The organism is Leptobacterium flavescens (genome assembly GCF_010671605.1).
Classification (GTDB): domain Bacteria; phylum Bacteroidota; class Bacteroidia; order Flavobacteriales; family Flavobacteriaceae; genus Leptobacterium; species Leptobacterium flavescens.
The window spans coordinates 748,921-806,591 of the sequence record NZ_JAABOO010000003.1; the positions used below are offsets into that span (position 1 = coordinate 748,921).

56 protein-coding genes and 1 tRNA gene (1 of these 57 running past the window's edge) are annotated in these 57,671 nt (G+C 42.4%); 32 read left to right on the forward strand and 25 right to left on the reverse strand.

All coding sequences use genetic code 11. From position 1 onward, the window contains the following. Positions 1 to 61: 61 nt before the first annotated feature. Positions 62 to 2,416, forward strand: coding sequence for a TonB-dependent receptor (locus tag GWK08_RS15625; protein ID WP_163608163.1), 2,355 nt, complete (start codon positions 62 to 64; stop codon positions 2,414 to 2,416). A 22-nt stretch (positions 2,417 to 2,438) separates the two neighbouring features. Next, complete coding sequence (locus GWK08_RS15630) at positions 2,439 to 2,915, forward strand: thioredoxin family protein (RefSeq protein WP_163608164.1); 477 nt, start codon at positions 2,439 to 2,441, stop codon at positions 2,913 to 2,915. 106 nt (positions 2,916 to 3,021) lie between these two features. Here the strand turns inward: GWK08_RS15630 and GWK08_RS15635 are convergent, their stop codons facing one another. After that, positions 3,022 to 3,399: a Fur family transcriptional regulator gene (locus GWK08_RS15635; protein WP_163608165.1), complete on the reverse strand. Its 378-nt coding sequence runs from the start codon at positions 3,397 to 3,399 to the stop codon at positions 3,022 to 3,024. Positions 3,400 to 3,519: 120 nt separating this feature from the next. Here GWK08_RS15635 and GWK08_RS15640 point away from each other — a divergent pair, with 120 nt between their 5' ends. After that, positions 3,520 to 3,930 (forward strand): MerC domain-containing protein, encoded by a 411-nt coding sequence (locus tag GWK08_RS15640; protein WP_163608166.1) that lies wholly within the window; start codon positions 3,520 to 3,522, stop codon positions 3,928 to 3,930. 158 nt (positions 3,931 to 4,088) lie between these two features. Here the strand turns inward: GWK08_RS15640 and GWK08_RS15645 are convergent. After that, positions 4,089 to 4,161: transfer RNA gene (locus GWK08_RS15645), tRNA-Met, on the reverse strand. 179 nt (positions 4,162 to 4,340) lie between these two features. Between GWK08_RS15645 and GWK08_RS15650 the strand changes: the two genes are divergently transcribed. After that, on the forward strand, positions 4,341 to 5,708 hold the full coding sequence (locus tag GWK08_RS15650) for an alanine/glycine:cation symporter family protein (protein ID WP_163608167.1): 1,368 nt from the start codon (positions 4,341 to 4,343) through the stop codon (positions 5,706 to 5,708). Positions 5,709 to 5,762: 54 nt separating this feature from the next. Then, positions 5,763 to 6,644, forward strand: coding sequence for a GTPase Era (gene era, locus GWK08_RS15655; protein ID WP_163608168.1), 882 nt, complete (start codon positions 5,763 to 5,765; stop codon positions 6,642 to 6,644). Between the two features lie 33 nt (positions 6,645 to 6,677). On the opposite strand, the gene GWK08_RS15660 is transcribed toward era, so the two are convergent. Beyond that, positions 6,678 to 7,181: a GTP-binding protein gene (locus GWK08_RS15660; protein WP_163608169.1), complete on the reverse strand. Its 504-nt coding sequence runs from the start codon at positions 7,179 to 7,181 to the stop codon at positions 6,678 to 6,680. Between the two features lie 81 nt (positions 7,182 to 7,262). Here GWK08_RS15660 and der point away from each other — a divergent pair, with 81 nt between their 5' ends. Further along, positions 7,263 to 8,567: a ribosome biogenesis GTPase Der gene (gene der, locus GWK08_RS15665; protein ID WP_163608170.1), complete on the forward strand. Its 1,305-nt coding sequence runs from the start codon at positions 7,263 to 7,265 to the stop codon at positions 8,565 to 8,567. Positions 8,568 to 8,822: 255 nt separating this feature from the next. Continuing rightward, on the forward strand, positions 8,823 to 11,597 hold the full coding sequence (locus GWK08_RS15670) for an outer membrane beta-barrel protein (protein ID WP_163608171.1): 2,775 nt from the start codon (positions 8,823 to 8,825) through the stop codon (positions 11,595 to 11,597). Between the two features lie 36 nt (positions 11,598 to 11,633). Here GWK08_RS15670 and GWK08_RS15675 read toward each other — a convergent pair whose 3' ends face one another. Genes GWK08_RS15675 through GWK08_RS15695 form a run of 5 tightly spaced genes read right to left on the reverse strand, consistent with a single transcriptional unit; the run spans position 11,634 to position 14,837 of the window. After that, positions 11,634 to 12,449: a TPM domain-containing protein gene (locus tag GWK08_RS15675; protein ID WP_163608172.1), complete on the reverse strand. Its 816-nt coding sequence runs from the start codon at positions 12,447 to 12,449 to the stop codon at positions 11,634 to 11,636. Next, positions 12,450 to 12,887 (reverse strand): TPM domain-containing protein, encoded by a 438-nt coding sequence (locus tag GWK08_RS15680; protein WP_163608173.1) that lies wholly within the window; start codon positions 12,885 to 12,887, stop codon positions 12,450 to 12,452. It lies immediately after the preceding gene. Between the two features lie 2 nt (positions 12,888 to 12,889). Beyond that, a complete protein-coding gene (locus GWK08_RS15685) occupies positions 12,890 to 13,513 on the reverse strand; it encodes a LemA family protein (protein WP_163608174.1) in 624 nt (207 codons plus the stop codon). Between the two features lie 13 nt (positions 13,514 to 13,526). Beyond that, positions 13,527 to 13,856 carry a MerR family transcriptional regulator gene (locus GWK08_RS15690; protein ID WP_163608175.1) on the reverse strand — a complete coding sequence of 110 codons (330 nt, stop codon included), beginning with the start codon at positions 13,854 to 13,856 and terminating at the stop codon, positions 13,527 to 13,529. 3 nt (positions 13,857 to 13,859) lie between these two features. Beyond that, positions 13,860 to 14,837, reverse strand: a complete 978-nt coding sequence (locus tag GWK08_RS15695; RefSeq protein WP_163608176.1) for a peptidoglycan DD-metalloendopeptidase family protein — start codon at positions 14,835 to 14,837, stop codon at positions 13,860 to 13,862. Positions 14,838 to 14,964: 127 nt separating this feature from the next. Between GWK08_RS15695 and alaS the strand changes: the two genes are divergently transcribed. Further along, entirely contained in the window at positions 14,965 to 17,577 is a 2,613-nt protein-coding gene (gene alaS / locus GWK08_RS15700; RefSeq protein ID WP_163608177.1) for an alanine--tRNA ligase, read from the forward strand. A 29-nt stretch (positions 17,578 to 17,606) separates the two neighbouring features. After that, complete coding sequence (locus tag GWK08_RS15705) at positions 17,607 to 18,554, forward strand: GSCFA domain-containing protein (protein WP_163608178.1); 948 nt, start codon at positions 17,607 to 17,609, stop codon at positions 18,552 to 18,554. Here the strand turns inward: GWK08_RS15705 and GWK08_RS15710 are convergent. Next, positions 18,551 to 18,949 carry a hypothetical protein gene (locus GWK08_RS15710; RefSeq protein WP_163608179.1) on the reverse strand — a complete coding sequence of 133 codons (399 nt, stop codon included), beginning with the start codon at positions 18,947 to 18,949 and terminating at the stop codon, positions 18,551 to 18,553. The genes GWK08_RS15705 and GWK08_RS15710 overlap by 4 nt on opposite strands. A 189-nt stretch (positions 18,950 to 19,138) precedes the next feature. Between GWK08_RS15710 and GWK08_RS15715 the strand changes: the two genes are divergently transcribed. Then, on the forward strand, positions 19,139 to 19,762 hold the full coding sequence (locus GWK08_RS15715; protein WP_163608180.1) for a DUF4230 domain-containing protein: 624 nt from the start codon (positions 19,139 to 19,141) through the stop codon (positions 19,760 to 19,762). Here GWK08_RS15715 and GWK08_RS15720 read toward each other — a convergent pair. Further along, the gene (locus GWK08_RS15720) at positions 19,759 to 21,525 is read right to left on the reverse strand and encodes an aromatic amino acid hydroxylase (RefSeq protein WP_163608181.1); all 1,767 of its coding nucleotides are present in this window, start codon (positions 21,523 to 21,525) and stop codon (positions 19,759 to 19,761) included. The genes GWK08_RS15715 and GWK08_RS15720 overlap by 4 nt on opposite strands. Positions 21,526 to 21,774: 249 nt before the next feature. Here GWK08_RS15720 and GWK08_RS15725 point away from each other — a divergent pair, with 249 nt between their 5' ends. The 18 genes from GWK08_RS15725 (at position 21,775) to GWK08_RS15810 (ending at position 39,357) form a co-directional block, all read left to right on the forward strand. Further along, positions 21,775 to 22,353, forward strand: a complete 579-nt coding sequence (locus GWK08_RS15725; protein WP_163608182.1) for a TetR/AcrR family transcriptional regulator — start codon at positions 21,775 to 21,777, stop codon at positions 22,351 to 22,353. Between the two features lie 81 nt (positions 22,354 to 22,434). Continuing rightward, positions 22,435 to 23,508: a 1,2-phenylacetyl-CoA epoxidase subunit PaaE gene (paaE, locus tag GWK08_RS15730; protein ID WP_163608183.1), complete on the forward strand. Its 1,074-nt coding sequence runs from the start codon at positions 22,435 to 22,437 to the stop codon at positions 23,506 to 23,508. A gap of 26 nt (positions 23,509 to 23,534) precedes the next feature. Next, positions 23,535 to 24,491 carry a 1,2-phenylacetyl-CoA epoxidase subunit PaaA gene (gene paaA / locus GWK08_RS15735; protein ID WP_163608184.1) on the forward strand — a complete coding sequence of 319 codons (957 nt, stop codon included), beginning with the start codon at positions 23,535 to 23,537 and terminating at the stop codon, positions 24,489 to 24,491. Positions 24,492 to 24,509: 18 nt separating this feature from the next. Next, positions 24,510 to 24,794 carry a 1,2-phenylacetyl-CoA epoxidase subunit PaaB gene (paaB, locus tag GWK08_RS15740; protein WP_163608185.1) on the forward strand — a complete coding sequence of 95 codons (285 nt, stop codon included), beginning with the start codon at positions 24,510 to 24,512 and terminating at the stop codon, positions 24,792 to 24,794. A gap of 1 nt (position 24,795) precedes the next feature. Beyond that, on the forward strand, positions 24,796 to 25,551 hold the full coding sequence (gene paaC / locus GWK08_RS15745) for a 1,2-phenylacetyl-CoA epoxidase subunit PaaC (protein WP_163608186.1): 756 nt from the start codon (positions 24,796 to 24,798) through the stop codon (positions 25,549 to 25,551). 9 nt (positions 25,552 to 25,560) lie between these two features. Beyond that, on the forward strand, positions 25,561 to 26,064 hold the full coding sequence (paaD, locus tag GWK08_RS15750; RefSeq protein WP_163608187.1) for a 1,2-phenylacetyl-CoA epoxidase subunit PaaD: 504 nt from the start codon (positions 25,561 to 25,563) through the stop codon (positions 26,062 to 26,064). A gap of 56 nt (positions 26,065 to 26,120) precedes the next feature. Next, positions 26,121 to 26,903 (forward strand): enoyl-CoA hydratase-related protein, encoded by a 783-nt coding sequence (locus GWK08_RS15755; protein WP_163608188.1) that lies wholly within the window; start codon positions 26,121 to 26,123, stop codon positions 26,901 to 26,903. 66 nt (positions 26,904 to 26,969) lie between these two features. Then, complete coding sequence (locus tag GWK08_RS15760; RefSeq protein WP_163608189.1) at positions 26,970 to 28,133, forward strand: 3-hydroxyacyl-CoA dehydrogenase NAD-binding domain-containing protein; 1,164 nt, start codon at positions 26,970 to 26,972, stop codon at positions 28,131 to 28,133. Positions 28,134 to 28,136: 3 nt separating this feature from the next. Then, entirely contained in the window at positions 28,137 to 28,547 is a 411-nt protein-coding gene (locus GWK08_RS15765; protein WP_163608190.1) for a PaaI family thioesterase, read from the forward strand. A gap of 15 nt (positions 28,548 to 28,562) precedes the next feature. Continuing rightward, positions 28,563 to 29,114 carry a hypothetical protein gene (locus GWK08_RS15770; protein ID WP_163608191.1) on the forward strand — a complete coding sequence of 184 codons (552 nt, stop codon included), beginning with the start codon at positions 28,563 to 28,565 and terminating at the stop codon, positions 29,112 to 29,114. Positions 29,115 to 29,200: 86 nt separating this feature from the next. Further along, positions 29,201 to 30,424 carry a 3-oxoadipyl-CoA thiolase gene (gene pcaF, locus GWK08_RS15775; protein ID WP_163608192.1) on the forward strand — a complete coding sequence of 408 codons (1,224 nt, stop codon included), beginning with the start codon at positions 29,201 to 29,203 and terminating at the stop codon, positions 30,422 to 30,424. Positions 30,425 to 30,508: 84 nt separating this feature from the next. After that, positions 30,509 to 33,013 carry a phenylacetic acid degradation bifunctional protein PaaZ gene (gene paaZ / locus GWK08_RS15780; RefSeq protein ID WP_163608193.1) on the forward strand — a complete coding sequence of 835 codons (2,505 nt, stop codon included), beginning with the start codon at positions 30,509 to 30,511 and terminating at the stop codon, positions 33,011 to 33,013. A gap of 125 nt (positions 33,014 to 33,138) precedes the next feature. Beyond that, positions 33,139 to 33,891 carry an enoyl-CoA hydratase/isomerase family protein gene (locus GWK08_RS15785; RefSeq protein ID WP_163608194.1) on the forward strand — a complete coding sequence of 251 codons (753 nt, stop codon included), beginning with the start codon at positions 33,139 to 33,141 and terminating at the stop codon, positions 33,889 to 33,891. A gap of 30 nt (positions 33,892 to 33,921) precedes the next feature. Then, positions 33,922 to 34,260, forward strand: a complete 339-nt coding sequence (locus GWK08_RS15790) for a n-acetylglutamate synthase (protein ID WP_163608195.1) — start codon at positions 33,922 to 33,924, stop codon at positions 34,258 to 34,260. A gap of 2 nt (positions 34,261 to 34,262) precedes the next feature. After that, on the forward strand, positions 34,263 to 34,859 hold the full coding sequence (locus GWK08_RS15795) for an acyltransferase (protein ID WP_163608196.1): 597 nt from the start codon (positions 34,263 to 34,265) through the stop codon (positions 34,857 to 34,859). Positions 34,860 to 34,895: 36 nt separating this feature from the next. Then, positions 34,896 to 36,191: a dihydrolipoamide acetyltransferase family protein gene (locus tag GWK08_RS15800; RefSeq protein ID WP_163608197.1), complete on the forward strand. Its 1,296-nt coding sequence runs from the start codon at positions 34,896 to 34,898 to the stop codon at positions 36,189 to 36,191. A gap of 47 nt (positions 36,192 to 36,238) precedes the next feature. Beyond that, the gene (locus tag GWK08_RS15805; protein WP_317168161.1) at positions 36,239 to 37,282 is read left to right on the forward strand and encodes a branched-chain amino acid aminotransferase; all 1,044 of its coding nucleotides are present in this window, start codon (positions 36,239 to 36,241) and stop codon (positions 37,280 to 37,282) included. Positions 37,283 to 37,368: 86 nt separating this feature from the next. Then, the gene (locus GWK08_RS15810) at positions 37,369 to 39,357 is read left to right on the forward strand and encodes an alpha-ketoacid dehydrogenase subunit alpha/beta (protein ID WP_163608275.1); all 1,989 of its coding nucleotides are present in this window, start codon (positions 37,369 to 37,371) and stop codon (positions 39,355 to 39,357) included. Positions 39,358 to 39,414: 57 nt separating this feature from the next. Here the strand turns inward: GWK08_RS15810 and GWK08_RS15815 are convergent, their stop codons facing one another. From GWK08_RS15815 to GWK08_RS15825, 3 genes are all read right to left on the reverse strand, one after another. Next, positions 39,415 to 39,981 carry a DUF4136 domain-containing protein gene (locus GWK08_RS15815; protein WP_163608199.1) on the reverse strand — a complete coding sequence of 189 codons (567 nt, stop codon included), beginning with the start codon at positions 39,979 to 39,981 and terminating at the stop codon, positions 39,415 to 39,417. An 83-nt stretch (positions 39,982 to 40,064) separates the two neighbouring features. Further along, a complete protein-coding gene (locus GWK08_RS15820; protein ID WP_163608200.1) occupies positions 40,065 to 42,050 on the reverse strand; it encodes a urocanate hydratase in 1,986 nt (661 codons plus the stop codon). A 175-nt stretch (positions 42,051 to 42,225) separates the two neighbouring features. Beyond that, complete coding sequence (locus GWK08_RS15825; protein WP_163608201.1) at positions 42,226 to 42,393, reverse strand: DUF5522 domain-containing protein; 168 nt, start codon at positions 42,391 to 42,393, stop codon at positions 42,226 to 42,228. An 89-nt stretch (positions 42,394 to 42,482) separates the two neighbouring features. Here GWK08_RS15825 and GWK08_RS15830 point away from each other — a divergent pair, with 89 nt between their 5' ends. The 4 genes from GWK08_RS15830 to hemL are packed head-to-tail and all read left to right on the forward strand — an operon-like array spanning position 42,483 to position 45,816. Beyond that, a complete protein-coding gene (locus GWK08_RS15830; protein ID WP_317168162.1) occupies positions 42,483 to 42,794 on the forward strand; it encodes a hypothetical protein in 312 nt (103 codons plus the stop codon). Beyond that, positions 42,787 to 43,710, forward strand: a complete 924-nt coding sequence (locus GWK08_RS15835; protein WP_163608203.1) for a 1-aminocyclopropane-1-carboxylate deaminase/D-cysteine desulfhydrase — start codon at positions 42,787 to 42,789, stop codon at positions 43,708 to 43,710. The genes GWK08_RS15830 and GWK08_RS15835 overlap by 8 nt, the downstream gene beginning before the upstream one ends. Continuing rightward, positions 43,707 to 44,528: a glucosaminidase domain-containing protein gene (locus GWK08_RS15840; protein WP_163608204.1), complete on the forward strand. Its 822-nt coding sequence runs from the start codon at positions 43,707 to 43,709 to the stop codon at positions 44,526 to 44,528. The genes GWK08_RS15835 and GWK08_RS15840 overlap by 4 nt, the downstream gene beginning before the upstream one ends. Before the next feature lies 1 nt (position 44,529). Beyond that, a complete protein-coding gene (gene hemL / locus GWK08_RS15845) occupies positions 44,530 to 45,816 on the forward strand; it encodes a glutamate-1-semialdehyde 2,1-aminomutase (protein WP_163608205.1) in 1,287 nt (428 codons plus the stop codon). Positions 45,817 to 45,821: 5 nt separating this feature from the next. Here hemL and GWK08_RS15850 read toward each other — a convergent pair whose 3' ends face one another. From GWK08_RS15850 to chrA, 12 genes are all read right to left on the reverse strand, one after another. Continuing rightward, entirely contained in the window at positions 45,822 to 46,178 is a 357-nt protein-coding gene (locus GWK08_RS15850; RefSeq protein ID WP_163608206.1) for a hypothetical protein, read from the reverse strand. A gap of 197 nt (positions 46,179 to 46,375) precedes the next feature. Beyond that, positions 46,376 to 48,061, reverse strand: a complete 1,686-nt coding sequence (locus tag GWK08_RS15855) for a M1 family aminopeptidase (RefSeq protein ID WP_163608207.1) — start codon at positions 48,059 to 48,061, stop codon at positions 46,376 to 46,378. Between the two features lie 17 nt (positions 48,062 to 48,078). Next, positions 48,079 to 49,275, reverse strand: coding sequence for a S41 family peptidase (locus GWK08_RS15860; RefSeq protein ID WP_163608208.1), 1,197 nt, complete (start codon positions 49,273 to 49,275; stop codon positions 48,079 to 48,081). A 113-nt stretch (positions 49,276 to 49,388) separates the two neighbouring features. Next, the gene (locus tag GWK08_RS15865) at positions 49,389 to 49,856 is read right to left on the reverse strand and encodes a hypothetical protein (RefSeq protein WP_163608209.1); all 468 of its coding nucleotides are present in this window, start codon (positions 49,854 to 49,856) and stop codon (positions 49,389 to 49,391) included. A 10-nt stretch (positions 49,857 to 49,866) separates the two neighbouring features. Further along, positions 49,867 to 50,553 carry a response regulator transcription factor gene (locus GWK08_RS15870; protein ID WP_163608210.1) on the reverse strand — a complete coding sequence of 229 codons (687 nt, stop codon included), beginning with the start codon at positions 50,551 to 50,553 and terminating at the stop codon, positions 49,867 to 49,869. Then, positions 50,550 to 51,908 carry a sensor histidine kinase gene (locus GWK08_RS15875; protein ID WP_163608211.1) on the reverse strand — a complete coding sequence of 453 codons (1,359 nt, stop codon included), beginning with the start codon at positions 51,906 to 51,908 and terminating at the stop codon, positions 50,550 to 50,552. Before GWK08_RS15875 ends, GWK08_RS15870 begins: the two co-directional genes overlap by 4 nt. Before the next feature lie 200 nt (positions 51,909 to 52,108). After that, positions 52,109 to 52,597: a DUF4890 domain-containing protein gene (locus GWK08_RS15880; protein ID WP_163608212.1), complete on the reverse strand. Its 489-nt coding sequence runs from the start codon at positions 52,595 to 52,597 to the stop codon at positions 52,109 to 52,111. Between the two features lie 105 nt (positions 52,598 to 52,702). Beyond that, a complete protein-coding gene (locus GWK08_RS15885) occupies positions 52,703 to 54,211 on the reverse strand; it encodes an aminotransferase class V-fold PLP-dependent enzyme (RefSeq protein WP_163608213.1) in 1,509 nt (502 codons plus the stop codon). 400 nt (positions 54,212 to 54,611) lie between these two features. Beyond that, positions 54,612 to 56,630, reverse strand: coding sequence for a DUF4910 domain-containing protein (locus GWK08_RS15890; RefSeq protein WP_163608214.1), 2,019 nt, complete (start codon positions 56,628 to 56,630; stop codon positions 54,612 to 54,614). A gap of 39 nt (positions 56,631 to 56,669) precedes the next feature. Beyond that, a complete protein-coding gene (locus tag GWK08_RS15895) occupies positions 56,670 to 57,209 on the reverse strand; it encodes a hypothetical protein (protein ID WP_163608215.1) in 540 nt (179 codons plus the stop codon). An 11-nt stretch (positions 57,210 to 57,220) separates the two neighbouring features. Then, positions 57,221 to 57,580 carry a nuclear transport factor 2 family protein gene (locus GWK08_RS15900; protein ID WP_163608216.1) on the reverse strand — a complete coding sequence of 120 codons (360 nt, stop codon included), beginning with the start codon at positions 57,578 to 57,580 and terminating at the stop codon, positions 57,221 to 57,223. Positions 57,581 to 57,660: 80 nt separating this feature from the next. Next, a protein-coding gene (chrA, locus tag GWK08_RS15905; protein ID WP_163608217.1) for a chromate efflux transporter crosses the window boundary here: on the reverse strand, positions 57,661 to 57,671 show its 3' portion. It continues 1,120 nt past the right edge of the window; 11 of the gene's 1,131 nt are visible here — the last part of the coding sequence; its start codon lies off the right edge, out of view; the stop codon is at positions 57,661 to 57,663.

Genomic DNA, 57,671 nt, shown 5'->3' on the forward strand with positions numbered 1-57,671 from the left:
ATTTTAATTTTAATAACCCTTAGCTTTAATTTTAATCAATCTTTAAGCTGAGGCTGAAACGATGAAAACGCTATATTTTATTTTACTTTTTTCTTTTTCCATGCTATCAGCCCAGGAAAAAGAAGCTGTTGTTTATGGATCTATCACCTCAAAAGGAGAAACTGTTCCTTTCGCCAATGTATATGTAAAGGGAGGAACGTTGGGAACCACGGCCTCCGCAGATGGGAAATATGAATTAAGAATTCCCCCGGGTACCGTTACACTTGTTGTACAGGCCCAGGGATTTCGTTCACAAACTAAAGAAATTCATTTGGCCGAAGGCGACTCCCAAAAAATAGATTTTGTCCTGATCGAAGATATTCTGGGACTGGAAGAAGTTATCATAAGTGCTACCCGAAACCGTGTTGAACGTAAAACGGCACCTGTCGTGGTTTCTTCAATAAAACCCAAGTTACTCTCAGCAACGCAGTCGCTTACTTTAGCTGATGGGTTGAACTTTGCACCCGGAGTGAGGGTAGAGACTAACTGCCAGAATTGCGGTTTTACCCAGGTGCGTCTCAATGGGTTAGATGGAGCTTATACACAGGTATTGCTTAATAGCCGGCCGGTGTTTACTTCGCTTTTGGGAGTATACGGATTAGAACAGATCCCGGTTAATATCATTGAGCGTGTTGAAGTGGTACGCAGTGGTGGTTCTGCTTTGTTTGGCTCTAATGCCATAGCCGGTACGATAAATATTATAACAAAGGACCCTGTTTTGAACACATGGGAATTTGGGAGTAATCTCGCTTTGATAGACGGGGATGCGCTGGATAGAAATGTAAATTTCAATATATCTACAGTTGCCGATGATCTGAATAGTGGTGCAACTCTGTTTGGATCCTATCGCAATCGTGAAGCGTATGATGCAAATGATGATGGTTTTACCGAAATAGTTGAGTTACGTAATACTACCGTGGGAGGAAAAGCCTTTCTAAAGCCTAATGAAAGAAGCAGAGTGTCTGTAAATCTAAATGCCATAAGGGAGTATCGCCGTGGCGGAGATCGTCTTGACCTGGCACCTCAGTTTACTGATATTACGGAAGAGCTGGATCATGATACCTTTATCGGAGGTGCGGATTATGAGTTAAACAGTAAAGATTATTCTAACAAAATTCAATTATATACCTCGGCCTCTTTTACAGATAGAGATAGTTACTATGGTGGTCTGGGAGGCAGTCGAACACGTCAGGACAGTATTTTGGCCAACAATGCTTTCGGAACTACTAAAGATCTCGCTTTAGTGAACGGAGCACAGTTTACTAAAACATTTAAGAATAAGGATGTCCTCACCACTGGTATTGAATACATCTATACGGCCACTGAAGATCAAATACCGGGATATAACAGATTGATAGATCAAAGTGTGAATAATGTTGGAGGATATGTTCAGTACGAATGGAAACCTACTGATAAATTTATCCTTTTGGCCGGTACCCGATTGGACAATGTGGGTGTAAGCGGAGATTATACTATTGGAGGGATATCAAGGGGCGTAGATGTGAATCAAACTGTATTTTCTCCTCGTTTGACATTATCTTATCAGTTTACCGAAAATTTCCGCTTCAGAGGAGGATATGCCCGTGGTTTTAGAGCTCCTCAGGCTTTTAATGAAGACCTGCATATTTCCAGTGTGGGAGGGGAGCCGCAGTTTGTGATCTTATCTGATGATCTGGACACAGAATTCTCAGACGCATTCACAGGGTCGTTTAATTACTCAAAAAATATAGATCTGTTACAAATGGATTTTTTACTGGAGGGATTTTATACCACCCTGGAAAACCCTTTTACTTTGGTAAGCACCGGAGCAGTGCTGGAAAACGGATCTATACTGGAAGAGGTACGCAATGGTTCTGCTGCCAGGGTGTTTGGAGTTAATTTTGAAGTTGGGGTCTCACCTACCACTGAATGGCAATTTCAATTAGGAGGTACTTTACAGCGCACCGAATATAAAGAACCACAGGTTCTTTTTGAAAGTGACGGAACTCCGGGCGAAAGCGACGTTGCAGTGGATGAGTTTGTACGTAACCCCAATGTCTATGGTTATTTAAATGCTTCATGGATCCCTTCGGAAGCCTTTAATGTTGACCTGACCGGAACGTATACGGGAACTATGATCGTTCCAAGAGTCATTAGTGAAACAGGCTTTTTAGAACTCAACGATGTTCAGAGCTTTTTTGATCTTAATATAAAGTTAGAGTCCCATTTTCACTTGAATGAAAATTTGATGGTTACGGTCTCCGGAGGTGTTAAAAATATTTTTAACAGCTATCAGGATGATTTTGAAATAGGACCGACAAGAGATTCGGATTATATTTATGGGCCCAATGCTCCGAGAACGGTCTTTCTGGGTCTGAAATTTGGAAAAATACATTAAAAACTAATGAATATTTAGAGTTATGTATAGAAAACACTTGATTTCTTTCTGCGTTGTTCTCCTGCTGGGATACATTGGGATGGGGCAAGAGAAAGGCGTGAACTGGCTTAGTTTTGAACAACTTGAGGATTCCCTGGCCGTAAAGCCCAAAAAAGTCCTTATCGATTTTTATGCAGACTGGTGTGTTTACTGTAAAAAAATGGAAAAGGTGGCATTTCGTGATCCGGATGTTGTCTCCAGGTTGAATAATGATTACTATGTGGTAAAGATGGATGCCGAGACAACCGATACGATTTCATTTGGTGGTGGCAATTACCGCAATAAACAATTGGGAAAGAAAAGAAGACCGACCCATGAAATTGCGTTGCTATTGGCATCGCGAAAAGGTTATCCTTTTTCTTTACCGGCAGTTGTTATTCTCAATGAAAAGTTTGAAATAACCGCAAGATATTTTGAATACCTGTCTCCGGCAAAGCTGATGGAGGTTATAAATGAGTAATTTTTAATTACTGCTATTTTTTTGCCCATAGTTCTACTTCTACTATTAGATCTTCTCTAAGTGAGAGGCAAATAAAGCGATTGGTCATTTCGTGTATTTTTCTTTATCAGGAAATGCATCTCTCACATGTTCCCTTTAGCATTATTTCTACTGAATTTATTTGACGGTTTGAAATAGACGGAACGGGAATTTCCATAGACAGACACTCTATTGTACCACAATCCGTACATTGAAAGTGTGGATGTGTATCGGTGTGTTTGGTAGCTGAACAACCGTTACATTTTGCATACCATCGTAACCCATTGCTATCATTAAAAGAATGAACAACACCACTTTGCTCCAATCTGTCAAGAATGCGGTAAACTGTAGTTTTGTTCATCTGAGTGCTTAAACGATTGGTTAGATCAACAACAGATAAAGCTTCATTTTTTTGTTCAAATAAATTAATTAAGGTTTCAACCTTTTTAGTTTTTCTTCTGATCATGTCAATAAAATTAATGCAACTTAGTTGCATTTACAAAATTACATTACATTTGTTAAGAATTAGTTTTCTATGTCTTGTCAGACTTTGATGTATCATAATTAAAAGTTTAAATTATAAAAAATGGCATTAACAAAAGTAATTGCAAAATCAGATTGGGTAGGTATCATTGCAAGCGGACTATGTTTACTGCATTGTCTGGCAACCCCGTTTCTGTTTGCGGTGTATGCAAATGTCGGCTCCCATGAAGAGACCCATCCGTTTTGGTGGGGGCTTCTGGATATTGCTTTTTTGCTTCTCTCATTTTTTGCAGTGTATTGGTCAATACGAACTACATCCAAAGCATGGATTAAATATGCCTTCGGATTCTCATGGTTTTTGTTGTTGTTGATCGTGGTGAATGAGAAATTGGAATTATGGCATTTGCCGGAAGAAGTCATTTATCCCCTGACAATAGTTTTAATCGCGCTTCACTTTTATAATCATCGTTATTGTCATTGTGACCATAAGGGATGTTGTGTTAGCAATCAATAGATCAAATTTAAGGATCGTTAGATCCCCAGGGAAAGCTTTACAAAGAAAACCATATTTGCACAGCAAATATTGACTTTTTTGCACCCCTCATATCGAAGTGTAAACACTTCGTCTGGAAGCACAAAAAAACCTCTTGAATTTTCAAGAGGTTTTCTTTGTAGCGGGAACAGGACTCGAACCTGTGACCTTCGGGTTATGAGCCCGACGAGCTACCTACTGCTCTATCCCGCGATATCGGACTGCAAATATACAACCATTTTTAAATTTGACAAGGCATTACAGCTATAAAAATAGCTTTAAAGAGTTTTTTGTTTCTTCCTTCTTGTTTTTCAGGAATTTATAAAGCGGGAATTTTTTCATTCTTTTCTCCTCGTTTAATTTCATTACATTTAAATGCTAAAACTTAAACTTTGGAAATAATCAACGACTTTCTTAAAAGCCTGATCCCTTATGCTGAGTGGCTCATGCTTTTTTTTGTGATCGGAGGGGGGATCTACCTCGTATTTTTATCAAAAGGCTTTCCGTACCGTAATTTTGTCCACGCTATTAGAGTGGTTTCGGGAAAATACGACAAGTCAGATGATCCGGGGGCTATCAGTCACCTGCAGGCCCTGTCTTCTGCAGTAGCAGCAACAGTGGGCCTTGGAAATATTTCCGGAGTAGCCATCGCCATCTATAACGGAGGCCCCGGAGTGGTTTTCTGGATGTGGCTCACCGCCCTTATCGGGATGTGTATTAAGTTTTATTCCTGCGGCCTCTCGATCATGTACCGGGAAAAAGGAGAAGACGGGAAGTTCCTGGCCGGCCCCATGTATTATATCACTTCCGGAATGGGGAAGAAGGCAGGTTCCCTGGCTTATTTCTTCTGTATTGCCGGACTCGTTGGTTTCCTGGGCGTGTTTACCGTTAATCAGTTTACCCAGACCTTTATGAATGTAGTGGAGCCCAACAGTACGATTGCTGCCCTGGGCGATTTTAACTGGAAACTCACTATCGGGATCCTGCTTTCCGTATTGACATCGCTCGTGATCTTTGGTGGCTTGAAAAAGATCGCAAAAGTGGCAACTGCCATTGTTCCCTTTATGGTACTGCTGTATTTTATAGCGGTAATCGTTATTATGGCTACAAATTCCGAAAATATACTTCCGTCCTTTAAACTTATTTTTAGCGAGGCGTTTAATTTTAAAACAGCTTTCCAGGGTGGTTTCTGGGGACTGGTGATCCTCGGGGTGCGCAGGGCGGTATTCTCTAATGAATCCGGTTTGGGAAGTGCACCCATGTATCATGGGCAATCCCGTACAAAAGAACCGGTACAGGAAGGCCTGGTAGCTATGCTGGGGCCTTTTATAGATACCATTATTGTTTGTACCCTTACGGCTATTACCATCATTATTAGCGGGGCTTACCTGGAAGCGGAAAGCAACGGGATCGTGATGACCCTTATTGCCTTTAAAAAGTCGCTTTTCGGTTATGGGGATGTATTGCTGATGTTTATCGTAGCAGCTTTTGCGCTGTCTACTCTCTTTACATATTCCTATTACGGAACGCGATGCCTGAGTTTCCTTTCCAATGTCAAAATAGGAAAGTGGTTCAATATCTATTATGTGGCTACTATCACCTTTGCAGCCGTGGCATCTGTCGATCTTGTACTGAACCTGATCGATCTGGCCTATGCCCTTATGTGTATCCCGAATATGATCGCGGTCATTTATCTGGCTCCCCAGGTCAATGCATCGGTTAAGAGCTATGTTGCCAGGCTGAAAAACGGAGAAATCTAACTTAAGAGCCGGTTAAATGAACGGATAGTACTACCTTTGCGGCAAAATGAATATATGCATAAAGCCGGTTTTGTAAATATCATAGGAAACCCCAATGTGGGGAAATCTACTTTAATGAATGCGTTTGTAGGGGAGAAATTATCTATTATCACCTCCAAGGCACAAACCACCAGACACAGGATCCTCGGAATTGTAAATGGTGATGATTTTCAGGTGGTACTTTCAGATACCCCCGGAATTATCAAACCGGCCTATGAACTTCAGGAATCCATGATGGATTTTGTAAAGTCGGCTTTTGAAGATGCAGATCTGCTGATCTATATGGTAGAGATCGGAGAAAAAGAATTGAAGGACGAAGCCTTTTTCAATAAGATCAAGAAATCCTCCGTTCCCGTACTCCTCTTACTGAATAAAATTGATACTTCTTCCCAGGAAGTGCTGGAAGAGCAGATACAACTTTGGAAGGAGAAACTTCCCGAAGTAGAGATCTATCCTATTTCTGCCTTGCAGAACTTTAATGTGAAGGAAGTATTTAACAGGATCATAGAATTATTGCCGGAATCTCCTGCATTCTATCCCAAAGACCAGCTTACCGATAAGCCGGAGCGTTTTTTTGTAAATGAGACCATCAGAGAAAAGATCCTTCTTAATTATAAAAAGGAGATCCCTTATGCGGTAGAGGTGGAGACGGAAGAGTTTTTTGAGGAAGAAAAGATCATCAGGATCCGTTCGGTCATTATGGTGGAGAGAGATACCCAAAAGGGGATCATTATCGGACATAAAGGAGCAGCTCTGAAAAAAGTAGGGATGCAGGCCCGGGAAGATCTGGAAAAGTTCTTCGGAAAGCAGATCCATATAGAACTCTATGTTAAGGTCAATAAGAACTGGCGTTCCAATGCCAATCAGCTAAAGCGATTTGGCTATAATCAGAAATAATTTTTGCGATAGTAGGTGTACTGCTTACGAGATCTATGATTGATTTCCGTTTTTTAAAACCTCTTTCATAAAACTGTAAAGCTCCTGCATCTGGGGTTTGCCTTTGGCTTTTCCCATCCTTCCGAAGAGGTACAGTGTAAACCACATGATTACCATAAATATCATGGCAGCTACCTGAATGCCATAGGATTGTTCCAGCGACCAGTTAGAATAAGCCCAGATCCCGAAAATAACAAAGAGGGTAGCCAGCCCGAAGTGAAGGAACATAAAAAAGGTCCACAGCGAAGGATTGGGGCCAAAAAGCCCGTATAATCTGCTTCCGCCACCGTCGGATTCATTGATCTCAAGCTGAAGCTGAGGCGACCAGAAATGGGCCTTTTCTTCCCCGAACTTGATAAAAATATGATCATCTATCCGTTTCAGCCTGTAATTCTCACCTTTTGTATGCTCAAAAGCCTGCAGCACATTTTCCTTCGGATCGGAGAGCTCCAGTTGAAAGCGGGGTCTCAGGACAATATCGTTTGATAAAGTTTTCACGCCTATAAATAATTTGAGAATCAAGGTAGTGTTTTTTCTTCAGATATAAATATTACCTTTGCGCCATCAAAAAAAATGAGTATGAGTGCTATTGTAGCTATAGTGGGAAGGCCCAATGTTGGAAAATCTACGCTTTTTAATCGCCTGATAAAGCGCAGAGAGGCTATTGTAGATGCGGTAAGCGGTGTTACCCGCGACAGGCATTACGGTAAAAGCGACTGGAATGGGAAAGAGTTCTCACTCATAGATACAGGAGGATATGTGGTTGGAAGTGATGATATTTTTGAAAAAGAGATCGATAAACAGGTAGAGCTGGCGATCGACGAGGCCGATGTCATTGTTTTTGTAGTAGATGTGGAAACCGGACTTACCGGGATGGATGAAGATGTGGCACAGTTGTTAAGGCAGGCCAAAAAACCTATTTTTCTGGCAGTAAACAAGGTGGATAATGCCCAGAGACAGGCAGATGCGGTTGAATTCTATTCCCTCGGATTGGGAGAACTTTACAATATATCCAGTATTAACGGTAGCGGAACCGGAGAACTGCTGGATGCTCTGGTAGAATCCCTTCCGGAGAAGGAGGAAAAAGAAGATGACGGACTGCCGCGCTTTGCAGTAGTGGGAAGACCGAATGCAGGAAAATCGTCCTTTATCAATGCACTTATTGGAGAAGAGCGGAATATAGTAACCGATATTGCGGGAACCACCCGGGATAGTATAGATACCAAATACAACCGTTTCGGTTTTGAATTTAACCTGGTAGATACTGCCGGGATACGCAGAAAGGCCAAGGTTAAGGAAGACCTGGAGTTTTATTCTGTTATGCGCTCTGTAAGAGCCATTGAACACAGTGATGTATGTCTGCTTGTAGTAGATGCTACCCGTGGTTTTGAAGGGCAGGACCTCAATATTTTCTGGCTGGCCGAACGCAACAAAAAAGGGATCGTTATCCTGGTAAACAAATGGGATCTTGTAGAAAAGGAAACCAATACCACCAAAGCGTTTGAAGAGAATATAAGAAAGCAGATAGAACCCTTTACGGATGTGCCGATCGTTTTTATTTCGTCTCTTACCAAACAGAGAGTTTATAAAGCAATAGAAACGGCTGTGGAAATATTTAACAACAGGTCAGTACGTATCCCGACCCATAAGCTGAACGATACCATGCTGCCTATCATAGAGCATACTCCTCCGCCTTCAATAAAAGGGAAATATGTGAAGATCAAGTTCTGCACACAGTTACCAACTCCAACTCCTCAGTTTGCCTTCTTTGCAAACCTTCCTCAGTATGTAAAGGATCCGTACAGGCGTTTTATTGAAAATAAACTTAGGAAAGAGTTTGATTTTCATGGAGTTCCTATTCAGATCTATTTCAGGAAGAAATAGTTAAAGTTGTATTAAAAACAGGCGAATTATTGTTGCCTTACTTCTTTTTGAGTTACTTTTCTCACACTTAACAAACCTTAATAAGCAATGATCGATAAAGTAATACTAAAAGGAAGCCCCTTTTTCTCTCCGAAATATTTTTTGAGACAGATCGGATTTTTTTGAGTTATAAAAGTAGTTTTCGTGTCATATAAGACCCGTGTTTTGCGGACTTATAGCTGAGAAATTATTCATCAATATTATAACTACAAAAAAATGAGATCCATACTGTTTGCATTTTTCCTGTCACTCAGTCTTTTATCCTATTCCCAGGAATACAAAATAACCGGAGCAATTGCCGATAAAGCCAATAATCAACCTTTGGAAGCTGCAACCATTTACGCAGAGACCATTAAGGACAGTACCCTTATTTCCTATACGATCACCAATCAGAAAGGACTTTTTGAACTGGAATTTAAAACGGGAGAAAAGACGGTCAACCTCTTTATCTCCTTCAATGGTTTTTCTACGATCAGGAAGCAGTTAGATCTGGATAAAAACGATATTGATCTTCAGACTATTTTACTGGAACAAAGGGCGGTAGAGTTGAGCGGAGTGGACCTGGTAGGAGAACGTTCTCCCATCACCATAAAAAAAGATACCCTGGAATTCAATGCCGATTCTTTTAAGGCCAGGCCCGATGCCAATGTGGAAGACCTCCTCAAAAAATTACCGGGAGTAGAGGTAGATAGCGACGGAAAGATAACGGTGAACGGCCGGGAGGTGAATCAGATCCTGGTAAATGGGAAACCGTTTTTTGGTAACGATACCAATATTGCTACCAAAAACCTTCCGAAGGAAATTGTAGATAAGATCCAGGTGGTAGATACCAAGACCGATACGGAAAAGTTTACCGGAAAAGAAAGTGATTCTGAGAACAAGACCATCAATATCACCATAAAAAAAGATAAAAATAAAGGACTTTTCGGCCGGCTTACCGGGGGTTATGGTACGGATGAACGCTACCAGCTTAGCGGGATCGTCAATTCCTTTAACGATAAGCAGCGACTCAGTGTCCTGGCCAGTTCCAACAATATAAACAGCGCGGGTTTTTCCTTTGATGAGGTGTATGATGCCATTGGAAGAGGAGCTAATAGTGTTTCCGTTTCCAGCGGAGGGAACTTCAATATCGGAGGACTCGCTTTTGGTTTCGGGCAGGGGATCACTACTTCCTCTAATATCGGAGGAAACTATGCCAATTCGTTTAAGGATGATAAAATAGATCTCAATGCTGACTATTTTTATGCCAACAGTGACTCCTTTAACGATACGAGGACATCGAGGGAAAACATCCTTCCTGATGGCAGTTTCTTTACGGACAGTGAGACAAATTTTGATGGAAATTCTAATTCGCACCGGGCAAGCTCCCGCTTTGCATTCGAAATAGATTCAACCCTTAAGATCACCTTAAGGCCTCGTTTAAATGTTACGGATGCCAATTCGGTAAACATAAGGAATGAGACTTCCAGTGATGATACCGGAAATCTGATCAACCGTAGTTTTTCACGTAACAACAGTGAAACGGATCAAAGGGATTTTAATAACGAATTATCCGTAATTAAACGCTTTGGGAAAAAGGGAAGTTTTTTGAAGTTCGGACTTGAAAACCGGATCCTGGAAAACGAAGGATTCTCTCTTTTTAATTCGGAAAATGAGATTTTTGGAAATACCCCTTCCACGGAGACGGTAAATCAGATCACCAATACCGATGCGACTACCACAGGCTGGCAGGCCGATATTGAATACAGGCAGGCTCTGAAAGAGAATCTTTTCCTGGATATCGCCTATGCATACGATGTGAATAAGAACGATAATGAGCGCCTGGTCTTTGATTTTGACCCGAATACCAACGATTTTACCCTTTTTAATGATCAGCTGAGTTCCGATTTTAATTTTAGAAATACTCAGCAGCGCCCTTCTCTGGGAATTAATTATGAAGGGAAAAAAATCAGATTCGGTGTTACCGGAAGGTTTGTGCATACGGCCCTGGAAAATAATGACGAGCTGCAGGACACGGATTTCGAAAGAGATTTTAACGATATACTTTTTAATGCGCGTTTCCGCTACCGGAACAAAACCAAAAGTCTGAATATAAACTACCGGGCAACCACGGTCATCCCCCAGGTGAGTCAGTTGCAGCCCATAGATAATATTACAAATCCGCTAAACATCATCACCGGTAACCCGGACCTGGAACCTACCATTAATCACAGGATATTCCTGAATTTAAATAATTTCGACTGGAAGACCAGAAGCGGGGTCTTTATATACGGAAACCTGACCATAGATGAAGATAGGATCGTTACAACTACCGTTACCGATGAGAATTTTATAAGACGGACCACCTATGAAAATATAAGCGGAAATTACAGCATGAATGGAGGAGGTTCCTGGAGCAAACGGATCAAAAAAGACAGTGTTTATACGGCTCGGATAAGATTGGGAGCTTTTGCCACCTTTAATAACACCCTGAATTTTAACAACGGATTGAGGCTAAACACCAAACGCTTTAATATAAACCCCAATGCGAGTATCAATTTTAACTTTAAGGAGCAACTGGAAATAGAACCTTCATACAGGATCTCCTATAATACAACAAGTTATAATATAGATACTTTCGAGGATGTGAATTTTGTAACGCATAACTTCGGGCTTAAGACCACTACATACTGGCCTAAGAACCTGATATGGGGAAATGATATTACCTATACCTTTAACGGGAGTATAGCCGATGGATTCCAGCGGAGTTCCGTATTCTGGAATATGAGCCTGGGGCTAAAAATGCTCAAGGAACAGGGAACCCTGAAGGTGCTTGCCTATGATCTGCTGAACCAGAATATCAATACCAGAAGAACGGTTACCCAGGACTTTATTCAGGATACACAAGGAACCGTACTGCAGCGTTATTTCCTTCTGAGTTTTACCTGGAAGTTCGATAAGTTCGGTACCGGTAAGAAAAGAAGAGGAAGGGGAGGAGTTAGATTCTTCTAAAAAAATACAGAGAGTCGCCAAAAGGCGGCTTTTTTGTTACCAGCCACCGCTGGCACCGCCACCTCCAAAGCCTCCACCACCGAAGCCTCCGCTAAAGCCACCACCTCCAAAGCCACCGCCGAAACCGCCTCCGGAAGAAGATCCTCCGTATCCGCCTCGGCCCAGATTGCTAAGGATGATCACATCCAGAAGAGAACCTGTCGATCTTCCGCCACCTCTGCCGTTACCGCCTTTCCCTCTGCCTCTGAAGAGGGCGATAAGGATCGCAATAAAAATAAAGATCATAAAAGGGATGATCGCTAAAAAAGGCTTAAGACTCACTTTGTTATTACGGCCACTTCCCTGATATTCTCCCTGTAACACTTTAAATATAGCGTCTGCCCCGCGGTCCAGGCCGGCATAGTAATCATTGCGCTTAAATTCGGGGATGATTTCGGTGTCTATGATTCGTTTTGATAAAGCATCGGTAAGCAGGTGTTCCACCCCATATCCGGTTGAAATAGCGATTTTCCTGTCATCTTTGGCAAGCAGGATAAGAACACCATTATCTTCTTTGGCCTGTCCTATTCCCCATTTATGCCCCCATTGGGCGCCCAGGTAATTGATGTTTTCTCCTTTGGTGGATGAAATTATGGCAACAACAATCTGGGTAGAAGTAGTATCTGAATATCTCAGAAGTTTTTCCTTGAGCCTTGCCTCTCTCGATTCATTCAGAAGATCGATATAGTCATAAACACTGGTTTGTTCCGAAGGCTTTTGAGGAATTTCATATTGTCCGAAAGCTAATTGTAAGCTACAGAGACAACTGGTTAGAAAAAGGAATAAACCTTTATTTTTTAAGATTGTTTGCATTTATCCTTTTGAAATTTCGTCAGATAATTCGTTTTGGTCGCCGTGATGCCATGGAAAGTGCTCCTGTAGTTGTTCTCCGGCTTTTATAACACCTTCTACCAGTCCGGTCTTAAAATCGCCTTTTCTGAAATGAGAAGCGATCACATCCCGGGTGCTGTTCCAGAAATTCTCCGGAACCACTTCATTAATGCCCTTGTCTCCGTAGATCACAAAAGCGCGATCTTCTACAGCTACATAAATAAGGACGCCATTGGCATCTTTGGTATTGTCCATTTTAAGCCAGTGGAAAATTTCCATAGCGTGCTCCATATGATCTTTGGAAGTACTTTTTTCTATATGAACCCGGATCTCACCTGAAGTATTGCGCTCGGCGATCCTGATAGCTTCTACGATCTCCTGTTCTTCCTTTGCCGAAAGAAAATCTTCAACTTTTGACATTTTTATTTAAAATTAAAATCGACATCCGGAGCTTTTTCAGATCCAGGATCTGCCTTATAGCGGGCCATCTCATCAAAACCAAACATTCCTGCAAAAATATTATTCGGGAATATTTTAATGTGTTTGTTGAAAATATTTACAGACTCATTAAAACGATCTCTTGCCACATTGATCCTGTTCTCCGTGCCCTCCAGTTGTGATTGCAGTTCCAGGAAGTTACGGTTGGCTTTAAGGTCCGGATATCTCTCAACAGTGACCAGTAATCTCGACAAAGCAGAAGACAATCCTGTCTGTGCCTCCTGAAACGCTGCAAGTTGCTCTGCATTGATATTTGTCGGATCTATGGTCGTAGAAGTAGCTTTAGCCCTGGCTTCTATTACCGAAGTAAGGGTGGTCTTTTCGAAATCTGCCGCTCCCTGAACGGTTTTTACCAGATTTCCTATCAGGTCGTTCCTGCGTTGATAAGCACTTTCTACATTAGACCAACTTGTTTTGGCATCTTCTTCATAAACGACGGCTTTGTTATTAACTCTGTATCCTATAAATAACCCTATAACGCCTATTAAAATAATTCCAATAATAGATATTCCCAGGCATCCTATTCCGGCTATAGCTCTTTTCTTCATGTTTGTTGATTTGTTAAAGTTGTTTTTTGATCTTAAGCAATTCGGTTTTGATACCTTCCAATTTACGAATAATCTCAAAATTAGAAAGTATTTTCTTCTTTTCCTCTTTCAGGTGTAATTTGGCACCTTCCAGGGTAAAACCGCGCTCTTTTACCAGGTGATAGATCAGTTGCAGATTTTTAATGTCTTCCTGTGTAAATTTCCGGTTGCCCTTGGCGTTCTTTTTAGGTTTAAGCACATCAAACTCCTTTTCCCAGAAACGTATGAGGGAAGTATTGACCTTAAAGGCCTTCGCTACCTCTCCAATGCCATAGTATCTCTTTTCAGGAAGCTCTATATGCATTTTTTAATCTAAAGATTGGTTTTCCTGGGTAGCTAACTGAAGCATTGCTTTAAACTCATCGGTAGATAAACTGCCGTAGTAGAAGTTAATAGGATTGATACGCTGGCCGTCCTTAAAGATCTCGTAGTGCAGGTGAGGTGCCTGAGAACGCCCCGTACTTCCAACAAACCCAATAATATCGCCGCGTTTTACTTTCTGTCCGCGTTTTACATTGTATTTGCTCAAGTGGGCGTATAAACTCGTATACCCATAACCATGATCGATACGGATATGCTTCCCGTAACCAGAAGAACCGTTGTCGGCTCTTTTTACAACTCCGTCACCCGAAGCGTAGATCGGAGTACCTCGTGGAGCAGTAAAATCCATTCCCCAGTGCATTTTTCTGGCCTTGGTAAAAGGGTCACTTCTCCATCCGAAACCGGATGCCATTCTACTGAGCTCTTCGTTACTTACGGGCTGGATTGCAGGAATAGCAGCCAGTAACTGTTCTTTTTCTGCTCCCAGCTTTGCAATCTCATCCAGCGATCTGGATTGTATGACCATTCGCTTCTGAAGGATCTCCAGGCGTTTGGTGGTTTCTATAATAATATCAGAATTGTTATAACCTTCGAGGGATGCATATCGGTTTACCCCTCCGAAACCAGCTTTACGCTGCTCTTCCGGAATAGGATTTGCCTCGAAATAGATCCGGTAAATATTGTTATCCCTTTCTTCAATATTTGTCAGTACCTCAGACATTTGCTTTAGCTTCCTGTCAAGGTGCTCAAACTGGAATTCCAGATTTTTAAGTTCACGCCTCTGAGATAATTCTCTTGGCGTACTGACAAAATTCAAATTCATCAAGGCAAGAACTATTATTGCGCCAAAAAACGCAGCAGCCGTAAGAAACAGTGCAATATTCCTTATTTTTCGGCTCTTTTTGGGCTCTATCTTCCTATAAGAAAGCGTTTCTGAATCGTAATAATATTTTACCTTCGACATAACTTAAAAATATTCTATTTTTGCAAACTCAAACAGCATTTTAGGCCGGTTTGGTATTCGGGTAACGAACAAATATAAAAATTGTTTTTTAGTTCCCCTATTTTTTTAAAAATGTTAAGCATTTATTATGAAGTCCAGTGAAATAAGAAAGCACTTTTTAGATTTTTTCAAAAGCAAAGAACATCAGATAGTCGCCTCTGCACCCATGGTGATAAAGGACGACCCTACATTGATGTTTACCAATGCAGGAATGAATCAGTTTAAGGAGTTCTTTCTGGGGAACGGTGTTCCGAAAAGCAACAGGATATCCGATACACAAAAATGCCTCAGGGTATCCGGAAAGCACAACGACCTGGAGGAGGTGGGAAAAGATACCTATCACCATACCATGTTTGAAATGCTCGGAAACTGGAGTTTTGGCGATTATTTTAAAAAGGATGCTATTGCCTGGGCCTGGGAACTGTTGACCGAAGTTTATAAAATAGATAAAGATATCCTCTATGTAACGGTTTTTGAAGGTTCTGAGGAAGACGGACTTCCTCTGGATCAGGAAGCGTATGACCTGTGGAAGCAGATCATTCCTGAAGACCGTATCATTCTGGGGAATAAAAAAGATAATTTCTGGGAAATGGGCGATCAGGGACCATGCGGCCCCAGTTCGGAGATCCATGTCGATATACGTTCTGAAGAAGAAAAAGCCAAGTTGCCAGGAAAAGACCTGGTTAATAAGGATCATCCGCTGGTAGTGGAGATCTGGAACCTGGTATTTATGGAGTTTAACCGTAAAGCGGATAAATCCCTGGAAAAACTACCTGCCAAGCATGTAGATACGGGAATGGGCTTTGAACGTCTTTGTATGGTGCTTCAGGGAGTAAAATCTAATTACGATACAGATGTCTTCACTCCGTTGATCCGGGAAATTGAGACCATTTCCGGTTCAAAATACGGGAAAGAAGAAAAAACAGATATAGCTATCCGCGTGATCGCAGACCACGTAAGGGCAGTGTCATTCTCTATTGCAGACGGACAGTTGCCCTCCAATAACGGAGCAGGTTATGTGATCAGGAGGATATTGAGAAGGGCTATTCGCTACGGATTTACATTCCTGGGGCAAAAAGAACCTTTTATCTACAGGTTGGTAGATGTGTTGAGTAAAAAAATGGGAAATGCTTTCCCGGAACTCAAAGAACAGAAACAGCTTATTCAGAATGTGATCAAGGAGGAAGAACATTCCTTCCTTAGAACACTCGATCAGGGACTGGTTCTTCTGGATAATGTAATGGAAGCTACCAAAGGGAAGAAGATCGCAGGAGAAAAAGCCTTCGAATTATACGATACCTATGGGTTTCCACTGGATCTTACCCAGCTTATCGCCGAAGAGAATAATTTTGAAATTGATGAGAAAGGCTTTGAGAAGAAGATGGAAGAGCAGAAAAGCCGCTCACGTGCCGCTGCTGAAGTGGCTACGGAAGACTGGACCGTTCTTCTCGATGATGAGACCGAAGAATTTATCGGTTATGATTACCTGGAAGCCAGTGTAAAAATTACCCGTTACAGGAAGGTAAGCTCCAAAAAAGACGGAGATATGTATCAGCTGGTGTTCAATATGACTCCTTTTTATCCGGAAGGTGGGGGACAGGTAGGAGATAAAGGTTATCTGGAAGTGCCGAACGGAGATGTGGTCTATATCCTGGATACCAAAAGAGAGAACAATCTGATCATCCATTTTGCAAAGAATTTACCCAAGCATATAGGGGAAACCATGAAAGCTGTTGTCGACAGGAAACAGAGAGAAAGAACAGCAGCTAACCACACAGCTACGCATTTGCTGCATCAGGCTTTGAGAGAAGTTCTGGGAACTCATGTGGAGCAGAAAGGTTCTGCGGTACACTCAAAATATCTTCGTTTCGACTTTTCTCATTTCTCCAAACTGACATTGGAAGAGTTAAGGGATGTGGAGAACTTTGTAAATGCAAGGATAGAAGGAAAGCTTCCGTTGCAGGAACAGCGAAATATCCCTATGGAAACCGCTATAGAAGAAGGTGCCATGGCTCTTTTCGGTGAAAAATACGGAGATACGGTAAGGACCATCCGCTTCGGGAACTCTATAGAATTATGCGGAGGGACCCATGTAAAGAATACCGCCGATATCTGGCATTTTAAGATCAGGTCGGAAGGCGCTGTAGCAGCAGGGATCAGAAGGATAGAAGCAATTACCTCGGATGCAACCAGGGAATTCTATTTTGAGAATAACCGGGTGTTTTACGAGATGAGAGATCTTCTTAAAAATCCTAAAGATCCGGTAAAAGCGATCTCCTCATTGCAGGAAGAAAACGAAAGTCTGAGAAAACAGATCGCTACCTTGTTAAAGGATAAGGCCAAAAACCTGAAAGGTGATCTGAAGTCGCAACTGGAGGAAATTAACGGAGTGCAGTTCCTGGCATCCAGAGTAGACCTGGATCCCGGTAAATTAAAGGACCTTGCTTTCGAACTGGGGAATGAAGTTGATAATCTCTTTATACTTTTTGCTGCTGAAGATAATGGAAAAGCCTTGCTTACCTGTTATATTTCCAAAGACCTGGCAAACGAGCGGGGTTATAATGCGGGACAGGTGGTAAGAGAACTTGGTAAATTCATCCAGGGAGGTGGAGGCGGACAGCCGTTCTTCGCTACTGCAGGAGGGAAAAACCCAGGAGGAATTCCGGAAGCTTTAGATAAAGTAAAAGAATATATTTCTTAAATTGAGTCCCGCTTAAGGCGGGATTTTTTATGAAACTACAAACCAATATATCATTCGGGAAAGAGCACAGGCCGTTGGATTATGATTCGAAGCTTTTGCTTCTGGGGTCCTGTTTTGTGGAGAATATCGGCCAAAAGCTGAATTATTACAAATTCCGGGAAATACAGAATCCCCTCGGTATTCTTTTTCATCCGCGGGCGATTGAACGCCTTATTTTAAGAGCTGTAAATGAAGAGGCATTCGATGAGAAGGATATTTTTTTTCTCAATGAGCGCTGGCATTGCTTTGAAGCACATTCCGAATTGAGTAATGCCTCTCCGGAATTGATGATTGAGCAATTGAACAGGGCCTTAAGACAGACTTCTGAAGGGCTTACAACCGCCAGTCATATTGTTATTACCCTCGGAACTGCCTGGGTGTACAGGCTTATTGAGACCGATAAGCTGGTGGCTAATTGTCATAAAGTCCCTCAAAAGAAATTCTTAAAGGAACTGCTTTCGGTAAATGAGGTAACGGAAAGTCTGGAAGCAACGGTCGCATTGATCAGGAGCGTGAACCCCGAAGCAACGATTATTTTTACGGTGTCTCCGGTACGGCATTTAAAGGATGGTTTTACCGAGAATCAGCGCAGTAAGGCACACCTGATTGCTGGTCTTCACCAAATAGTGGAACCTCGCAAAAAACTTCATTATTTTCCTTCTTATGAGTTGGTGATGGATGAGCTAAGGGATTATCGTTTCTTTAAAGAAGATATGATCCATCCCAACGACACGGCCGTCAATTATATCTGGGAGAAATTCAGCGGGAGCTGGATAGCCGATAATGCATTTGCCGTCATGCAGGAAATAGATAAGATACAAAAGGGCATGGCGCACAGGCCTTTCGATCCCGGATCGGAACAACACAAAGAATTTCTGAAAAAACTGGAGGTTTTAAAAGACAGGATCAGAGACAGGCATCCTCATATAGAATTCTAGGTATCCCCCGCACTGAAAAACAGATTGGAACTGCTATAGGAATCTCCAAAATTATTGGCTCCGTGAAATACCTGCGATATAGCATCCAGGAACATCTCCGCGGTAAGCTCTTTCAGGTAATGCGTGTATACAGACCATATCCTTTCGTCATAAATGGCATATTTGGTATCCAGGGCTTTGTGAAAATGGGCCTGCATGGCCTCTTTAAGCTGGTTTTTCTTTAAGTCGCTGGTATCTTTGATCGGGCAGATAATACGCATGCGATTGGCCTTCTCGTCGGTAATGATATGCAGTTGAAAATTTTCCAAAAGAATCACCCAGTAGCCGGGGTTGTCGTCTACTATTCTGATGTTGTTCAACTTAGATAATTCCGCTGCAATCTCCTTGTTATTCATTGTTTGGGGGGTTAAGATGTTAAAGATAAAAGCTATCCCAGAAATTTTCTAACTTTTTGTTACAATTTCTGCAAAGTGTATGCTTAATTAGGTCAAAAACATCTTCGCTTTTTTAATGCTGAAACGGACTTCGAATTCAGGTAGGATTTCTACTCAATTCTTTTTTGTATTTTTCAATAAAGTTTTTTTATGCGGAAAGTACTTTTTGGTGTTGTCATTACACTTTTTATCCTTCTGATCTTTCAGTACTGGATGGCCAGGAAAGAAGAACAAAAGACTGTTTTTGAAAGCACTCAACTCATTCAGGAACAGCTTAAAAACGTGGGTAAACTTGTGGTGACCGAAGGACATTTCTCCGAAGTTTACAACTATAAGGACCAGCAAACCTACCTGGGAGATTACATTAAATTTGAGAAGAAGGCCCTGGTGGTTATCAATGCCGATGTGAGTATCGCCTACGATCTGCACAAGCTGGAATATGAGATAGATGAAAAGAACAAGGTGCTCCGTTTAAGAAGTGTCCCGGAAGAGGAGATCAGCATCAACCCTACCATAACTTTTTACGATATAGATCAAAGTCTGTTCAATCCTTTTACAGGTAAAGATTACAACAAGATCCAGGAAAAAGTAAGGCAGGAACTTATGAAGAGAATAGAAGGGTCGTCTATTAAATCCAACGCACAGAACCGCCTGCTTAGCGAGCTTTCTAAATTCTATATCCTGACCAATTCTCTGGGGTGGAAACTCGAAATGAATGCCCGGCCGGTCAACGATCTCAATGAGATAGAATCAAACTGGGAATTACGAGATTAAGTTTTGATGAGTTCGTGACTCAATATAGAGATCCCATCGTTAACCAGATGCGCTATCTTCGGTCTTCTGGTCTTTACATCTTCCAGATGATCAAGAACCTCTCCTTTAAGGGAAACAAAATCTGTTTTTTCCAGTAATTCGAATATTTCAACCGTAAGTAGCCAATCGTTCGGATGATTGGTCTTCAGGGTGGTGAAAATATTTTCCAGGGCTTCTTCGGTTATGGTGTTTTCCTCCCGCATATCCCTGATGTTCTGATAAAGGCTTTCCAGTTCTATTTGCTTCCAGTCTTTTTCCACTTTGATGGTCTTGTTGGAAGAAACATGGTTAACCAGGTCGAAAGACATATAATCTGCGGCTCCCGAGAAGGCTGAAATGATCTCTTTCCCTACAGCCATGTCAAAAGTACCCCATTCCGGTCTGAACAGGTATTCATCCTTGTATTTAACCGTACAATCGGTAAATTGGATGATCATCAGTTCTCCGTAAATATTCCTCATTCCCGTAATATTGAGGCCTTCTACCGTAATTCCGCTCTCAAATTCGAATTCAATACGTTTTCCATCGTAGAAATTATAAGCTTTAAGGTCTCTGGGGCCCATATTCTCAATGGCCAGGTTAATTCCTTTCAGTTTTCCTATAGGAGAGCTGAAACCGTTCATATGTGACTTGATACCGTGGCCGATAATCTCTTTTTCGCGATAGGCAAGTGCCGTGGGCCCTTCGGTCTGGAAGAAGATCACTTCGTTGTCCTCGTTTTTGATCATCCTTGTAAAGACTCCGGATATCTGTAAGCCTGTGCTTAATTCAATGGTTCCGAGGTTTTCCGACTCAACAAGCCTGGCAAGGCCTTTATGACCACCTTTTCTCAGGGCCATGGTATTGGCAAATTCTTCCAGTACCTGGCTGAGGTATGCGAAATCGGGAGTTACGAAGAGCTGAGGTTGGGGTTTGGTGATATCAAAATCCTGAAATGCAGCATCTGCCGAATAAGGAAGCTTTTCAACCTTGTCGGTCATACACCATTCACTTTCCCCAATAGATGACAGAAGGCCTGCTCCGTATATTTTAGGGTCTTCCGGAGTGCCTATAAGTCCGTATTCTACCGTCCACCAGTGTAAATTCCTTATCTGTGACATTTCGGAAAGCTCTCCTCCCGCATTTTGTAACTCTTCTACTTTTCTTTCGGCTTCATCTATCTTTTCCTTCGGGGTTCCCGGTGCCTCCTTTAAAATAGAAAGCAGTCTCACCGCCTCGTACATTTCGTAATCTTTTTTAGAGGAAATGGCCTTGCTGCCTATTTTTCCGAAACGTCTGAGGTATTCCGCATAGTCCGGATTGGCGATAATCGGTGCGTGCCCGGCCCCTTCATGTATAATATCGGGTGCCGGAGTGTATTCTATATTTTCCAGTTGCCTGATATCCGAAGCAATTACCAGAACATTATAAGCCTGGAATTCCATAAAGGCATTAGGCGGGATAAAACCGTCTACAGCTACAGCCGCCCAACCGATCTCCTTAAGGATACGATTCATTCCGTACATACTGGGAATACTATCAATGGAGATCCCAGTCTTTTTAAGACCGTCCAGATAAGATGAATGTGCTACCTGGCTCAGGTAAGTGATATTTTTCCGCATCACATACCGCCATACCGCATGATTCACAGAAGAATACTCGTCGTAATTCTGCGGTTTTATAAATTGACGTAAGTGAGGAGGTAAATTGTCAAGTAGTTCGTTAGTTTCTATTTCCTGAGCCATAGATGCTTTTTTAGCAAAATTATAAAAATATTATCGCTATACACGCCATCCGTAATCAATAAAAACTATCTGATAATATCATTTTTTTCATCTGTTTGAACTTTTTGGATAGCTATAAACCTTTGCTTTTTCTTAAAAAAAGTTTAATTGTTTTGATGGAAGCGTAAATAATTAATTTTGATTGTGCTCATTTCATATTAAAATTTATTTTTGATCTCTGTAAGGTAAGTCGGCTTTTATTTGAAACGCGTGAAAACAGAAAACAGGAAAGAAGAGATCATCAATATATCCTCTAAACTATTCAAGGAAAAAGGATATAGCGCTGTTTCGATGAGGGATATTGCCCAGGCTATGGGGATCAAAGCGGCAAGCCTGTACAATCATATTACTTCCAAACAGGAGATCCTTTCTATCATTATCCTGGATGTAGCCGAGAAATTCACCAGAGGGATGGACCGGATCGTGGAATCTGAAGATAATGCCATTGACAAACTGGAAAAGATCATAGAACTGCACGTTAATGTGACCGTTAATAATGCGGATGCTCTCGGATCCCTGAATAACGACTGGATGCACCTGGTAGAACCTCAATTGTCCTATTTCCTGAAACTGAGGAGTCAGTATGAGGAGAATTTCAGGCAGATCGTCAAACTGGGAGTGGATGAAGGACACCTGGAACCCCTTAATGTTGAAGTAATGCTCTTTTCTATCTTATCTACCCTACGGACACTTTATCTTTGGTACTACAAAAAAGAAGGTGTGGACACTGCAGAACTGGTGGTTCAAATGAAAACAGTCCTGCTTAGAGGAGTGGTGCTGAAGCCCTAAGAAAAAATTAAGATTATTTTTTTGGTTCATAAACTAACAATTGTTAGTTTTGAGCAAAACTGAAGAATACAGTAGATAAAAATGTCGAAATTTCATAAAATAAAGCTTTCAGAAGTTTATAAGGAAACCGCAGATTGCAGTGTGTTGACCTTTGATATCCCTGAGGATCTAAAGGATGAATTTAAGTTTACCCAGGGACAGTACCTCACTTTAAAAACTGATATTGAAGGAGAAGAAGTAAGGAGGTCTTATTCTCTTTGTTCAAGCCCTGTTGAAGATGAGTGGAAAGTGGCGGTAAAGAAGATCCCGGGAGGTTTGTTCTCTACTTTTGCTAACGAGGTTCTAAAGACAGGTGATGAACTGGAGGTAATGGAGCCTAACGGAAGCTTTTTTACAGAAGTGAACGGAAAGAAAGCCAAAAACTACATCGTTTTTGCAGCCGGAAGTGGAATAACTCCCATTTTGTCGATTTTAAAGACGCATCTTGCCCTTGAGCCGGACAGTACTTTCAAGCTGTTTTACTTGAATCGCACGGCAAAATCGATTATCTTTAAGGAAGAAATAGAAGGTTTGAGAAATAAATATTTCGGAAGATTCGAAATATTTTATTTCCTGACGAAGGAACATAGAGATATTCCTCTGTTAAATGGAAGATTTACCCAGGAAAAGTTAAATGAACTTACTTCCAGGATAATTAATGTGAATAACGTTGATGAATGTTTTATCTGCGGCCCGGAAGAGATGATTTTCCTGATAAGGGATGAATTACAGCAGGCCGGCCTGGATAAAGAGAAAATTCACTTCGAGCTGTTTAGCAGCGGAAATACTAAACAGGACAAAAACCGTATTGCAAAGGTGTTGGAGCACAGAGCGGAAAACACTGAAGTAACGATTATAGATGGAGGGAAAGAGTTTCATTTCCCGATGGAAGATCATTACGACAATATTCTGGACGGAGCACTTGCTGCCGGTGCGGATTTGCCTTATGCCTGTAAGGGCGGGGTGTGCAGCACCTGCAAATGCAAGATTGTAGAAGGGACAGTAGAGATGAAGATCAATTACGCTTTGGAAAAAGAAGAAGTAGAAAGTGGTTTTGCTCTTTCATGTCAGTCCGTTCCTACCAGCAAGAAGGTTGTAGTTGATTTTGACGTGTAAAAAAGAAATAATAAAATTCGAGAATCATGAGTGAAGCGCAGATCAGGAATTTAGAAGAAATATTCGAGCAACGCATCGCCAGAGATGAAAAGATCGAACCCAAGGATTGGATGCCTGAAAAATACAGGCAAACACATATCAGGCAGATCTCCCAGCATGCGCATTCGGAGATAGTAGGAATGCTTCCGGAAGGGAACTGGATCTCCAGAGCACCTTCCCTGAGAAGAAAAGTAGCTTTATTGGCTAAAGTACAGGATGAAGCAGGTCACGGTTTATACCTCTACAGTGCCTGTGAGACACTGGGGATATCCAGAAATGAATTATACGATCAGTTGCATAGCGGAAAAGCTAAATACTCCAGTATTTTTAACTATCCGACCATCACATGGGCAGATATAGGTGCTATCGGCTGGTTGGTAGACGGAGCAGCGATCATTAATCAGGTGCCGCTTTGTAATACTTCGTATGGCCCTTATGCAAGAGCCATGATCAGGGTGTGTAAGGAAGAGAGCTTTCACCAGCGTCAGGGTTATGAGATCATGATGACATTGTGTAAAGGAACTCCGGAGCAAAAAGAGATGGCTCAGGATGCCCTTAACAGATGGTGGTGGCCTTCAATGATGATGTTCGGCCCTACGGATGATATGTCTACGCATACGGAACAATCTATGAAATGGAAGTTAAAGCGTAAGACCAATGACGAATTGCGTCAGCAATTTGTAGATCAGACCGCACCTCAGGCAGATCTGCTGGGAATAACAATTCCCGACCCCGAATTAGAATGGAATGAGGAAAAAGGACATTATGATTTCGGTGAGATCGATTGGGATGAGTTTTGGCAGGTGGTTAAAGGACATGGTCCCTGTAATAAGGAGCGCCTCTCTGCACGTGTAAATGCATGGGAAGAAGGAGAGTGGGTACGCGATGCAGCAATGGCCTATGCCAAAAAACAACAGGATAAAAAATTACAAAACGTCGGATAAAGACAAAAAAAGGACAAGATGGAAAAGAACTGGCCTCTTTGGGAAGTATTTGTTAGAAGTAAGAATGGCTTAGAGCACAGGCACTTTGGTAGCCTGCATGCTGCTGATGCCGAAATGGCTTTGGAAAATGCGAGAGATGTGTATACCCGCAGAAATGAAGGTGTAAGCATCTGGGTGGTGGAATCTAAACATATAACCGCTACCAACCCTGAAAATAACGGCGAATTGTTTGAGCCGGCTCAGGATAAAGTATACCGACATCCGACATTCTATACTTTGCCGGATGAAGTAAAACACATGTAAGATGGAGAAAAAGAATTTAGTTCAATATATATACGGCATAGCTGATAATGCTCTGATATTGGGGCAGCGTCTTTCGGAACTTTGCGGGCATGGCCCCAGTTTGGAAACCGATATAGCTCTTACCAATATTTCATTGGATCTGCTGGGGCAGACCAGGAGTTATTATCAATATGTGGCTTTGTTGGAAGGGGAAGGGAAAACAGAAGATGATATCGCTTTTCTCAGAACGGAAAGGCAGTATAAGAGTGTGCTTTTGGTAGAACAACCCAATACGGATTTTGCTTATGTAATTACAAGGCAGTTTCTTTTTGATGCGTTTCATCTGGCCCTGCTTGAGAAGTTACAGCACAGTAAAGACGATACCCTGAATGCTATTGCCCGAAAGGCGATCAAAGAAGTAAGCTATCATTTGAGATTTTCAGGTGATTGGGTTAAAAGGCTGGGAGACGGAACCGACATAAGTAAACAAAAGGTACAGGAGGCCGTAAACATGCTCTGGACCTATACTGATGAATTATTTCATCTTACCGAGGCTGATAGCGAAGCTGTTGCCGAAGGAATAGGTGTTGATGTTTCACAGCTAAAGGAAGATTATTACGGAAAAGTGAAGGAACTGCTGGAAGAAGCAACCCTGGAAATTCCGGAGAGTAAATATTTTCAGAAAGGCGGAAAACAGGGGATCCATACGGAACATATGGGTTACCTGCTGGCAGATCTGCAGTATATGCAGCGTGCCTATCCCAATATGAAGTGGTAAATAAAAGTTTTGACAATAACAGAGGACAAACATATCGATCAGAAACTGATCCCCATTCTTAAAAAAGTGTCGGATCCGGAGATCCCTGTGCTTTCTATCCTGGATATGGGAGTGGTTCGTTCTGCAGTTATTGTGAACAACAAAGTTGAAGTTATTATCACCCCAACGTATAGCGGTTGTCCTGCTATGGATGTTATAGGTGAAGATATCTCAAAAGCCCTGGAAGATGCAGGTTACGAATCTGAAGTTAAGCTGGTGCTTTCACCGGCCTGGACCACAGATTGGATCACCGAAGAAGGAAGAGCAGCCTTAAAAGCGTATGGAATTGCTCCTCCCCTTGAAGCGGAAGCTGATAAGGAAGCCCTCCTGGGAAATAAAAAAATAGTGAACTGCACCAATTGCGGTTCTTCCAATACAAAATTGGTTAGTCAGTTCGGGTCTACGGCATGCAAAGCTTTGTTTCAATGCGAGGATTGCCAGGAACCGTTCGATTATTTTAAATGTTTAAAATAGAAAGAATAGTGGATCGCCCGTCCATTATTCGGTCAAAGTAATACAGATTCAAAGGTATGAGCGAATCAATACAACTTACTATTGATAAGGGTGTAGCTTTTATAAGGCTAAACCGCCCGGAGGTATTTAATAGTTTTAACAGGGAAATGGCCCTTAATCTGCAGGCTAAACTGGATGACTGCGAGAGTAATGATGAGGTAAGAGCGATAGTGCTTTCGGGGAATGGCAAAGCCTTCTGTGCAGGCCAGGACCTTAAGGAAGTAACCAATCCCGATGAGCATCCCGGATTCAGGAAAATACTGGAAGAGCATTATAATCCCATTATAGAACGTATACGGCAAATTGAAAAACCCATCATAGGTGCGGTTAACGGTGTGGCTGCCGGAGCAGGAGCAAATATTGCCCTGGCATGCGATGTGGTGGTAGCATCTGAAGCAGCTGCATTTATTCAGGCTTTTAGTAAAATAGGCTTGATCCCTGATAGCGCGGGAACCTTTTTCCTTCCCAGACTGATAGGTTTTCAGAAAGCATCGGCGCTGGCCATGCTCGGAGATAAAATAGATGCGGTGGAAGCAGAACGGATCGGGATGATCTACAAATACGTTCCGGCAGAAAGTTTTGAAGAGGAAATACAGAAACTGGCCTTTAAAATGGCGGCAATGCCAACCAGAGCATTTGCGCTTACTAAAAAAGCATTGAATGCATCTTTGGTAAACGATCTGACTGCACAACTGGCCCTGGAATCCGATTTACAGATCCAGGCGAGCGAAACCCATGATTATAATGAAGGGGTAAACGCTTTTGTGGAAAAGCGAAAACCAAATTTTACCGGAAAATAATAGAAAAAGTAATAAATGTAAAAGTTAGCAAACAAGCTTCTTTTACATTTTTGATTTAAAAGATATATGATCAAAAAGGTAGGAATCATCGGTTCGGGAACAATGGGAAGTGGAATTGCCCAGGTAGCAGCAACCGCAGATTGTAGTGTTAAGGTGTTTGATACCAACCTGGATGCTTTGGACAGGAGCAAAAATGTCCTGGAAAAAGTATTGACAAGGCTGGTGGAAAAAGGAAGAATTGATACGGAGGAAAAACAAAGAATACAGGGCAATATCAGTTACGTACATACCCTGAAGGATCTGGGAGATTCTCATCTGATCATCGAGGCCATCGTAGAGAAACTGGATATCAAGCAAAAAGTCTTTTCAGAACTGGAAACATATATTGCTCCGGACAGTATTCTGGCGTCCAACACTTCTTCTTTGTCCATAGCTTCTATTGCCGCAGCTTGCGACAGACCGGATCGGGTAGTAGGGATACATTTTTTCAATCCTGCTCCACTGATGAAACTGGTAGAGGTCGTTCCTGCCGTACAAACGAGTGCTGATGTGCTGGACAAAGCGGTAACGACCATTAAGGAATGGAAAAAAGTGGTAGCGGTGGCTAAAGATACTCCCGGGTTTATTGTAAACCGTGTTGCCAGACCGTTTTACGGAGAAGCTCTGAGAATATATGAAGAAGGATTGGCAGATTTTGCAACGATTGACTGGGCTTTAAAGACAAAAGGAGGCTTCAGGATGGGGCCTTTTGAACTGATGGATTTTATCGGGAATGATGTGAATTATACGGTAACGGAAACCGTATTTACAGCCTTTTATTACGATGCGAGGTACAGACCTTCCTTCACTCAAAAACGCTTGTCTGAAGCGGGTTATCTCGGAAGAAAATCAGGAAGAGGATATTACGATTATACAGAAGGAGCGGAGAAGCCGGAACCTGAACAGGATGAAGCTTTGGCTAAAGAGATATTTGAAAGGGTACTTGTAATGCTGATCAATGAAGCAGCCGATGCGCTGTTCCTGAATATCGCATCCGCAGAAGATATAGATAATGCCATGACCAGGGGAGTGAATTATCCGAAGGGGTTACTCTCATGGGCAGATGAAATGGGGATTGATTGGTGTGTAAAGACATTGGACGGACTCTACGATGAATATCATGAAGACCGATACAGGTGCAGCCCGTTGCTGAGAAAAATGAATCAAAAAGGAGAAACTTTTTTTAATTAATATATGATCAAAGGAGAAGCTATTCCACATAAGATGTTAAGTCTTGATCCTTTCAGCAGATGGCTGGGGATTGAAATTCTGAGTTGCGAGATAGGAAGTTGTAAAGTGGGAATGACAGTCAGAAAAGAAATGCTTAACAGTATGGGAAAGGCTCATGGAGGGATCAGTTATGCCCTGGCAGATACCGCCTTTGGATTTGCAGCTAATACGCATGGCAAATATGCGGTTTCTATTGAAACTTCAATTAATCATATAGAAGCACTGGAGGAAGGCGATTATATCGTTGCCGAATCAACTATAGAAAAAGTAAAGAATAAATTAGGTTTTAATATTATAGAAGTTAAAAGAGGAGACGAGTTGATAGCCCTGTTCAAGGGAATAGTATACCGTACTGCTAAGGACTGGGAGGAATAAATTTTAGTAAGGAAAATGGGAAGCTTTTTTAAGACAAAGATCAATATTGAAAAAATAATGGCCTTTCTCGCTTTTGTAGTAAGTATTTGCACGCTCTACCTTTTCTTTCATCAGACTTCGCTCATGAGAAAACAGCAATATGCTAGTGTACTCCCATATCTGGAAGTCGGAAATACCGAAAATAACGGTAATTACGGTTTTGTTTTGAATAATAATGGAATAGGCCCTGCTTTTATTGAGGAAATAAATATTCATTATAAGGATTCGGTATATCGCAATACGGATATTAATGATTTTTATGTCAAAGTGATGGTAAAGCAGGACACCCTGTTTAAAGGATCGACTGTTTTTCATTCCACGATCAGGAAAGGAATGCTTGTTCCGGAGAGGGAAGTAAAGTATATGCTCGGATTAAGAAAGGAAGTAAAGAATTTTGAGATACTGCATCAGCAATTGCGGGAATGGTTGAATAATAAAATTAGAGTAGAAATAAAATATTCGTCAGTCTATAAGGAAAAGTGGCGTATTATATACCCGGGGCAGGACACTCCGGAAAAAATTAAATAAAAGAAAAAAGCAAATAAAGGATGAATGTGTTGATAGTGAGAAGAAGTTTCAGATTCAACATTTAGCATTCAAAATTCAACAATAGAATGAAAGAAGCATTTATCATAGATGGAATAAGAACAGCCATCGGAAAATATAAAGGAACCCTGTCGGCCGTAAGGGTAGACGATCTGGGAGCCATTGTTATTAAGGAACTGATGAAGAGGAATTCGGATGTTCCGGCAGAGGCCATAGATGATGTGATCATGGGATGTGCCAATCAGGCGGGAGAAGATAACAGGAATGTAGCGAGAATGTGCCTTTTACTGGCAGGATTGCCCTGGTCGGTACCCGGAGAAACGGTAAACAGGCTTTGTAGCTCGGGAATGTCGGCAATTATACATGCCAACCGGGCGATAAAGGCCGGAGACGGTGATGTTTTTATAGCGGGAGGAGTAGAGAATATGACGCGCGGACCCTACGCTATTGCCAAACCTTCTTCAGCCTTCGGAACCGATGCCAAAATGTACGATACCAGTTTCGGATGGAGGTTTATCAATCCTAAGATGCATGAACTCTACGGGACTGACGGAATGGGAATGACAGCCGAAAACCTGGTGGATAAATTCAATATCTCCAGAGAAGATCAGGATAAGTTTGCTCACTGGAGCCAGGTAAAAGCCACTAAAGCCCAGGAATCCGGCAGACTTGCTAAAGAGATCGTAAATGTGGAGATCCCTCAGAGAAAAAAGGATCCGATTAATTTCAATTCGGACGAATTTATAAAACCCACTACCACTCCTGAGATCCTGGCTAAACTGAGACCGGCTTTCAGAAAAGAGGAAAAAGGAGGTACGGTAACTGCGGGTAATGCTTCCGGATTGAATGACGGAGCGGCAGCTACCCTGATCGCTTCCTCGGATGCAGTAGAAAAATACGGATTGAAGCCTATGGCAAAGATCGTTTCATCGGCAGTCGTGGGTGTGGAACCCAGGATTATGGGGATAGGTCCTGTATTTGCCAGTAGAAAAGCCCTGGAAAAAGCCGGATTGACATTGGATGAAATGGACATCATTGAGATAAATGAAGCTTTTGCAGCGCAGAGCCTTGCCTGTACAAGAGAACTCGGATTGGCAGATGACGATCCGAGGATCAATCCTAACGGAGGAGCTATTGCAATCGGTCACCCATTAGGAGTTACAGGAGCAAGAATAATGCATTCGGCTGCTTTAGAACTGCAGGAGAGCAATAAGAAATACGCCCTGGTAACCATGTGCGTAGGTGTCGGGCAGGGATATGCCACTATCATTGAAAATGTAAATGTAGAATAACGAATATGGAATAATGAAACGAATGCTGAACTTCAGAATTCAACATTCAACATTCAAAATTCAAGAATAAAGATCCGATTCATTATGACTAAAATAGGAAATTATATTACCGGTAAATGGGTAGATGGTAAAGGAGAACATACTCCAGTCTATGATTCTGTCACTGGCGAATTTATAGCGCATTCTACCACAGACGGCCTGGATATTCCGGAAGTGCTTCAATACGGAAGGACAACGGGAGGGGCTGTGCTTCGTAAAATGACCTTCCAGGAAAGAGGGAATATGCTTAAAAAACTGGCATTGTACCTCACCAAACGCAAGGATAAGTTTTATGAATTGAGTTATAGAACAGGAGCAACCAAAATAGATAGCTGGATAGATATAGAAGGAGGATTTGGGAATTTGTTTGCCAATGCTTCTTTAAGAAAACTCTTTCCCAATCAATCTTATCACGTAGAGGGAGAACCGATCGACCTGTCGCGTGGCGGACGCTTTATGGCACATCATATTATGGTTCCCAAAAGAGGGGTAGCTGTTCATATAAACGCTTTTAATTTCCCTGTCTGGGGGATGCTGGAAAAATGTGCGGTAAACTGGATGGCCGGAATGCCGGCAGTGGTTTTACCGGCACCGCAAACCGCGTATCTGGCAGAGGCTGTGGTAAAAGAGATCATCGATTCAGGAATACTTCCCGAAGGAGCCCTTCAGTTACTGAGTGGTCTGACAAAGAATATCCTCGATACGGTAGGATCTCAGGATGTAGTGACTTTTACGGGATCGGCAAGTACAGGAAGATTACTTAAAGCACATCCGAGGATCGTTCAGGAAGCAGTTCCCTTTACAATGGAAGCAGATTCCCTTAACGCATCTGTTCTCGGAGAAGATGCCAAACCGGGCACACCGGAATTTGACCTTTTCATAAAAGAAGTAAGAAATGAAATGACGGTAAAATGCGGGCAGAAATGTACCGCTATACGAAGGATCATTGTTCCTGAAAACCTCATGGAAGATGTACAGATTGCTTTAGGAAAACAACTGGACAAGGTAACCATCGGAGACCCCCGACTTAAGGAGGTAAGAATGGGAGCCCTGGTAAGCAGGGATCAGTTGGCCGAAGTAAAGAACAGAGTTAATGAAATTGCCAAAACGGCACAGATCGTATATGGAGATCTGGACAAGATAGAAACGGTTGGGGCAGACGCCGAAAAAGGAGCGTTTATCAAACCTATCCTCCTGAGAGAGGACGATCCGTTTAAAAATACTGCAGTACATGAAACGGAGGCATTCGGACCTGTAAGTACCATTATGCCTTATAAGAACCTGGAAGAAGCTATCGAACTCAGCCATATGGGTAAAGGTTCCCTGGTATCTTCCATAGCTACTTATGATGATAAAGCTGCAAAGGAATATGTAGTAGGGGCAGCCAGCCATCACGGACGTATCCTGGTATTGAACAGAGAAAATGCCAAGCAGAGTACGGGGCACGGATCCCCGCTTCCGAACCTGGTTCACGGAGGACCCGGAAGAGCAGGAGGAGGAGAAGAAATGGGTGGAATGCGCGGTGTGAAGCACTATATGCAGCGTTGCGCAGTTCAGGGAACCCCGACAACATTAACCGAGATTACCGGGATTTATCAGGCTAATGCCAAGTATAAAGAAGCAGAAAAGCATCCTTTTGCGTATTACTGGGAGGATATAGAGCCTGGAATGTCCATTAAAACACATAAGAGAACGATCACAGATTCAGATATCATCAACTTTGCAAACCTGACCTGGGATCACTTCTATGCACATACAGATATCACTTCCCTTAAGGGATCTATTTTTGAAAAGCGTACCGCTCACGGATACTTTATCCTGGCAGCAGCGGCAGGTCTTTTTGTATACCCGAACAAAGGTCCGGTAGCAGCAAACTACGGTTTGGAAGAATGCCGTTTTTTACGTCCGCTTTATCACAACGATACTGTTTATGTGAGATTGACCTGTAAACAGAAGGTAGACAGGGATTCCAGAGGAAAAGAACTGCCAAGCGGAATTGCAAAGTGGTTTGTTGAGGTCTTCGACCAGGAGAATGAACTTGCAGCGGTGGCAACCATCCTGACCATGGTTCAGAAAAGATCGCCTTTTGAAGAGATAAACCGCTCCAATATTGAAACCTATCTCGGTAAATTAACCGAAGATTCCAAAGGAGCCTGGGGAATACTGACACCACAGCATATGATAGAGCATCTGGAGAACAGTCTCAGAATTGCAAGTGGAGAGATTGCAGGTATTGAAATTGCAACCCCGGCAGAATACCTTGAGAAGGTACAGGAGATGGTATACAACCATAACCCAATGCCAAAGGAGTATGCACATCCCTTACTTAAAAAAGGAGAGCTGGAAGAGCTGAGACATGCAAACCTGGAAGAGGCAAAAGCCAAATTCCTGGAGGCTTATGATCAGTTCGAAGCTTATTTTAAAGAAAACCCGGAAGCTATTACCATAGATCCGGTTTTCGGGGAAATGGAAAAATTTGAGTGGGATCTGCTTAACAAGAAGCATTTTAATCATCATTTTTCACAATTCGGATTGCTATCCGAACTGTGAAAAATTCCCATGAAAAAGGGAAACCAAAAAATTAAAAAGAAAATCCTGATAGGAAGGATTTAAACAGTGAATTAAAGTAATATTTAAAATGAAAAGATTTCCACTTTTGTGGAAACACTAATAAGATGACAAAACCATACGTACATATAGATATACAGGATGGGATCGGGACAATTGAATTTTTTCACCCAGCCCATAATTCCCTGCCTGGTGATATTTTAAGCCAGCTGGCTAAAACCATAACCGTAGCCGGAGAAAATGAAGATATAAAGGTAATTGTATTGAAAAGTGGAGGCGATCGTACATTTTGTGCAGGAGCCAGCTTTAAAGAACTGATAAATATTAATGATGAGGCTACAGGAAAGGTGTTCTTTTCAGGTTTTGCCAATGTTATCAATGCCATGAGAAAATGCCCTAAATTCATTATCGGGCGCGTACAGGGAAAGACTGTCGGAGGAGGAGTAGGTATTGCATCGGCAATGGATTACTGTATGGCTACCAAATTTGCCTCTATTAAACTCAGTGAGCTTAATGTGGGGATAGGTCCTTTCGTGGTCGGGCCTGCAGTTGAACGTAAACTGGGCTTATCGGGAATGTCACAGATTGCCATAGATGCCAATACTTTTTATCCGGCTTCCTGGGCTCAGGAAAAAGGATTGTTCACTCAGGTGTTCGACAGTACGGAAGAATTGGATGAAGGTGTAAAAGCCTTTGCGGAAAACCTGTGCAATTACAACCCGGAAGCAATGAAAGAGATGAAAAAAATGTTCTGGCAGGGCACAGAGCACTGGGATACCTTACTGGCAGAAAGAGCTTCTATAAGCGGAAGACTGGTTCTGTCTGATTTTACGAAGGAAACCCTGAAGAGGTTTAAATAAAGAATTAGGGACAGAATTTGAAAAGCAAAAATGGTTAATTATCATAACAGAAAGTTCAAAGCTGTCAGGAATACGGAAAACGGAGAGACATCTGAGGAAACGATCTTTCATTATAAGCAATACGGAAATATCGTAAGCTCAGATTATTCGGGAGGAAATATTGTAAGGGGAAATCTTATTGGGATTGTTTCCTTAAACGGAACCATAGACATGAGATACCACCAGGTCAATATAAAGGGAGAGCTGATGACAGGAACCTGTACCTCTATCCCGGAGGTGCTTGCCGACGGAAAGATAAGATTGCATGAAAAATGGCAATGGACCAGTGGAGATAAAAGTGAAGGATATTCAATAATAGAAGAATTGTAAATATGATCTATTCATTTAAAGGATTTATACCGGTAGTTCACGAAAGCGCGTTTATTCACCCTCAGGCGGCGGTAACGGGAAATGTGATTATCGGAAAAGATGTTTACGTCGGACCCGGAGCAGCTATTCGCGGCGACTGGGGAGAAATTGTTATTGAAGACGGATGTAATGTACAGGAAAATTGTACCCTGCATATGTTTCCCGGAAAGAGTATGAGGTTAAAAGAAGGAGCTCATATAGGCCATGGAGCTATTATTCACGGGGCCAATATCGGAAGGAATGTATTGGTGGGAATGAATTCGGTACTGATGGACGATGTGGAAATAGGTGATGAATGTATCATCGGGGCCCTGGCTTTCATTAAAGCAGAGACCGTGATCCCGGACAGGAAACTGGTAGTGGGGAATCCGGCTAAAATTATTAAGGATGTAAGCGATGAAATGATCGCATGGAAGACCAAAGGTACTGCCTTGTATCAGAAGTTGCCGAAAGATTGTTACGGATCCCTCCGAGCTGTGGAGCCGTTGAGGGAGATACCTGAAGACAGACCTACCCAGGAAGCTTTTTACAAAACTCTGGAGGAATTCAGGAAAAAATAAACGTATTATTATACTAACAAACATTAGTTAACTAAAATGTCAGTTGTAGAACTTAGAATGCCCAAAATGGGTGAAAGTATTTCAGAAGCAACCATAATCAACTGGTTGAAAAATGTTGGAGATACGATCGAAGAAGAAGAAACCATCCTGGAAGTGGCCACAGATAAAGTAGATTCAGAAGTTCCGTCTCCCTGTAACGGGGTGATCAAGGAAATTCTCTTTCAGCCTAACGATGTGGTTCCGGTGGGAGAGGTACTGGCAATTATCGAGGCTTCCGGAGAACTTCCTAAGAAGAGGGAACAAACCGAAGCGCCTATTGCAAAGCCATCGGCTGCAGGAAATACAAAAACGGCAACCGCTGGGAAGAGCAGTTTTGAATTGAGGAATTCGCCCAATCCCGATGCTTTCTTATCTCCTTTGGTGATAAGCATTGCACAAAAAGAAGGCCTTTCTATTGAGGAAGTACAAAGTATTCAGGGAACGGGAACAGACGGAAGGATACGCAAAAGCGATCTGTTTAATTATCTTAAACACAGAAAGTATCCGCTTCCGAGCAGGCCACAACCTCAGGTTACAACCCCTGCTTCTTCCTATAATCCCCCACCGATCAGTTTTACGGAAGGAAAGGACCGTATTGTGGAGATGGACAGGATGAGGGCGATGATAGCAGATCATATGGTGTACTCCAAGCACACCTCACCTCATGTTACCTGCTATATAGAAGCCGATGTGACTACTATTGTTAACTGGAGAAACAAGGTGAAAGCAGATTTCCAGGAGAAATACGGAGAGAAACTCACCTTCACACCCATTTTTGTAGAGGCTGTATCCAAAGCGATTGCCGATTTCCCGATGATCAATGTGTCTGTAGACGGGAAAAAGATCGTGGTACACAGCGATATTAATGTTGGAATGGCAACTGCACTGCCCAACGGAAACCTGATCGTTCCGGTGGTGAAAAATGCAGATAAAAAGAATATGGAAGAACTTGCCGGTGAGGTAAATCACCTGGCCAACAGTTCCAGAAATAATGCTTTGAAACCCGATGAGATACAAGGGAGCACGTTTACGATCTCTAATGTGGGAACATTCGGAAGCTTAATGGGAACTCCTATTATCAACCAGCCCGAAGTGGCTATTCTGGCACTGGGGATCATTAAGAAAAGAGCAGAAGTGATCAGTACCGAGAAAGGCGATGAGATAGCCATCAGGAGTATGATGTATTTATCACTCTCATTCGATCACAGGGTGGTAGACGGATACCTCGGTGGATCTTTCCTGAGAAAAGTAGGTGATTATTTGGAAGAATTTGACGAAAACAGACAGATATAAATAAAAAGAACAAAGGTGTTATGACGAATGATATAAAAATAAACAGAGTGGAGAGATCTAAAATAGATCAACTCGACTTCGATAATATCCCGTTGGGGAGAGCTTTTACAGATCATATGTTTATCTGTGATTATGAAGATGGAGAATGGAAAAATGCCAGGATTGAACCTATGGGGATGATCCCTATGCACCCTGCGGCTATGTCATTGCATTACGGGCAGGCAATTTTTGAAGGCTTGAAGGCTACCCTGAATAAGGAAGGAGAACCTTTGCTTTTCAGACCTGAGCAAAATGCCAGACGTTTAAATTTCAGCGCCAGGAGAATGGGAATGCCCGAAGTACCGGAAGAATTGGTACTGGAAGCCCTGGATATTCTGATAGATATGGAATCTCAGTGGATCCCACGTGAGGAAGGGAGTGCGCTTTATATTCGCCCTTATATGTTTGCCGATGAAGGTTTTATCGGGATGAGAGCAGCCACTTCCTATAAGTTTATGATTATTTGTTCTCCGGCAGGACCTTTCTTCAGCAAACCGATCAAATTGTATGCGGAAACCGAGTTCATCCGTGCAGCTGTGGGCGGAACGGGAGAAGCAAAAGCCGCAGGTAACTATGCAGCAGCTATTTTACCTACGGAAAAGGCCAAAAGAAAAGGCTATGATCAGGTTTTGTGGCTGGATGCCAAAGAGTTTAAATACGTACAGGAAGTGGGAACTATGAATATCTTCTTTAAGATTAACGGTAAGTTTATCACTCCGGCCCTGGATGGAGCCATCCTTGAGGGGATTACCAGAAGTAGTGTGATCACGCTGCTGAAGGACAAGGGGTATGAAGTAGAAGAAAGAAGGATAAATATAGAAGATATCATAGCCAGTGCAAAAGACGGCTCCCTGGAAGAAGCCTTTGGAACGGGAACAGCGGTAGCTATAGCAATGATAGAGGAAATAGGATATAAGGACGAGCGTATAAAGATCTCCGATAAGCATGAAGTAGGGCAATGGGTCATGGACACCCTTAACGGGATCAAATCGCAGAAAATAGAAGATCCTTACGGTTGGATGAGACCGGTAGGAGGAAAATTAAAAGTTTAAAATTAGATACTGTTTTGAAGACAAAGGAGGCAATAGATAAAAAGGTTTTAAAGAAGGGATATTCAAATCTTTGTACTGCCAAGGCCATGGCGATCCTGTATGAAGATAATTTTAAAATGGTATCCAAATACGTGCACGCAACTTCAAGAGGGCATGAAGCAATACAGACGGCCCTGGGAATGCAGTTGCTGCCTCAGGATTATGCATTTCCTTATTACAGAGACGATGCCATGCTCCTGGCCCTGGGGATGCAGCCTTACGACCTTATGTTGCAGTTACTGGCAAAGAAGGACGATCCTTTTTCAGGAGGGCGTACGTATTACTCCCACCCGAGTTTAAGAGATGATGATAAACCCAAGATCCCGCACCAGTCTTCAGCAACAGGGATGCAGGCAATTCCGGCAACCGGGGTAGCCATGGGATTCTGGTATAAAGAGAATACGGGAATTGATGAAAAACTCGAAGATAAACCTTTTGTGGTTTGCTCGCTGGGAGATGCTTCGGTGACTGAAGGAGAGATTGCCGAAGCTTTTCAGATGGCGGCTCTTAAGCAATTGCCTATTATGTACCTGGTACAGGACAACGGATGGGATATCTCTGCAAATGCCGAAGAAACCCGTGCTCAGGATGCATATGAATACGCTCAGGGATTCCACGGACTGGAAGCTATTTCCATAGACGGAGCAAATTTTATTGAAAGTTATATTGCTGTCGAAAAGGCAATTAAGATCATACGTGAGGAAAGAAGACCGATCCTGGTACATGCCAAGGTTCCGCTTCTGAATCATCATACCTCGGGAGTTCGGATGGAGTGGTACAGGGATGACCTGGAAGAAGCCAGATCCAGAGACCCTTATCCGGTACTGAAACAACAGCTTTTGGACCACGGTTTTTCCGCGGAGGAAGTAGATGCTATAGAGGCGGAAGCTGTGCTGAAGGTGAAAAAGGACTTTGAAGAAGCTCTGAAAGCGGAAGACCCTAAACCTGAGGACTTGTTTACCCATGATTTTGCACCGAGTCCGATAACTGAGGAAAAAGGAGAGAGAGCTCCTGAAAATGCCGAAAAAGTGGTAATGGTGGATTGTGCTCTTTTTGCGGTTGAAGAATTAATGAAAAACAATAAAGAATGCCTGCTGTACGGACAGGATGTAGGAGGGAGACTTGGAGGCGTATTCAGAGAAGCAGCTACCCTTGCACAGAAATTCGGAGATGAACGGGTGTTCAATACCCCGATCCAGGAGGCATTTATTGTAGGTTCAACCGTGGGAATGTCTGCGGTTGGCTTAAAACCCATTGTTGAGGTCCAGTTTGCCGATTATATCTGGCCGGGACTAAATCAGTTGTTCACAGAGGTGAGCCGATCCTGTTACCTGACTAACGGAAAATGGCCGGTATCTATGATCCTCAGAGTACCTATCGGGGCTTATGGAAGTGGAGGACCTTACCATTCTTCATCTGTAGAATCGGTAGTTACCAATATCAGGGGAGTTAAGATCGCCTATCCGAGTAATGGTGCCGACCTGAAAGGATTAATGAAAGCTGCTTATCATGATCCCAATCCGGTGGTCATCTTCGAACACAAAGGCCTATACTGGTCTAAAGTTCCGGGAACTGAAGCGGCCAGGACGATAGAACCTGCGGAAGATTATGTGCTTCCTTTCGGAAAAGCAAACGCGGTAAGGGAAATATGGAAACAGGATGATGAAGAAACCCTAACGGTAGTAACCTATGGTATGGGAGTACATTGGGCCTTAAATGCTTCGGAAGAATGGAAAGAGCAGGTAGAGATCATCGATCTGAGAACTCTTTTCCCTCTGGATGAAGAAGCTATACTGGCATCGGTGAAGAAAACCGGAAAATGTCTGGTGGTAACCGAGGAACCCGTAAATAATTCTTTTGCAAGGAGCCTTGCCGGAATGATACAGGAAAAATGTTTTACCTATCTGGATGCCCCGGTAATGACCATTGGGTCTGAAAATATGCCTGCTATTCCGCTTAACAGCACTCTGGAGCAAACTATGATCCCGTCGGCAGATAAAGTGAAGAAGAAAATTGAGGAATTACTCAAGTATTAAAAAACAATTAGTCTGAATACTAAAAAGGCTGCCTGAAGAGGCAGCCTTTTTTAATTCTTATCTCCCGTTGGTGTTTCCGGGAGGATATTGTGACAGTATTTCTGTTACGAATTCATTGATTCTTTCTTCTTTCTTTTCAATACTGGTATTGGTCAAAAAGCCTGTCCCTTTTCCTTGCCAGATCAGTTCTTTGGTCCTGGCATCTATAATATCAATATACAGAGAGCCTTCTACACGTGTGCTGACGTTGTTGTAGAATCCGGGTCCGAATCCCCAGTAAGGATTGTAAAATCCGTAACCGAAACCGAAGCCGTATCCATAACCAAATCTGTTATACACATCTACACGTTGGTTCTCTTTGGTAAAGATGCTGATCAGCAAATCGGGATCATCCGACTTGGCGAAGCCTTTATCCACTAATTCATTATTGATGGCGCGCAAGATCCTTTTCTTATCTATATCTGAGATCTCAGCTTTATCGATCCCGGGTTTAAAGAAGGCAAAAGACTTGTACTGGCCAAAGGTGGCTTTTTTGTCGTAGTCCGACACAACTCTAACCGATACGCAGGAACTTACGAAAGCTGCTACCAGTAAGAGCAACAAGAGTGGTTTAAATGTTTTCATAGAATGTAGCTTTTTGAGTTAATATTCATCTAAAACGTGTTATACAATTTACAAAATTCTGCTGTATCTAACGTCTTTAGCTCTCAAAATAAGCTCTCGTCTACTTTATTAGGAAGCGTTACTTTTAGATTTGGTTCTGCTTCCATAGCCCTTTTAATGGCAAAAATAGCTTCATCATTACGAGCCCAGCTTCTTCTGGCGATACCATTGTTCACATCCCAGAACAGCATGGATTTAAGACGTTTAGATGCCTCATTACTACCATCAAGAACCATACCAAAACCACCGTTTATTACTTCTCCCCATCCAACTCCACCTCCATTATGGATGCTCACCCAGGTGGCTCCCCTGAAACTATCTCCTATAACATTATGGATGGCCATGTCTGCTGTAAACTGGGAACCGTCATAGATATTTGAGGTCTCCCGATATGGAGAATCGGTCCCACTTACATCGTGGTGATCCCTTCCGAGGACCACATAACCGATCTCCCCTTTTTCGATCGCTTTGTTAAAAGCTTCCGCAATTTTTATCCTTCCTTCGGCATCGGCATATAGGATCCTTGCCTGGGAACCTACAACCAGTTTATTTTCCTGAGCCCCCTTGATCCATCTGATATTATCAGCCATCTGCTGCTGTATTTCCGCCGGGGAGTTTTTCATGATCTCCTCCAGAACTTCACAGGCAATGGCATCTGTTCTGGCCAGATCTTCAGTTTTCCCGCTGGTACATACCCATCTGAAGGGCCCGAAACCGTAATCAAAACACATAGGTCCCATGATATCCTGTACATAGGAAGGGTATCTGAAACTTTTTCCGTCGGCAGCCATTATATCGGCTCCCGCTCTGGAAGCTTCCAGGAGAAAAGCATTCCCGTAATCGAAAAAATAAGTTCCTTTTGCCGTGTGGTTATTGATAGAGGCTGCATGACGCCTTAAGGTTTCCTGTACTTTCTCCTTAAACAATTCGGGTTGTGAAGCCATCATTTCATTACTTTCCTCATAACTCAAGCCTACCGGATAATATCCGCCGGCCCATGGATTATGCAGGGAGGTCTGATCACTTCCCAGGTCGATATAAATATTTTCAGTATCAAATTTTTCCCATACATCTACAATATTCCCCTGATAGGCAATAGAGACCACTTCCTTGTTTTCTTTTGCTGTTTTAACCCTGCCTGCCAGTTCATCCAGATCGGAGATGACTTCATCTACCCATCCCTGAGAATGCCTGGTTTCTGTTGCTTTGGGGTTTATTTCTGCACAAACCGTAATACATCCCGCTATATTCCCGGCTTTTGGCTGAGCCCCGCTCATTCCGCCTAATCCTGCAGTTACAAACAATTTTCCCTCCAGACCTTCGCCGTTTTTGGAGATCTTTCTTCCGCCGTTCAAAACGGTTATAGTGGTACCGTGAACAATTCCCTGCGGCCCTATATACATATAACTTCCGGCAGTCATCTGTCCGTACTGTGTAACCCCGAGGGCGTTGAATTTTTCCCAATCGTCCGGTTGTGAGTAATTGGGGATCATCATTCCGTTGGTCACGATTACCCTGGGAGCTTCCTTATGAGAAGGGAAAAGCCCCATGGGGTGACCTGAGTACATGACCAGGGTTTGCTCGTCATTCATTTCGGCCAGATACTTCATGGACAGCCTGTACTGGGCCCAGTTTTGAAACACTGCCCCGTTACCGCCATAGGTGATCAACTCATGCGGATGCTGAGCAACGGCATAATCCAGGTTATTCTGTATCATCAGCATAATAGCTGCAGCCTGTTTTGATCTTGCCGGGTATTCATCAATAGGACGGGCGTACATTTTATAGTCGGGCCTTAGCCTGTACATATAGATACGGCCATATTTTTCCAGTTCCTCCCTGAATTCAGGCAAAAGAACGGCATGGTGCTCCTTGTCAAAATAACGCAAAGCGTTTTTCAAAGCCAGTTTCTTCTCATCCTCCGAAAGGATCTCCTTTCGCTTGGGAGCGTGATTAATATTAGGGTCATAAGGTTTAGGTTGCGGTAATTTATTAGGGATCCCTTCTAAGATTTGTTCTTTAAAAGTCATTGATATATGTTTTTTGTGCTGCCCGGAGGCAGTATTCGGTTATTATTTATTTGAATTGTCCTTATAGCCCGGATGCGGGCTTAATAACCAAATCTAGGGATACCTGATATCCGCCCGGTGATAGGCGGTAAAAATAGTTCTCTTGTATTTTAAAAGCTTAAAATCCATAAACTATTTACGGTTTTTTAAATGTATCTTTCTTTTTATCATATCCATACGGGCAATGCCTGCATCCGTTGGTGCAACAATACCCTCTTTTAAGGTGATATTGTTCGGTAAAAACTCTAAAACCTTCCGATGAAAGGTAAAAATCGCCCTCTTCAACGGGAATAATCTTCTTCATAAAGATTTTTTTATATGTTTACAAAGATAATCCAAATTAGTTTGGATTTGATGAATCATTATAATATGATTTTTACTTTTAAACATATTTTGCCCAAACGGTATATAGCATTAACTCTATGGCCGGTAATCATACTCAAGGATGAAAAGCTTCGCTGTGACCCTGTATTGCTGAATCACGAAAAGATCCACCTAAAACAGCAACTCGAACTGTTAATCCTGCCTTTTTATGTTCTTTACCTCGGTGAATGGCTGTTCAGGCTTTGTCTTTACGGAGACCTTCATAAAGCTTATAAAAATATAAGTTTTGAAAGAGAGGCCTATCAGAATGAAACCGATATGAATTACCTGCAAAAACGAAGAGCCTGGAGTTTTTTGAGCTATCTTCGTGCCGATGTTTGATTTCTTAACGGAGGAAATACCCAATCAAGAGATAGAGCTACCCGCACTGGCGCAGAGGAATATCCGACTTTCTGTAAAAAGAGAGGACAGGATACACCCCTATATTTCCGGAAATAAGTACAGGAAACTCAAATACAATCTTCTGGAAGCAAGAAAATTGGGGAAAGACCATCTTCTTAGCTTCGGAGGGGCCTATTCCAATCATATTGCCGCAGTAGCTGCAGCCGGAAAAGAAGAAGGCTTCAGAACAACAGGTGTTATAAGAGGAGAGGAACTGGAAGGGAAGATAGAGGAGAATCCCACCCTTAGTTATGCTGCTTCCTGCGGGATGAAATTTAAATTCATCAGCAGAACTGCCTACAGAGATAAGACTTCAGATAAATTTTTACAGGCCCTGAGGGCGGAAACAGACGATTTTTTCCTGATCCCGGAAGGCGGGACCAATGAGCTGGCCGTTAAGGGATGCGAGGAAATATTGACTGAAAAAGATGCTCAATTTAATTATATCTGCAGCAGTATAGGCACCGGAGGTACCATTGCCGGTCTTATAAATTGTTCAAAACTCAGTCAACAAGTTTTGGGTTTTCCGGCTTTAAAGGGTAGTTTTTTACAGGAGGATATTCGTAAATTTGCTTCTAAGGACAATTGGAAACTCATAGATTCTTACCATTTCGGGGGCTATGCCAAAGTAAATACCGATCTGGTACAGTTTATGAATGATTTCAAAACAGCAACCGGCATCCTTCTGGATCCTGTTTATACCGGCAAAATGATGTACGGTATACTAGATCTTGTAAAAGAAGGTTATTTTAAAGAAGGAAGCAGGATCCTGGCTATTCACACCGGGGGAATTCAAGGGATTCCCGGAATGAACAGCCAGCTTGTAAAACGTGGATTACCTATAATCGAAATATGATGCGTAAAATTATATACCTACTTATTGCAGCTTCATTCCTTGTAGGATGCGGGGCCAAGAAAAGAGCGCTCAGAAAAAAAGCGGAAGAAACCCGTAAGAATACGGAAGTGATTGCTGAGGAACGGGAAGAGAAAGAAGCTGAAAAGGACGAATTCATAGTGTTTACTATAAATTCAACCGAAGAATATATAGAGACTTTTAAGGAAGTAGCCAAGCAGAATATGCGTGTTTACGGAATTCCGGCCAGTATTACCCTGGCGCAGGGGATCCTGGAAAGCGGATCGGGAAGAGGAGAACTCACCCGAAAGACCAATAATCACTTCGGAATAAAATGCCATAAAGGCTGGGAAGGAGACCGCGATTATTACGATGATGATGAAAAAGGAGAGTGTTTCCGTAAATACAACCACCCTATGTTCTCCTATAGAGACCATTCCCTGTTCCTTACTACCAGAAGCAGATACGATTTCTTATTCGACCTGAGACAAAACGATTATAAAGGCTGGGCAAGAGGCCTTAAAAAGGCAGGATATGCCACAGACAGAAAATATCCGGTAAAACTGATTTCACTCATAGACCGATATAAACTGTATCAGTACGACAGAGAAGTGTTAAAGGAAACAGGAGAGCCTGTTGCAGATACCGATCCGGTTGAAGAAAGCCATGAAGAAAGAATGTATACGGTGGTAAAGGGAGATACCCTTTATTCTATTTCCAGAAGATACGGCCTGAGTGTAGAACGATTGATGAGATTAAATAAACTGAACAATACCAATATTTCTATTGGACAAAAACTTATAGTAAAACCTTCCAGATAACATGATTTATAAGAGAAGCAGTGCGTTGTTTGCAGAAGCATCTGCAGTCATTCCCGGTGGAGTGAATTCACCCGTAAGAGCTTTTAAAGCCGTAGGCGGAGAACCGATTTTTGTAAAAGAAGCCAAAGGAGCGTATTTGTATGATGAAGACGGGAACCGCCTGATCGATTATATCGCTTCATGGGGGCCAATGATATTAGGGCATGCCTATGAGCCGGTTATCAGCGCAGTGGTGGAAAAGGCCAAAAAAGGGACTTCTTTTGGGATCCCCACCGAAATAGAGACTCAAATAGCACGCCTTGCGGTCTCTATGGTACCCAATATAGATAAGATCAGGTTTGTGAACAGTGGAACGGAAGCTTGTATGAGTGCTGTAAGGCTGGCCAGAGGTTTTACCAAAAGAGAAAAGATCATAAAATTTGCAGGTTGTTATCACGGGCATTCCGATGCCTTCCTTATTCAGGCAGGTAGTGGTGCCGTTACCTTCGGAAGTCCGAATAGTCCCGGTGTTACTCAGGGAACAGCCAAAGATACCCTGCTTGCCAGATATAATGACCTGGAAAATGTAGAACAGATCGTAAAGGCCAATAAAGATGAGATTGCGGCCATTATTATAGAGCCGGTAGCCGGAAATATGGGATGTATCCTGCCTGCAGATGGCTTTTTGGAAGGCCTGAGAAGTATTTGTGACCGGGAAGGGATCCTGCTCATTTTTGATGAGGTGATGACCGGTTTCAGAATGGCAAGGGGAGGAGCCCAGGAATTACTGAATATTAATGCGGATATCGTTACTTTCGGAAAAGTAATCGGTGGCGGACTCCCGGTAGGAGCCTTTGCAGCCCGGGATGAGATCATGAATTACCTGGCGCCTGTCGGACCTGTATACCAGGCGGGAACTTTAAGTGGGAATCCGTTGGCAATGGCAGCAGGACTGGCTATGCTGACCACGCTTAACGACCAGCCGGAAATATTTAGCAATCTGGAAGAGAAAACCGCTTATCTGCATGAAGGAATAGAAAAAGTGTTGAGCAATACAACACTGGATTATCAGATAAACCGTCTGGGATCTATGATATCCGTACATTTTACGGATACTCCTGTAGTAGATTTCGAAACAGCAGCCAAAGGGAATAACGATACTTTTAAGAAGTTCTTCCACGGGATGCTGGCCGAAGGTATTTACCTTCCGCCCAGCGCGTTTGAAAGCTGGTTCTTAAATGATGCACTTAGCTATGCCGATCTGGACAAGACCATTGAAGCTATCGAAAAAACCGTAAAGAAACTTTAGGAAGCTTACTGTACGTTAAGAATATTATCTTTCTTGGCGTAGAGCTCTTCCAGTTGTTTCGGACTCAGTATTTTTTGAAGTTGTTTGTCCAGAGCAAGCTCCATTTCTGCTTGCTTGTTCCCTCTTTCTTTCTTATCCATACGGGAAGTAGTGAGGGTGCTCAGTTGTGTGTGATAAGCTAAAAAAGCCTCATAAACACTGCTTTCCTGAGCGGTGCTTAAAGTAGTTTTTGCTTTGATCTCCTGGACTTTTTCCTTGGCAGAAACATCGGCAGCTTTAAATCCTGCTTTTTCCTGTGCAACGGCAGATTGCATGCCAATACATGCAAATAGCATAACGAATAATAGGCTAAACTTTTTCATTTTATTTGGGGATAAAACGTTAATTTCAAATCAAATATACGTATTTAATTAGTAAACAGCTTTTTTCTCATTCTATTGCTTTAGGGAACAATTTATTTTTAAATGGGAGGAAAGAAGCGGAAAACGGGCGGAAAATCAAGGTTGATTACCATAAAAAACAATCAAAAACCCCTCCGTTTTTAGGAGGGGCTGCAAAACTATTGGAGTTGTTTTTTATTGGTGTCTGTTATTAATAATTGCGGAATGTCTACTTCTTTGGCAGGGTAGAATTTTAGTTCTATTTCCTTTTTATCCCGTACCACTTTAAATTCGGCTTCGATATCAGGGTTGCTGTAAACACTGCGGTAAACCACTCTGTCTCCGATCCTCATACCTGCTTTGTAGGCATTTGAACTTTCATCCAGAGATACTACTTTATGAGTTTCAGGATCTATTTTATAGCCTTTGTAGAAGGCTTTTGCCCCGTTTTTATATTCCAGGCCGTTTTCATCAAAGATCGCTCCCAGATCGAATAATTTACCCTCTACCATATGCTCTTCAAAGAAAGGCTTAAGGTCCTCTTTAAGGTATTTATTCGCCATTTCGATAAAATAAGAGTGATCTATCCTTTTATCTTCTTCCACGGCATTTTTGAGAAAGTCCCGCATCAGATCGTCCAAACTGTGTTCTCCATCGCTTTCCCGTTGTATTTTCAGATCCAGGTAAAAAGCAAATAAAGCTCCTCTCCTGTAGGGCAGTTTTTCATAATCCCTGCTCGACCAGAAGTTGTCGTAATTAATCTCGCTATTAGGTGCGTCTTTTACGGGTGAAGTGTAAAGCAGGCGGATAATATTATTGATCTCCTGTATAAAAAAAGCTTCGTCCTTATCCAGGATCCTGTTTTTCGAGATATTCTTAATGGTGTAATAATCGGTAAAGCCTTCGCTGAACCAGTAATGCTGCTCTTCCTTTGAAATATATATGCTGTGACCAATCCAGTTGTGCATCAGCTCGTGGTTAAAGAGCATGGCAAGCCCTTCCACCTGAATGAGATCATTATTGCTTATCGAGGTGGCAAAAGAATTGGTAAGCCCGGTTCCCTGGAACGAACTTCCGTTTTCCTGAGGAAAAGGGATCATGGTAACCGTAAAATACTCCTGGCTGTGGTCATTCCAGAAATTTCGTTGTGCCCTGATGGTTTTGGACAGCAGATCGACCATATCCTTGTCCTTAAAAGCAATCCAGTCTCCCCTGCTGGCCAGGTACACCTTGTTGTTCTCTATTTCGATCGGGTGTATTCTGAAATCTCCTCCTGTAAAAACAGCTGAGTGAAATCTTTCCTCATCAATATCGCTTATCTTCTGTACTCTTTCATTACTTCCGAAACTGTTGTGCACCGCATGACCTTCGGGTAGATCCCAGTTGATCTGAACATCGAAAAGCTCAGATTTGTCTTCGGCAAGGTGCCTGGGAAGCATAAACATATTGTGTGAGTACAGATGAAAGTACTCCGGCTGGATAACAGGCCGGTACGTAGTTTCGGTATTAATAGGGCCTTTGGTATCCTGGGTCAAAGTATATTCAAATACTATCTCCTTAAGGTCTTTGGGATGCGTGATCTCTATAAGGTTACTGTCCCTTTTCTGAACAATACTCCCGTGCTCCGATACCAGTTTAAGATCGGAAAGGCAGTCGTATAGTTTTTCCTGTCCCCAGGCGTTGTCCTGGAAAAAAAGCCTTGTAAAACCTGTAGGATCTGCTTTAAAACTGGCCCTGATCTTTAAAGAGGGAATACTGTCTTTTAGTACGGAACTCACTTCGTAGGTCAGCTTCTCCGTCTTTTCGGAACTGCAGGAAACAGCAGTTATCCATACGCTTATTAAGATTAATATTAGTTTTTTCATGTTGTTTTGATTGATTGTTAATTTAATAGTTTAATTGCACGTTCCAGGGCTTCCTTGCCGGTTGCAGTCCTGTTTTCAGGGACAAAATCTTCTCTTGGAGTTCCGTTTATATGGAACAGTTTTTCTATGGGGAAACATACGCCTATACCGGTCTCCGGAAGTGGGGAGCACTCAATAGCACCCAAAAGACCCGCCATGGGTGTACCCGCTAAGCTAGCCCTTCCCATTCCTTCAAAACCAATAGCCAGTCCTTCGCCCATACTTCCGGTCCATCGGCCTACCAGGACCACCAGGGGCTTCGTGTATACTTTGCCTTTGGGAGATACGTATTCCACCCAGCTGCGTTTTACCCCGTATGCTTTTTCTTCTCCCGGAACAGAATGCTTCTGATACGGCCTGTCCGTTTTGATGAATTTCCCCATAATGGCCCTGGCAACCGTTGTATTTCCCCCCGATGACGTTTCCCTGAGGTCGAGGATCATGGCTTTGGTAACCGATAATTTATCGACTGTTTTACCGAAGGCATCTATCAGTTCGTCTTTGAATAATGAATTGTTGATCTTTATATAGGCAATATTCCCCGGGAGAACATCCGACTCCAATACTTCCTCTTCTTCTTGTATCACCTCTTTATCCGGATAGAAATCCAGCGCCTTCCCACGATATTTTACACTGATCTTCCGCGCTTTATCATGAGTTCCGGCCAGGAGCATATTAATAGCATAATCATAGACTTCCTTGTCATAATCCCTGAATGACTTCGGAAGGAACTTATCTATGGCTTTTTTTACGGGAACATCATTAAAATGAGTAATGTGCATTCCCGTTTTAAGCCCGGATAAATCTGCTTTATACCCTTCCCGTATATCTGTAATGACAAATTCGTTTCCCGAATATTCCGCCCACAGGTCAGATCCGCTTGGAATAAGCCTGTTGGAGGACGGAAGGTTCACTCCCAGGGAAATGTGTCCGTTGTACAATTCGTTAAGCACATTTTCCAGGACCCGGATAAATTCGTCTTCATCGGATACCCGGTCTACAATGGGTTGATAAATGACCCTGACTTGCTCCCAATCTGTTTTCCTGCTATCGAAATAGGCAAACTGAGCATCGATAGATTCCCATAAGACAGAGAAATCCTTTTGATATTTGGTTTGTGCCTTGGCGGCAAAAACAAAGCAGAAAAAAAGAAGTATATAGCTGTGATTTTTCATTTGTTTTATGGATGTAAAAGCCCTGATGAGCCTTGCTTAAGGTCATTAGATGGTGTTAAATAATAATGTGATTTAGAAGTGAGAGAGGGAGATCGCTCTATCAAAAAGGCCTGTTATCGGCGCCTTCTGTCCCTCTTTTTAGAACCTGATATGAGCTCTGAAACTTCTTCTCCCATGCCTTCAAACAATCGAATGGTAGATTCCGATGCCAGTTCTTTGTCTAAAAAGATCTTCAGGCGACCATTGCTCAACCGGATAAGATATAGTAATTCGTTATTCTCTTCTTTTTCCCATTCATGAGAACTCCCTTTAGCACTGTGATTCTTAGTGCCAAGTTCGTCCATGAGAAAACTCTTTACTTTTTCGGTTTTATGTTTGTCAAAGCGTGCCGTAAGATGATAGCTGTCATTATCAGAGCTGACGGATATGGAGGTCGAAGACCTTGATTGCCCGTTATTATCTGAAATGCTTACAGACACTGAGCTTTTATTAGAAGAACTACTGGTACTTACCGAGGTTTGTGCCTGTGTAATCAGGCTGCCGGCTAAAAATGCAACGGCTATTAAAATTTTTGATTTCATTTTTGTTCGTTTAAGATTGTTTTTCAATTTTGAATTCCAAACCGATACCCCGTACACTTTTAATACTGATATCGGGATCGTTCTTAAAATATTTCCTCAGGCGGCTTATGAAAACGTCCATACTCCTTCCCGAGAAAAAATCGTCATTTCCCCAAACGTCTCTGAGGATGTGATCACGCTTTACCAATTGGTCTTTTCTTTCAAACAGGTATTGAATTAAGTGAGCTTCCTTTTCGGTTAGCCGCTGTAATTCATCCTGATGTTTTAATGTATGATTGGCGGGGTTAAAGGTGTAAGCCCCTATTTGAACCGTGCTTCCGGCACCCGCAAAACGCTGTCCCCGCTTAATTATATTGTTGATGCGTAAAACCAGTTCATCAGCTTCAAATGGCTTTACGATATAGTCGTCTGCACCTAGTTTCAAACCTTTTATCTTGTCTTCCTTCATTTTTTTTGCCGTGAGGAAAATAAAAGGGGTTTCGGGCTTTTGTTCGATCACTTTTTCGGCCAGGCTAAACCCGTCCATCTTTGGCATCATCACATCAAAAACACAAATATCCACCTCCTGTCCGGTCAGATAATTAAGAGCATCCTCCCCGTTTTTTGTCCAGGTTACATCAAACTGATGCAATTCGAGGTATTGTTTCAAAATACTTCCAAAGTCAAAATCGTCTTCTGCCAATAGTATTTTTTTCATTTTGGAATGCTGATTTTAAATGTGGTTCCTTTTTCTTCCCCGGAATCCAGTTCAATACTTCCGTCATGGGCTTCCACGATAAGTTTGGTATAATACAACCCCAGGCCTAATCCTTTTACCGTATGTACATTTCCTTCCGAAGCCCTGTAAAACTTGTCGAATACCAGAGCCTGACTTTCTTTGGGGATCCCCGGCCCGTTATCGCTTATACTTACGATATAGAGAGGGTCGTTTTTATGTGTTTCTATCAGGATCTTTATTTGATCACTCCCGTATTTTACCGCATTTTCCAGGATATTGAGCAGGGCAGTGGTAAAATGGAATTTATCGATACGAATACGATCGGGAGTGCTGGATTGACGATATTTTATATCGATCTCTTTTTCGGTAACCGAAAGACGGAAATCGTTTACCAGATTGTTGAAATACTGAGAATCTTCAACCTCTTCCTTCTGTAATTCGATCCCCTTGCCCACCAGACTGTTTTCCATGATCTGATCCAGGAGTTTTTGCAGCCTGTTGTTCTGACGCTCTATGGTATTTAGTGTGCTGTTAAAGACATTGGATGCCTGTTCCTGTTTTTTCAGGGTAGCAGTAGCCAGTCCAAGGGTTGCCAGGGGAGTTTTGAACTCATGAGTAATATTATTGATGAAATCTGTCTGGATATCGGTAAGCTTCTTCTGCCGGATCAGGGACCGCAGGGTATAGATAAAAATGATAATCACCGTTAAAATAGACCCGATAGCGGCAATCAGGATAAGGGACATTCTTCTCAGAACAATGAGTTCCCAGTTGCGGATGGATATAAAAAAAGAATGTACCGTAAAATAATCCCGGAGCCCGTCTCCTGTTACTTTACCGGTATTTCTTCTGGTTTTAAAGGTGTTGTCTAAAGTATTGAGCGTACCGAAAATTTTTGTGTTGATATTAGATTCCTCAAAATTGAGGATAGTATCCCCGACCTGGTTTTCCGGACTGAAGAGAATAAATTGATCCAGGGTTTGGGCAAAGCCCACATTTTCGCCTTCGAAAGTCTTTTTTAGCTCTTTTTCTATATGAGCCGTAATAAAGTGCTGGAGTTCATTTTCCTTAACTTGCTTTATTATGTTAGCACTGTCTATTTCATTTTTGAGATACTCTTTTCTCAGTTTGCCGTAGAGCGTATCCATCTCGGAGATCAGGGAATCCGTATAGGAGAAATCTGCCGTGATCTTTCCGGCCTTACGCTGGATCTCTTTCCTGAATTCCTGTACTTTATAGTCATAGGCTGTTTTTACCAGATAGTATTCTATACCGGAGAGGGTACCTATGGCTATAAGTGAAATAATGGTCAGGATGGTTATCTTTCGCTTCATACAATGTCAAAAATAGTACAAAACGAGCGTTTCCGGGGCCGAAATAGTACTGTTAACCGATCATTAACCTTGAAGCTTGGGGATTCCTCTTTAACAGAGGGTTTCTTCTGCTGTGTTAAACGGAGGTTGATGAGTCCTTCGGGTTTACCGTTAACTGAGCATTAACTTTGGGAAAGTCCCGGACAAAAAAAAGAGAGCTTTTATTGCCCTCTCTTTTTGTGATGTTGTGCTTTTTTTCTTTTGATGTGTTTGCCTTTTCTTTTCTTCATACTCTGCCATTTCTCATATTGCTCGGCATTGAGGATCTGTTTCATTCTCTGTTGCACCTCATATTGAGCATCCAGACGTTCATTGGCTAAGGCATAACGCTCATCTTTGGAAAGTTCCTCACCTTTTTCCTTTTTCGCTCTTAAAGCTTCTGCTTTCTGTTTTCTCTTTGTCGCCAGCTCCGTATTGAGTTTAAGAAGCTGATCCTTCTGATTTTCATTCAGGTCGAGGGCAATAGCCATTCTCTTGGTCTGCAATGTAGCTATTTCTTCCGGGCTCAGATCTTTAAGGTAGGCTCTTCTGTGCTCCCGTCCTTTTCGTTCTGTTCTTTCCTTTCGCTCACGCCTTTCCTGTTTTTCCTCTTGTGCCATTACCGGAAGCGCAAAGCACATCACCAGTAATAAACCGATTACTTTTTTCATATTATAAGTGTTTTAAGATTTTGATAATAAGACCCTTTTATCGGCACAAGGTTTAATAGGGAATGTCGATTTGTGAGTTTGTTAACAAAAACGGATAGGCGAATCTCAGGAAATAGCCCGTATAAAGCCATTGGCAGGATTCTGTACCTGTTGAGGTACAAAATTCCGGTTCAGCGCATTCAGCATCTCGTATTTTATATCGCTATCGAGCTGACCGTTTACGGAGGAGAGCTCATTACAGGAAGGATCGAATGAGTACTGATGTTTCCATTCGGAATGCTTCCTGGCAAGTTCGGCTATACTTTCACTTATAAAATAGATCTCTTTGTCGGTCATGGTGGGGTGAAGGGACACCCTGATCCATCCGGGTTTGGAAGAATGATCTCCCTTATCTATCTTATCGGTAATCTGTTTAGAGTGTTTAGGGGTTACGTTAAGCAGAAAATGCCCGTAAGTTCCGGCACAGGAACATCCTCCCCTGCATTGTATGCCAAACTTATCATTGAGCAGTCTTACCCCCAGATTATGGTGCAGGCCGTCAATATAGAAAGATATTATAGGCAGGCGGTTTCGTTGTTCGGAAGCAAGAATATGCAGATTAGGTATTTTCTCCAGTTTGGTCCATAACAGATCGAGCAAATGCAGCTCACGGGCAAGAATGTTCTTTATGCCCATTTCTTCCTTAAGCCTGATGCACATGGCGGTTTTAATGGTTTGCAGAAAGGCAGGGGTTCCCCCGTCTTCCCGGGCTTCTATATCGTGGGTGTATTCGTGTTCTCCCCACGGATTGGTCCAGGTAACCGTACCTCCACCCGGATTGTCGGGAACTTCTCTGTTGTACAGTTTTTTATTGAAAACCATTACCCCCGAAGATCCGGGGCCTCCAAGGAATTTATGAGGAGAGAAAAAGATAGCGTCCAGATGGGCTCCTTCTTCTTTCGGATGCATATCGATGGGCACATAAGGTGCAGAACAGGCAAAATCCACAAAACAATAACCATTTTCCTTATGGATAAGCTGAGCGATCTTATGATAAGGTGTTTTTATACCCGTAACATTTGAACATGCCGTTACCGATGCGATCTTTAAGGGCCGGTCTTTGTACTGTTCCAGCAATTGAATAAAATGATCGATATCTATCAGGCCGCTTTCAGAAGGCATTATGATCTCTACATCGGCATCGGTTTCCAGCCAGCTTGTCTGATTGGAATGATGCTCCATATGGGTAACAAAGACGATCGGCCTTTCCGAGGCCTTTGCCGACCGGTTCCCTTTTATATTTAGGATCCGCTGAAACTTGTTAACCAGCCTCGTCATTCCGGAACCCGCCGTAATAATAACATCATCCGGACCGGCATTTACGTGTTGTTTTATGATCTGCTGGGAAACGTGATAGGAATAGGTCATTGCGGTACCTGTAGAATTGGTCTCCGTATGGGTATTTGCCACTAATGGCATTATTTCCTTTTGAATCCTGGATTCAATGGGCTGATAATTTCTTCCGCTGGCTGTCCAATCGGCGTAAACAATTTTCTTTTTACTACCATCTACAGCCTGGATTTCTTTATTTATACCGATGATCCCCTTTCGGTATTTCAGAAAATGTTCTTCCATTTTCATCAATAAATTATACTCAACTGGTTATGTAGGTATAATAATTTAGATTTGGTTTTCTAATTATTTATCAGCTCGGGTGTGTTTTGTTGTTATATAAAGATAGGAAAAAGTTGCTTACGGCGCTACGTGGCTTTGCTTCCTTTTTGATGCGGATAAACCACAGTAATAGATCAATAGCTTAAAAATGAGGTCTGTAGATGTGAAAAAAATGTTAAAATACTTTATCGCTAATTGAGTAAAGTCAAAGAATTTTTTGAATTAAAATTCACTCTTTATGTTTTTACCGTATTATGCCCGGGTAATATACTTACTTTTAAAGTCGAAACATGGGTGTTTTATTTAACCACTACAGCCGTTAGCTCTTTAAAATGCCCTTATCAGATGAAATATTAGTGGTTTAATTTATCACCTCAATACTCTTCAGAGCTTCCAGATATTCGGCAATATGTGATAGCGGAACGGGCCCGAATTGAGCCGAAACCATATTCCTGATCTCCTGTACGCTCCTTTTACCATCTACCAGGTTCAAAACCTCGTAAGCGTATTCCCCGCCGGAACCCCAAAGACCATTGTAGCCGAAGATCGCAGGTGCTTTTTTTGCCGGATCGTAATGATCGGTAAAGTAGTTGTACCCGAAAACAGACATGGGCCCCTTAATATTTGAATTCCGTTTATATACGGTTGATCCTTCACCCGAAGCTTTAATCTTCTTCCCGCTACCGGTATTAGCTTTTAGATTGGAGACAAATGCCGTATAATCCGAGCGGTGTTTTTTAGTGATATCAGCATATGGGGCCATAGAGTTAAAGCGTTCCATTTCGGTGACCCAAAAATAATATTTGGTGTTTTCCTGTTCGGCCGGACTCAACGATGACATGCGTTCCATCAGCTTGGAGGTACGCTGAAGCAATTGACGTTTTAGCAGATCGATGGTTGCTGTCAGGTCCTTACTTCCGAAATTTGCCAATTCTAAAGCACTTGCCGCTCCTATAAATCCGGCGCGTTTTAATTTGGTCGGATCTATATTTGCAGGTACATCGTAGTTCGTGTGTATATATCTATCAGGCCAGTCGTGAAGGTAAATGGAAGGGATCTTAAAAGAACCTTCACTATACACCTGAAAATCGCTTCCCATATGAAATTCGCCTAAAACTGCCTGAAGAGCTTCTTTTCCTCCTTCCTTAGAAGCCAGGGGAAACATGACCTGCTGCCCGCTGGCATAAGCGTTGGAACTCTGGTTGACAAAAGAACCAAAGGCTTCCGCTATATCATTGCTAAAACTGGACACACTTGCAGGGCCCCTGGAAACATGAAAAAGAGCCTTGGTTTCGGGACTTCCTCCCACCATATCCATATGTATATTGAATTTAGTTTTTCCAATGTATTCCGGCTTGTAGCTAAGGAGAGCCATGGTACCCTCTATTTCGGGAGACCAGACAAATCGTATGGTCCTCGCCGGACGATCTATCTTCCCTTCATCGATCAGTTTTTTTATGGTCCGGGCAACCTCAAGGATGGCCATGCATCCGCTGGCATTGTCATTTGCTCCGGGCCTTGGATGATCCAGGTGGCAGCTAAAAGTAATCTCCTCTTCTTTTAATTCGGGATCGGCACCTTCAATAATGGCAGTCAGTATATCGTAATATCCCGGATGCTGACCGGCTTTAACCTTTGCGTGCAGGCGAATATCTTCTCCTTTTTCCAGCCTTTCCTGAAAACTTCTCGCCTGTTTTAAGGACACCATAAAGGCAAATGTTTTGGTTTTTGCAAAAGTTGACAAATGCCCCCAGCGAATAAGGTTTTCATTTTCTTTCCACCAGGCAGTAACCTGGTTCTGTGCATAACTAATGATCCCGACAGCGCCGTATTTTTCTATGGCTAAGGGTACTACGCTCTGAGGTTGGGAAGAAGTCAGTACCAGCTTGCCTTTCAGATCCTTGCCTTTATAATCTGCTTCGGAGGTTCCCTGACCAATATCTACGAGGGAAGCAGTTACCTCGCCGCTTTCACTGTCCTGTGCTAATACCAGGGGAATGGATTCCCAATCGGCAATTTTCGTTTTATGGACCCAGATATTGCCCGTATTCTCAACTTCCCAGAGTTCGGCAAACTCAACATCCCAGGCGGGCCTGGACTTCTGAGTTCCGTACATGATCTGTCCGTCGGCCGGGATTTTTATCAGTTCGATGCCTTCCAGACCGTATTTTTTCAGCTCGGCCTGGATAAAATCAATAGCTTTTTGATAATCCTCGGATCCCCTCATTCGATGAAGACGGGAAATGAATTCCAGGTTCCTTTTGGCAAGTTCTCCCGACAACTCCTGATCCAGGTGTGCGATCAATTCTTTTTGTCCTAAAGGAATATGTTGGGCATATCCTTCAAACATAAACAGTGCGAAAACAAAGGACAGGATCATTGTCCGAAATTGTATTTTGATTTTCCCCGGGATCATCTTTTATTTTTTAAGGTTTGAAGTTGTGTTTATTACTCTTTCCCCTGAAAAGACCTGAACGCCTTCGGGCAGAGGGTTTCCTGCCATTCTCCTCCAGCTCTTTACCTGCCCCACGTGCGTAAGGGCATCAGAAATATGTCCGTTTAAAACAAACCAAAAAGGGTATTCTGTTTTAGAGTGACTCCTTCTTGCCTTAAAGGACGATAATTCCTCGCAATCCATTTTCTTAAGCCTGTTGCTGAGTTCGGTATAAAGCTCCAGGGTTGACCTTCTCATGGCCTCAAAAGATGCGGGAGTGCCTTCCAGTTCACTTCCTCCACCCAGGGTCCTGTTGGCCGTTGAGGCGAGAATATGAATGTGTTTAAGTACTTCCAGGATATTCATACTTGATTCGCAAGGCCTGAATTCCAGTTCTTTTTCGGTAAGGCCTTCCGTAGCCCAGTAATAGCGAAAACCCAATCCGTCAACAAAACGGGCAATCACATTAGATGCATTAATCTCGTCAGGAACATGGGGAATGGAAGAGTAGGGTAGATCGGTCATTTTAGAAATATTTAGTTATTTGGAATGGGTAAATTGTGCTGCCTTAGAAAAGACAGTTTATCCCAGTAACCTCTTTGAAATTTTATTTTGTTATCTATCACCTGGAAAAATCCGCAGCCTCTCAGACCCATGGGGTCTTTCCATTCCAGGATAGCCCAGTTGCCATCCTCGAAGATATTTTCAACGATACAGTGCATATCTGCCTGGGAAAATTCATTTTTAAACATTTCCCGTATAGCGCTTTTCCCTTTTACCGGTGTATTGGCTACCTGATGGTTAACAGCGTCTTCATGATAGAGCTCTGCCAGTTCGGGAGCTTTCCCCTCATTAAAAAGCGTAACCCATTTCTGTATAAGTTCTTTTGGTTGCATAATTAAACGATAGCGGAAGTAATGATTGAAAACGATTTTAAAGATAAAGAAAAAGTATGTAGGAAATACATTTTGAATATCTAAATAAGCT

What these genes read in the sequence shown, in the direction of transcription:
- GWK08_RS15625 (WP_163608163.1), top strand. Translation starts at nt 62, where the DNA reads ATGAAAACGCTATATTTTATTTTACTTTTTTCTTTTTCCATGCTATCA.
- GWK08_RS15630 (WP_163608164.1), top strand. Translation starts at nt 2,439, where the DNA reads ATGTATAGAAAACACTTGATTTCTTTCTGCGTTGTTCTCCTGCTGGGA.
- GWK08_RS15635 (WP_163608165.1), bottom strand. Translation starts at nt 3,399, where the DNA reads ATGATCAGAAGAAAAACTAAAAAGGTTGAAACCTTAATTAATTTATTT.
- GWK08_RS15640 (WP_163608166.1), top strand. Translation starts at nt 3,520, where the DNA reads ATGGCATTAACAAAAGTAATTGCAAAATCAGATTGGGTAGGTATCATT.
- era (WP_163608168.1), top strand. Translation starts at nt 5,763, where the DNA reads ATGCATAAAGCCGGTTTTGTAAATATCATAGGAAACCCCAATGTGGGG.
- der (WP_163608170.1), top strand. Translation starts at nt 7,263, where the DNA reads ATGAGTGCTATTGTAGCTATAGTGGGAAGGCCCAATGTTGGAAAATCT.
- GWK08_RS15670 (WP_163608171.1), top strand. Translation starts at nt 8,823, where the DNA reads ATGAGATCCATACTGTTTGCATTTTTCCTGTCACTCAGTCTTTTATCC.
- GWK08_RS15675 (WP_163608172.1), bottom strand. Translation starts at nt 12,449, where the DNA reads ATGCAAACAATCTTAAAAAATAAAGGTTTATTCCTTTTTCTAACCAGT.
- GWK08_RS15680 (WP_163608173.1), bottom strand. Translation starts at nt 12,887, where the DNA reads ATGTCAAAAGTTGAAGATTTTCTTTCGGCAAAGGAAGAACAGGAGATC.
- GWK08_RS15685 (WP_163608174.1), bottom strand. Translation starts at nt 13,513, where the DNA reads ATGAAGAAAAGAGCTATAGCCGGAATAGGATGCCTGGGAATATCTATT.
- GWK08_RS15690 (WP_163608175.1), bottom strand. Translation starts at nt 13,856, where the DNA reads ATGCATATAGAGCTTCCTGAAAAGAGATACTATGGCATTGGAGAGGTA.
- GWK08_RS15695 (WP_163608176.1), bottom strand. Translation starts at nt 14,837, where the DNA reads ATGTCGAAGGTAAAATATTATTACGATTCAGAAACGCTTTCTTATAGG.
- alaS (WP_163608177.1), top strand. Translation starts at nt 14,965, where the DNA reads ATGAAGTCCAGTGAAATAAGAAAGCACTTTTTAGATTTTTTCAAAAGC.
- GWK08_RS15705 (WP_163608178.1), top strand. Translation starts at nt 17,607, where the DNA reads ATGAAACTACAAACCAATATATCATTCGGGAAAGAGCACAGGCCGTTG.
- GWK08_RS15710 (WP_163608179.1), bottom strand. Translation starts at nt 18,949, where the DNA reads ATGAATAACAAGGAGATTGCAGCGGAATTATCTAAGTTGAACAACATC.
- GWK08_RS15715 (WP_163608180.1), top strand. Translation starts at nt 19,139, where the DNA reads ATGCGGAAAGTACTTTTTGGTGTTGTCATTACACTTTTTATCCTTCTG.
- GWK08_RS15720 (WP_163608181.1), bottom strand. Translation starts at nt 21,525, where the DNA reads ATGGCTCAGGAAATAGAAACTAACGAACTACTTGACAATTTACCTCCT.
- paaE (WP_163608183.1), top strand. Translation starts at nt 22,435, where the DNA reads ATGTCGAAATTTCATAAAATAAAGCTTTCAGAAGTTTATAAGGAAACC.
- paaA (WP_163608184.1), top strand. Translation starts at nt 23,535, where the DNA reads ATGAGTGAAGCGCAGATCAGGAATTTAGAAGAAATATTCGAGCAACGC.
- paaB (WP_163608185.1), top strand. Translation starts at nt 24,510, where the DNA reads ATGGAAAAGAACTGGCCTCTTTGGGAAGTATTTGTTAGAAGTAAGAAT.
- paaC (WP_163608186.1), top strand. Translation starts at nt 24,796, where the DNA reads ATGGAGAAAAAGAATTTAGTTCAATATATATACGGCATAGCTGATAAT.
- GWK08_RS15755 (WP_163608188.1), top strand. Translation starts at nt 26,121, where the DNA reads ATGAGCGAATCAATACAACTTACTATTGATAAGGGTGTAGCTTTTATA.
- GWK08_RS15760 (WP_163608189.1), top strand. Translation starts at nt 26,970, where the DNA reads ATGATCAAAAAGGTAGGAATCATCGGTTCGGGAACAATGGGAAGTGGA.
- GWK08_RS15765 (WP_163608190.1), top strand. Translation starts at nt 28,137, where the DNA reads ATGATCAAAGGAGAAGCTATTCCACATAAGATGTTAAGTCTTGATCCT.
- GWK08_RS15770 (WP_163608191.1), top strand. Translation starts at nt 28,563, where the DNA reads ATGGGAAGCTTTTTTAAGACAAAGATCAATATTGAAAAAATAATGGCC.
- pcaF (WP_163608192.1), top strand. Translation starts at nt 29,201, where the DNA reads ATGAAAGAAGCATTTATCATAGATGGAATAAGAACAGCCATCGGAAAA.
- paaZ (WP_163608193.1), top strand. Translation starts at nt 30,509, where the DNA reads ATGACTAAAATAGGAAATTATATTACCGGTAAATGGGTAGATGGTAAA.
- GWK08_RS15785 (WP_163608194.1), top strand. Translation starts at nt 33,139, where the DNA reads ATGACAAAACCATACGTACATATAGATATACAGGATGGGATCGGGACA.
- GWK08_RS15790 (WP_163608195.1), top strand. Translation starts at nt 33,922, where the DNA reads ATGGTTAATTATCATAACAGAAAGTTCAAAGCTGTCAGGAATACGGAA.
- GWK08_RS15795 (WP_163608196.1), top strand. Translation starts at nt 34,263, where the DNA reads ATGATCTATTCATTTAAAGGATTTATACCGGTAGTTCACGAAAGCGCG.
- GWK08_RS15800 (WP_163608197.1), top strand. Translation starts at nt 34,896, where the DNA reads ATGTCAGTTGTAGAACTTAGAATGCCCAAAATGGGTGAAAGTATTTCA.
- GWK08_RS15810 (WP_163608275.1), top strand. Translation starts at nt 37,369, where the DNA reads ATGGCGATCCTGTATGAAGATAATTTTAAAATGGTATCCAAATACGTG.
- GWK08_RS15815 (WP_163608199.1), bottom strand. Translation starts at nt 39,981, where the DNA reads ATGAAAACATTTAAACCACTCTTGTTGCTCTTACTGGTAGCAGCTTTC.
- GWK08_RS15820 (WP_163608200.1), bottom strand. Translation starts at nt 42,050, where the DNA reads ATGACTTTTAAAGAACAAATCTTAGAAGGGATCCCTAATAAATTACCG.
- GWK08_RS15825 (WP_163608201.1), bottom strand. Translation starts at nt 42,393, where the DNA reads ATGAAGAAGATTATTCCCGTTGAAGAGGGCGATTTTTACCTTTCATCG.
- GWK08_RS15835 (WP_163608203.1), top strand. Translation starts at nt 42,787, where the DNA reads ATGTTTGATTTCTTAACGGAGGAAATACCCAATCAAGAGATAGAGCTA.
- GWK08_RS15840 (WP_163608204.1), top strand. Translation starts at nt 43,707, where the DNA reads ATGATGCGTAAAATTATATACCTACTTATTGCAGCTTCATTCCTTGTA.
- hemL (WP_163608205.1), top strand. Translation starts at nt 44,530, where the DNA reads ATGATTTATAAGAGAAGCAGTGCGTTGTTTGCAGAAGCATCTGCAGTC.
- GWK08_RS15850 (WP_163608206.1), bottom strand. Translation starts at nt 46,178, where the DNA reads ATGAAAAAGTTTAGCCTATTATTCGTTATGCTATTTGCATGTATTGGC.
- GWK08_RS15855 (WP_163608207.1), bottom strand. Translation starts at nt 48,061, where the DNA reads ATGAAAAAACTAATATTAATCTTAATAAGCGTATGGATAACTGCTGTT.
- GWK08_RS15860 (WP_163608208.1), bottom strand. Translation starts at nt 49,275, where the DNA reads ATGAAAAATCACAGCTATATACTTCTTTTTTTCTGCTTTGTTTTTGCC.
- GWK08_RS15865 (WP_163608209.1), bottom strand. Translation starts at nt 49,856, where the DNA reads ATGAAATCAAAAATTTTAATAGCCGTTGCATTTTTAGCCGGCAGCCTG.
- GWK08_RS15870 (WP_163608210.1), bottom strand. Translation starts at nt 50,553, where the DNA reads ATGAAAAAAATACTATTGGCAGAAGACGATTTTGACTTTGGAAGTATT.
- GWK08_RS15875 (WP_163608211.1), bottom strand. Translation starts at nt 51,908, where the DNA reads ATGAAGCGAAAGATAACCATCCTGACCATTATTTCACTTATAGCCATA.
- GWK08_RS15880 (WP_163608212.1), bottom strand. Translation starts at nt 52,597, where the DNA reads ATGAAAAAAGTAATCGGTTTATTACTGGTGATGTGCTTTGCGCTTCCG.
- GWK08_RS15885 (WP_163608213.1), bottom strand. Translation starts at nt 54,211, where the DNA reads ATGGAAGAACATTTTCTGAAATACCGAAAGGGGATCATCGGTATAAAT.
- GWK08_RS15890 (WP_163608214.1), bottom strand. Translation starts at nt 56,630, where the DNA reads ATGATCCTGTCCTTTGTTTTCGCACTGTTTATGTTTGAAGGATATGCC.
- GWK08_RS15895 (WP_163608215.1), bottom strand. Translation starts at nt 57,209, where the DNA reads ATGACCGATCTACCCTACTCTTCCATTCCCCATGTTCCTGACGAGATT.
- GWK08_RS15900 (WP_163608216.1), bottom strand. Translation starts at nt 57,580, where the DNA reads ATGCAACCAAAAGAACTTATACAGAAATGGGTTACGCTTTTTAATGAG.